Origin of the sequence: Sphingomonas sp., from assembly GCF_036387535.1 — a bacterium.
Classification (GTDB): Bacteria; Pseudomonadota; Alphaproteobacteria; order Sphingomonadales; family Sphingomonadaceae; genus Sphingomonas_R.
This window is the reverse complement of sequence record NZ_DASVTO010000018.1, coordinates 1-57,671: the sequence shown is the minus strand read 5'-3', so window position 1 is coordinate 57,671 and position 57,671 is coordinate 1. Positions and strand designations below refer to the sequence as shown.

Genomic DNA, 57,671 nt, shown 5'->3' with positions numbered 1-57,671 from the left:
CGATCCACACGCCGCGCGCCAGGGACCGCGCGGAAACCGTCAGCCTATATCCACCACCGGCGGCCGGTGAGACCGTGCCGCTCAGCTGCGGATCGACCAGCGCGAGATCCTTGGCCTTGGCGAAATAGACGAACTTGCGTGCGACGACCGCGTCGTTTTCGATCAGTTCCGCGATCGCGACCGAGCGGGCGGGGTCGGCCCCCTGCAACAGATCGGCATCGGCGAGCGCCGCGAGCGGAGTCGCCGCGAGCGGCGCTGCGCTGACCTGCCCGCTGCGGTCCGACCGCAGGCGCCCGTCGCGGTCGACGACGCGCAGGCGCCAGCGTGCCGGCCAGGCGGCACGCCGATCCGAAATCAGCGTCAGTCGGGTCGTTCCCGCCACCCGCTCCGCCCCGATCGTCACCGGCGCGTAGAAGCGCCTGGCGCGGTAATGGCTGGCTTTCCAGCGGTTGTGGAAGTCGATGCTGCCCCAGGCCTGCCCTGCCCAGACGGAATTGATCAGTCCCGGCCATGTGTCGTTGAGCGTCCAGTACAGCGTTCCCATGGTCTGAGGCCGCGCCGCACGCTGGTGCAGGACCGCCATCTCCAATCCCTCGGCCTGATAAAGCTGGCTGAGATAGACATAGTCGACGAACGATCGCGGCTCGCCATAATCCGCGCGCAGATAGCCCAGGATGCGGCCATTGCCCTTGCCGCTGTCATAGGCACTGCCGCTGATCTGGACGGGCATGTCCTCCGGCCGCACCGGTGCGAGGAAGGACCGGACCGTCCGCATGTCGGGCATCGATTGCAGCCCGAATTCGGACATGAAGCGCGGTGTCGTCGTCAGGTAGTTCTCCAGCGGCGAGCGCGCCCAGACGTCCCAATAATGCACGTCGCCATCGGTCATCTGTTCCGACGGGCCGTCATAGTCGGTGGTGGGAGAACCACCGAAATACGGTGTCGCCGGCGAATAGCGGGCGACCACCGCGCGCAGATCCTTGTCGAACAGCCGCCGGATGCTGGCGCCGAACGCCTCCTGCTGGTCGGGCGTCATCGACGCCTTGAACGCCTTGCGGTCGCCCCAATTCTCCCAGCCGGTCTGCACTTCGTTATTGCCGACCCACATGACGAGCGAGGGATGGTCGCGGAGGCGGCGGACCTGATCGACCGCTTCCAGCCGCGTGTTTTCATGATAGGCTGGATCGTCGGTCGGGATGGCGTTGCCGAACATGAAATCCTGCCACAGCATCAGGCCCAGCCGGTCGGCTTTCCGGTACAGCGCGTCATCGGGATAATAGCCGCCGCCCCAGATGCGCAGCATGTTCATGTTGGCGGCCATCGCCGCTTCCAGAACCGCATCGGTACGTGCGGCGGGCACGCGCGAGCCGAAGCTGTCCGCGGGTTCGAGATTGGCGCCCTTGGCGAAGATCGGCACGCCATTGACGACGAACGCCATGCTGCGGCCCCAGCGATCCCGTTCGCGGCGGAGTTCGACCGTGCGCAGGCCGATATCATGCGTGGTGCGGCCGATTTCCCGCCCGTCGGCCACGATCGTCGCGGTTACGGTATACAGGTCCGGACGGCCATAGCCGACCGGCCACCAGCGCTGCGGGCGTTCGATCCGCGCGGGGAGGGTGATCGGATTGGTTCCGGCGAACAGCGTCACGCGCCGCGAAATCGTCTGGATCGCGCTGTCGGGCGCGGTGATGTCCACCTTGACCTCCACCGGCTGCGGTGCGGTCGCGACGACCTCGACCACCGCATCCAGCACCGCGGCTTCGTCATCGAGATGGATCTGGTCGACGTGGAGATCGGCGAGCCGGACGCTGTCATACGCTTCCAGCCGCACCGGTTTCCAGATGCCGATCGCGACCAGTCGCGGCGTGAAGTCCCAGCCATAATGATAGGCCGCCTTGCGCACGTAGTTGGCGGTCTGCCGCCCCTTCGGCTCATCGCCGAACGCGGAATCATAGGCGCCGGGCAACGGCGTTTTCAGCGCCATGACCATCGGTTGCAGCCTGGTAATGGGCGATTCGAAATCGACTTCGACCGTGTTGCGACCGGGCTTGAGCAAGGATTTGGCGGGGATCCGCCAGGTACGGAACATGTTGTCGGCCCGGCCCGCCACGACGCCGTTGATGCTGATGGTGGCGAAGGTATCGAGCCCTTCAAACACCAGATCGATGTTGCCGCGCGCCAGCCACGCCGCGTCAAGATCGAGCTGTTGTCGGTATTGCCAGTTGGACAGCCCGACCCATTGCGCCGCGCGCTCGCCTTCGCCGCGCCAGGGATCCGCGATCAGCCCCTTGGCCAGCAGGTCGGTCTGCACGGTTCCGGGCACCGTGGCGGACAGCCAGCGCGTGGCAGCGCGATGGTCGGTCGCCTTCGGATGTGCGGGATCAAGCCGGACCTGCCACCCGTGATCGAGCAGGCGAACGGCTGGCGCGGTCGGCGCCTGCGCGGCGGCAAGGACGGGCATCAGGCTCAAGCCGAGACCCAGCAACAGTCGGTGGAAAAGCATCATGCCCGAGATGTGGCACGAGTCGACGCGGCTGTCGATTTGAATTGGTATTTCTTTGGTAGCTTGAAAACATCACCGTCGGTGCCGTTGATCACCGATCGCATGCCTGATGCGGACGGCGGGCAGTGGGGTTGTGATCGCCCCCGGTCGATCCGCTCAGGATCTTGTGGTTGCGCGGGTAGCCAGCACCTTGTCGATCTTGCGCCCGTCGATATCCACGATCTCGAACCGCCAGTCGCGATCGCGGAAGGTTTCGCCGACCTTCGGCAGATGGCGCAGCACGGACAGCGCATAACCCGCGACCGTCGCATAGTCGCGATCCTCCGGCAGGGAAAAACCCAGCCGATCGGCCATCGTATCGGCCGCGCAGGAGCCGGACAGCAGGAAACTGCCATCCTCGCGTTCGTGGATCGGCGGGTCGCTGTCGTCGTCGCGGTCCGACGCGAAGGCACCGACGATCGCCGCCAGCAGATCGGCGGGGGTCACCAGCCCTTCGAAATGTCCATATTCATCATGGACCAGCGCGACCGGCACCTCCGCTTCGCGCAGCACGCCCAGCACGTCCATGGCATCCATCCGGTCGGTCACCACCGGCGCATCGCGGATCAGCGCGCGAAGATCGATGGTCTCACCCGCGATGAGCGCCGCGACGAGATCGCGCGCCTCGACGATCCCGATGATTTCATCCACCGAGCCGCTGGCGACGGGAATCCGGCTGTGCGGCATCTGTGCCAACCGCATCGCCAATGTTTCCGGTTCCGCATCCAGATCAATCCATGCGACGTCGATCCGCGGGGTCATCACCTCGCGCACCGGGCGGTCGGCCAGGCGCACGACCCCGCTGATGATCGCGCGCTCGCTCTCCTCGATCACGCCGGCGTTGGAGGCTTCGGCCACGATCATGTGGAGTTCCTCCGCCGTGACATGATTTTCGGATTCGCGATCGAGCCGCAGCAGCTTGAAGATCAGGAGGCTGGTGCCGTCCAGCAGCCACACGAACGGCGCGGTGCCATAGGCCATGCCGCGCATGACCGGCGCCATGACCACCGCGATCGATTCCGGCGCGCGCAAGGCAAATTGTTTCGGCACCAGTTCGCCGATGATCAGCGAGACATAGGTCGTGAGCGCGATGACGAAGCCGAAACCCCAACTGGCCGGGATCCCGATCATCGCGAGCCGTGCGCCGACCGGCCCACCAAGGCTGGACCCGGAATAGGCGCCCGCGACGATCCCGATCAGGGTGATCCCGATCTGCACCGTCGACAGGAAACGCCCGGGGTCGCCGGCCAGCGTCAGCGCGGTGCGGGCGCCGCGCCGGCCGCTGCGCGCCATTGCTTCCAGCCGCGGCTTGCGCGCGGAGACGATCGCGAGTTCGGACATGGCGAACAGGCCGTTGAGCGCGATCAACGCCAGGATGATCGCGAGGTCGATCCACGGGAAGGGGGCAAGGGCGTCGGTCATGGGCGCAGCCCGTCTTTGAACGAAAGCTGTCGATCCGACAACAACCCGATCAGCCCGCGTTCACCTGCATTGGTGGAACATCCACGCAGACACCGGTTCGCCGGCAGATTTCGTTCATCAGGGGAGCCCGTTCCATGCGCCATATCAAGATCATTGCCGCCGCCATGCTGGTGCTGACCACCACGACCGCCTGTGTCACCGACCCGGAAACCGGGCAGCGCACGGTATCCAAGGCCGCGATCGGCGCGGGTCTGGGCGGGCTGGGCGGGTTGTTGGCAGGCGACGTGCTGGGCGGCCGACGGGACCGGACCGAAAAGATCCTGGGCGCGGGGATCGGTGCGATCGCCGGCGGCGCGGTCGGCGGCTATATGGATCGGCAGGAACAGCGACTGCGCCAGCAGACCGCCGGGACCGGGGTCGAGGTGCGTCGCGAAGGCGATGAACTGTTGCTCAACATTCCGTCCGGCATCACGTTCGATACGAATAGCTATGCGATCCAGCCACAGTTCCGCGCCACGCTCGACAAGGTGGCCGCGACGCTGTCGGAATATGACCAGACGTTGGTGGATATCTACGGCCATACGGATTCCACCGGCAACGATGCCATCAACCTGCCGCTGTCGCGTAACCGCGCGCAGTCGGTCGCGGACTATCTGACGACGCGGGGTGTTCAGGCGGCGCGCCTGGCGACGCAGGGGTTCGGCGCCGCCCAGCCGGTCGCGTCGAACGATACGCCGGATGGCCGGGCGCAGAACCGCCGCGTCGAGATCAAGATCGTTCCGGTCCGCGACGATCGCGGATAGGCGGGCCGTCCCGATCCGGTGGTGATCACATCAGCTTGTCGCTGACGTCTGCCTGCCCATGTTGCCAATAGCCGGACGCCTTGGTCCAGGCGAGCGGATGGCCGCGGGTGTCCACGATGAGGGCGCGGGCGGCGCGGGCGACGCTGGCTTCCGCGGCGATCCAGACGAAGCCGTCGCCGGGCGGGAACGGAACGTCGGCGATGGCGGCCAACACCGGGGCGGGGTCGTTCGACCGGTCCTCGCCGCGATGCACCCAGATCATGGTCAGATTCGCGCGGGTTTCGAAGGATTGCTCCTCGTCCGGGCCGGTTACGGCGGCGATGACCGTCACCGGGACGTCGGCGCGCAGTTCGGATAGGCGGCGGCCGATGGCGGGCAGCGCGGTTTCGTCGCCCACCATGAGATACCAGTCAAAATCGTCCGGGACGATCGCGGATCCGCGCGGGCCGCCGATCCCGATCCGATCGCCGGGGGCCGCGTTCATCGCCCAGGCGGTGGCGGGGCCGGCATCGTGCAGCGCAAAATCGATCGCCAGCGTGCCGGCCGCGACGTCGAACAGGCGGGGGGTGTAATCCCGCATCGGCGGCCGCGGCCCCTCGCCGGGGGCACCGGGTTCCCCCGGACCGGCGCCGGGCGTGCCGAGCAGCAGCTTGACGTGATCATCGAACCCCGCGCTGTCGAAACCGGTGAGATCGCCGGTCAGATGGATGCGGAGCATTTTCGGGGTGAGCGGCGTCACCCCGGTGACGGTGAGCGTGCGCCGGCGCAGTTCGTGACGGACGCGGCGGATTTCGTGGAGAGTCATGCAGGGCTCCTGGGTGTGTCGGTGAACCGTGTTGGGATGGCCTACAGCCGTTCGATCTTGCTTGCGGCCTCGTCGATCAGCGCGGCGACATCGAGCAACGTCGCCTTGTCCGCGCCTTCGTCCGTCAGGCGATTGTGGAGTGCGAGCTTGAGATTCTGCATGGCGCGGCGGATGGGGGCGGCGTCGGTTTTCTCCGTGATCGTCGCTAATGTATCGAGCCGGGCGAGCGCGACCCGGACGTCCGCCTCGCGTTCGACCAGCAGGGCACGGCCCTGATCGGTGATCGCGACCAGCTTCCGCGTGCCCGCGGCTTCGCGTTCTTCGGCAAGGCCGGCGTCGAGCAGCAGGGTGAGCGTCGGATAGACGACGCCCGGGCTGGGTGCGTATGCGCCGCCGGTGCGTGCCTCGATGGCGCGGATCAGGTCATAGCCGTGGCGGGGTTGTTCGGTGATCAGCGCCAACAGCACGAGCCGCATTTCGCCGGAGTCGAAGACCCGTGGTCTTCCACCGCCGCGACCACCGCGGCCGCGATGCCCGCCACCGGCGAAAGCGTCGGAGCCGCCAAAGCCATCGTCGCCGAAACGACCACGGCGGGGGTGAGATGTTCGATTCATGGAGATCATGATTGCATTCCGTTGTGTCTTGATGCCGCTAAGATATATCTTAAAACGATCGAGTCAAGACGCTTTTGGCTGTGGCGCTACGATCGAAAGGAAAAAGCCGCATTCGCCGGCGCACGCTGTGTGCAGCTTCAGGATCAGCCCTGTCGGTTTTGCGCGGGGAACAGGCTGTCCACGATCCGTGGCGCACTCCCAATCGTGCCAACGCCGTTCTATTTCGGGACGGATGGAGAAAAATCGCCACCCGGCCGTTGATTGCGGGAGGCCTTAACGGCCCTCAGACAGGAGAAGATATGTCCGTTCGGTACGTTCTGCGTCCGCAGATCATCAACCATCAAGCGACGGGGCGGTTTCGCCTGGTTTCGCTGCGCAGCAAGACGCCGGGCATCGGCCATAACCGGCCATCCCGCTTGACCGCGGGCATGAGCCTGCTGATCATCGGTATCGTAAGCCTGATGCTGTGGATGGTGATCCTGGCGGTCGTCGCCTGACGACCAGCGGGCGCCTGCGTCAGTAGGAACCCTTGGCCAGCAAGACACTGGGTATGGTGTTCAGCAGAATGCGAATGTCGAGCTTCAGGGACTTGGATCGGCTGTAGGCCACGTCAAGGGCGACGCGGCGGCGATAGGTCGTGTCGTTCCGCCCGCTGATCTGCCAGAGCCCGGTGATCCCGGGCTTCACACTGCAATAATGCGTGATGTAGCGACCGTAGCGGGCCTTTTCCTTCTCCACGATGGGGCGCGGACCCACCAGGCTCATCTCCCCTTTCAGAACATTGAAGAACTGCGGCAATTCGTCGATGCTGCTCTTGCGCAGGAATCGGCCGATGCCGATGATGCGGGGATCGTCCTTCAACTTGTGGTCACGGTCCCACTGCGCGCGCGCTTCCGGGTCGGTCAGCAGCAACTCGGTCAGCCGCGCATCCGCGTCGCGCACCATCGTCCGGAATTTGTAGCAGGGAAAATAGCGGCCGCGATGGCCGAGGCGTGATTGCTTGAACAGCACCGGACCCGGATCCGAGACGAACACCGCGATCGACACCAGGATCAGCAGCGGCAGCAGGAACAGGATCGACAGAAGGGCCACGACGATATCGAGCGCACGCGTGGCGATTCGAGACGCGGACCGGGGATGCGGCGGAATATCGACGAACAGGAACGGATCGGTATCCTCGCCTACCGTCGTGACATTCCGCATCGGCGACCCCATTTCAAACCCTGAAAACAGTATCTTGGCACTCATTGCGACCGAATACGGCCGGAATGACGACCTGTTCGGCCGATCCTGCCGCCACGATCACGATCCCCCCAATGAGCGGTTTACCCAAGATCGTGGAAGCGGCGTTAATCCGACCCACACCGGATTCCAAAGCGGAATCAGAAACGCCGCGCCATATCCAGCCAGTTTGGCGGCGTCTCAACCTTAAAATCCGGCCAGCCGATACGCGCGTCGGTTCGATCCGTGACATTCCGGGGCTCCGTTGACATACTGTCAGCATATCCTCTGCCCAAAAAAAGGCCTTATCGAACGAAGATTAACACACCGTTGGCCGAGGACCGATCCCGTCCGGCCACGTTCCGTCGTCTACTGCCGCAGCATCTGTTGTTGCGCACCCATATTAGCGGGGGGTGGAAGAGACAAAGGAGACATCGGTTCCATCATCTTGCGCTAGGAAGTGTAAGGATTTCGCGGTAATGCCGCGGGATGACGGACGCAAGAAACTGGGAGCCGGCGAACCGGACCGCACCGATGCTGGGCGGCGTGATCGCGGTGCTCCGGACCTACTGGTTCGTCGGCATCGCGGCGGCGATCCTCGCCATCCCCAGCCTGGCGAAGCTGGGCCGGCAAGTCTGGACGACGGAACAGGGCGCGCAGGGGCCCATCATCCTGGCGACCGGATTGTGGTTGCTGTGGAACGAGGTTGCGGCGTCGCGTGTGCCCGCACGCCGGCCCGGGCCGATCCGGGCGCTGGTTCCGATCGTTATTGCCGCGCTCGGCTATCTGCTCGGCCGCGTGGCGGGAATCCTGTGGCTGGAATGGCTGGGTGTCAGCGTGGTGCTGATCGCGGCACTGCATGCCTATGTCGGCATGGCCAAATTGCGCGCCTTGTGGTTCCCGATTCTGTATCTGCTGTTCCTGACGCCGCCGCCCTATTCGGTGATCGCGCCGGCAACGCGCCTGCTGAAGCTGGCCATATCCGCCACGGCGGTCGAAGTGATGGGCCTGCTGGGTTTTCAGGTGGCGAGCAGTGGAACCACCATTTTCATCGATCAATATGAATTGCTGGTGGCGGAGGCCTGTTCGGGCATGAACTCGATCATGAGCCTGCTCGCGATCGGGCTGTTCTACATCTTCCTTCGGCACCGGGCCGATTGGCGCTATGCCTTGCTGCTGGCGGTGCTGGTGCTGCCGATCGCCATCCTGACCAATCTGGCACGGGTCATCATCCTGATGCTGATGACGCATTATTTCGGCGATGCGGTGGCGCAGGGCATGCTGCATGAAGCGGCCGGACTGATGATGTTCTTCATCGCCTTGTTCACGCTGATGGGCGTCGATCACCTGCTGTCGCCGGTCCGGCGCCGGCTGGCGCGGAGGACCGTGGCATGAGTGACGCGATGTCGACCCGGACAATGGCGCCGGTGTCCGATCGCCGGCAATTTCTGGTTGGTGGCACCATCCTGGCCGCCGCTGCGGCGGCGACCGCGCTGAGCCCCAAGCGGTTGCTGGCCGCGCCGCCGGAAGGTTTGCTGGAGCGCGCGATCCCCAACCAGATCGGCCCCTATCGCTATGTCACCGCGAGCGGGCTGGTGGTGCCGCCGCAGGACGAACTGAGCGAGCGCATCTATGACGCGGTACTGACGCGGGTCTATTCGGCGGGCCCGACCGGTCCCGGCATCATGCTGCTGATCGCCTATGGCAGCGCGCAGGATGCGGGGTTGCAGGTGCATCGGCCCGAGGTCTGCTATCCTGCGGCGGGCTATGCCATCCGCGAAACCGGCTATGAGCCGCTGACCGGGGTTCCGGGTGCCGAGGCAACCTATCTGAGCGTAGAGCGCGGCGACCGCAGCGAGCAGGTCTATTACTGGACCCGGATCGGGAACACGTTCCCGAAGGATCAGTGGACGGAAAAGCTGGCGATCTTCAACGCCAATGTCCGCGGCGGGATGCCCGACGGCGTGCTGGTCCGGGTGTCCGTCCTGTCACCGTCGCGCACCGAGTCGCTGGCGCCGGTCGCCACTTTCAACACCGCGCTTCTGGCCAGCCTGGGCCGGGATGGGCGCCGGCTGTTGCTGGGGCAAGCCTGAACAGTTCCAATCGGACCCGGCCGGGATATGACGGGCGCCACCAATGAAGAGGAAGATGATTTTGCGGATGATCGGGGGTAGGCGCACGGCGCGCCGTGCGGGACTGATGCTGGCGGTTGCCGTGGTCGGGCTGTCGGGATGCGGGAGCAAGACACCGAGCGGCCAGGTGGTGGCGAATGTCGACGGCGACGACATCACCCGGCGCGATCTGGTGACGGAATTGCAAGCCAGCGGCAACGGCGCGACGCCGTCCGAGGATAATCTGAAGAAGCTGCAGCCGGCGTTGGTGCAACAGGTCGTCAATCGCAAGCTGCTGGTCGCGCAGGCGAAGAAGGAAGGCATCGACAAGACGCCGGAATATCTGGCCGCGGTCCAGCGCGCGGGCGAGGTGTTGATGGTGCAGCAGCTGATCCAGCGCTGGGGATCGAAGCTGGACGTACCGAGTGAGGGCGAGGTGCAGGCGTTCATCGCCGCCAATCCTCAGATGTTCGGGGAACGCAAGGTGTTCGTGGTCGATCAGATCCGCAGCACCGCGTCCGGGATCAGCCCGGCGCAGTTGCAGCCGTTGAAGACCAACGATGCCGTCGCGGCCTTTCTGCAGTCGCAGCGTCACCCGGTGGAGCGCGGGCAGGCGACCCTCGATTCGATGCAGATGAGCCAGGCGCAATATAATCAGCTGGTGAAGCTGCCGGCGGGCGAGCCGATCGTGGCAATCAGCGATGGCATGTTGATGTCCAACGTGATCAGCGACATCCGCAATGCGCCGGTGCCGGAGGACCGGCAGATGACCGCCGCCAAGGCCGCATTGGCGCAGCAGGCGGGGCGCACGATGGTGGAGAACCAGATCCGCAGCCTGCGCCAGAGTGCCAAGATCGACTACCAGCCCGGCTTCGCACCGCCGGCCGCCCCGAAGGGTGCAGCCGCACCGGCCGGCAAATGAAGTGACGTCCCGGTCGGCGCGACGCCGATCGGGACACCCCGTCGATGATCAGATCAGGTGGAAGATCGTCGTCCAGGCGGCGGAGGTGATCGCGAGGATCAGCGTGAGCCGAAGAGCGGGGTGCCATTTGTCCACATGGGGTTCGTGATCAAGGTCGAGATCGGGCGTGGGTAGCGCGATGAACGGGCCGATCACGACAGGATCGACCGCGAACGCCTGTGTCACGCTGGCGATGTCGAGCGGGGTCGTGAACTGGCATGCCGCACCGTCGGCCGTAAGACGCGTGACGGTGCCGGTGCGCCGACCCAGGCCCGGCAAGCCGATGCTGACCGCTGTTCCGATCAAGGGCGGGTTGTCGATCGCGACCCGAAAACCGGTCGCGGACAGGTCGTGGACCACAACATCGACCGGCGCCGCCGAGTCGGGGCGGAACGTGCTCGGTCGATCGACCGGGCGCCGGTCCGCATCACGGCGGTCGGTGGAGGGAACCGGGCTGTAGTGATGAGTGGCCGCCATCGACTGGTCCTTGCGATCGAACCTGATCGGTAGCGCGCGTGCGGTTAAGAAAGGACTAAAAGCCGGAGGTTTGCCCCCGGGCATGATGAACCCTGTCGATGACGGTGCCTCATCACATAACCAGATAGGCAAAAAACTCTGTCCTACACGAATGTAACCCGTTAGCTGGCCGATCTTCTGCGGGGGAGACGGTGATGATCGGACGGGTGGGGTCAGCGATGTTGGCGGCGGCGGGTGTCGCATGGACCGCGGTGGCGGCGGCAGCACCGCCGCTGGTGGATGCGCCGGGTGGGTTCGTGCCGCGCAGCGCGCTGTCGTTCGGGGCGAGCGGTGCGGCCGCGGTCGCGGTGGACGACGAGCATCCGCTGCCCGTCGCCGCGGCGGGCCGCACCGTCATGTACAGCGATCGATCGGGCATGATCGCGGTTGCCGGGGTAGCACAGGTCCTGGCGCCGGCATCGGCGACCCGACGCGGGTTCTTCGTCCAGAATCTGTCGACCGGCGATCTGTGGTTGAACGGCACCGGCACCGCGGTTGCGGGATCGCCGGCGCTCCGGATCGGACCGGGGCAATTGTACGAATGTCCGGCAAGCGGCGTACCGGCGACCGCGCTGTCGATTCTGGGCACGGCCGCGGGCCAGACCTTTTCCGCGCGGGAGTGGTAGATGGCGATCCGGGACATCGGCAATGCCATCGGGGCCGGCGGCGTCCGGCTGACGGCCGATCAGACGCGATTCGGACCGGCGGCGGCTGGCAGCGTGATCGCGACGCTGTCCAATCCGTTCGAGGGCGCGACGCGCTATGAGGCAGTGGGCACCGTGCCCGCATCGTTGGGCCTGGCAGGCAATTGCATCGTGCGCGGCGGCGAAGCACCGGTCGACGGTACGCGCTATGCCGTGAAGATCCGCGCGATCAGCGCCGACGGCACGCGCGAGGCGGCCGAGACGCTGTCCTTCGTCGGCGCGCCGCAGGCGGTGACGTTCGCCGCGACGCGGTTCGGGCTGAACGTCGGGCGGACCGCGGCCGCGGTGGCGGGCAATCGCTTCTTCGCTACGCGGCGCAGTTTCGCCACACCCAATTGGGAGGTGCGCGAGGCGCGCTTCCTGTTCTGGAACGGATCGATCCGGGGCGGCGCCGCGCAGGGCGCGGGCAATCCGGTAACGATCGAACGCGACGGCGTGCGGGTCGGATCGACCACACTGCCGCTGAGCTATGGCGGTGTGCAGGGTTGCGTGATCCCCGACGACGGGCTGGTCCTGTCGGATCCCCTGGCGACCCCGCTCGCCGCGAACAGCGTGTTCGCCTATCTCTCCGCCGGCAATGTCCAGGTCGGGCAATCCTATGTCGGGCAGACCGACTATCTGCTGCAGAATGGCGACGGCATCGCAACCGGATCGACCAGCCGCGCCAGCCTGGTCGACAGCGGCGCGGTGGGGCAGGGGTTTTCGGCGGGGGCGCACTGGTCCCCGATCGCGATGGTGGGCAAGGGCTGGGATGGGTCGCCGGTCGTGCTGGTGCTGGGTGACAGCGTGCCGGCTGGGCAGGTCGAACCCTTTGTCATGGCCGATGCGCGCGGCAATCGCGGCTTTGCGAGCAAGATGCTGGACGATCCGGCGCGACGATTGGCCCATGCCAATTATGCGGTCAGCGGCCTGCGCATCGATCAGGTTACGGGCGCCATCGTGCCGCTGCTGTCGCGGATCGCCGCGCTGTTGCCGAACGTGCCGTGGACGCATGTGCTGCTGTCGTTGGGGCTGAACGATCTGTTGCAGGATGCCGATCTGACGACGGTGCAGATGCGCTATGGCGGGCTGCGCGCTGCGTTGGCCGGGTTGCGCGCCGATGCGCCGGTCCACCCGCTGACGATCACGCCCGATACCGACAAGACGACCAACTTCTGGTCGGACGAGGCGGGGCAGGCGTTTTTCAGCACACGCTTCGGCCCGGCCCCCAGCGACTGGTCACGGTATAATGCGTGGATCCGGTCACAGCCGGCGGGATTCGCGGCGCCGATCGACGTGGCACCCGCAGTTGGCGGCAACAGCCCGGATCGGTGGCGCGTGCTGCCGTTCCAGGCCGTGCTGACGGCGGAGGTGCCGACCGATGGCTGGCGCCCGAACGGCAGCGCCGGGCCGACGCAGGTGACGCTGGACGCCGCTCCGCCGCTGGGGGCGATGCTGGTGTTCGGGCTTGGCCGTGCGGATCAGGATGGCGGCTATATCGCCGCGGCGGTCAGCGGAAGCGGCCCCTATACCGTCACGCTGCTCCGCAACCAGATCCAGCCCCCGCAGGCGCAGGCGCCGACCATCGCCAAGGCGCATGCCGCGGGCACACCGGTGCGCGCCTATGTGACCGCCGACGGACTGCATCCCGGCGGGCACGGGCACGAACTGATGCGCGCCGCGGGAGTGGCGGAGAAGGTGAAGCTGGTCTGAGGATCGGCGGTTCCGTTGCGGAAGCGCGGGGCCGCTGGCCTTGATTATCCATCCTGTGTTAACCGCCGGCCCGTACATGCGGCCGGGGGGTTCACGATGATCAGGCAAATCGCGTTTCGAGTGAGATTTGCATGAGCGAAGTTGTCCCAGCGGAACGCCGCGCCATTCATGCGGCAACGCACATGGCCTATCGTGCGGACATCGACGGCCTGCGGACGCTGGCCGTGCTGCCGGTGGTGCTCAATCATGTCGGTATTCCGGGGTTCTGGGGCGGCTATGTCGGTGTCGACATCTTCTTCGTCATCTCGGGCTATCTGATCACCGGCATCCTGGTCCGCGACCTCGCGGTGGGTCGTCACTCGTTGTCGGAATTCTACCGGCGGCGTGTGCTGCGAATCTTCCCGGCGCTGTTCGTCATGTTGACGGTCGTCACGATCATCGCGGCGGTTGTGATGCTGCCGGCGGAATTGATCCGCTATGCCCGATCATTGGGCGCGACGACGCTCTTCGGGTCCAACATCCTGTTCTATTCGGAAACCGGCTATTTCGCGCCCGCCGCCCGCTTGAAACCGCTGCTGCACACCTGGTCGCTGGCGGTGGAGGAGCAATTCTACATTCTCTGGCCGCTGATGCTGGCCGCCATCGGGACGCAGATCGCGCGGCAGAAGGCGCTGGTGCTGGCGGTGTCGGTAGTCTCGCTGGCCGTGGCCATCTATCTGGTCCGGGTCGATCCGGCATCTGCCTTTTACATGCTGCCCGCGCGGGCCTGGGAATTGAGCATCGGAGCCATGATCGCGCTGGGGCTCCGGCCCAGCCGTTTTCAGTGGCTCAACGAAGCATTGGCGGCGATGGGGTTGCTGATGGTTCTATATGCCATCAGGCGCTACACGGAGGCGACGCCCTTCCCCGGGATCGCGGCGTTGCTGCCATGCCTGGGCGCGGCGCTGATGATCGCGACCGGCGCTGCGCGGACCGTCGTGGCGCGGCTGCTGGCGCTACCGCCTGTCGTCTTTGTCGGGCGAATCTCGTTTTCTCTCTATCTGTGGCACTGGCCCGTCATCGTGTTCGCGGAAATGGCGCTGTTCCTGCCGCGGACACCGTTGGTGATGGCCGGTGAGGTGCTGGCCGGGCTGATCCTGGCCGTCCTGTCATGGCATTTCGTCGAGCGCCCGTTTCGGGTGGGCGTGTCCGGCTGGCGAACACCGGTCATTCTTGGTGTCGCGCTGGGTGTCATGCTGCTCTCGGTCGTCGTTGCGGCCGCGCTGTCCCTGTCGGGCGGCCTGCCGGCCCGGTTCACGCCCGCGCAGCGCGCGATCGCCGGCTATGCGGAGTTGGACGGAGACCGACTTTATCGAGGGGGCCGCTGTTTCCAGGTCGGAGATACCGATCGGTATGATGCGGCGCGCTGCCTTGTGCCCGCCACGGGTTCCAGGCCCGTGATCCTGATCGCGGGAGACAGCCATGCAGCACATCTGTGGCCCGGTTTCGCCACGCATCGCGATCGGTTTGACGTCCTCCAGGCCACACGGACCGGATGGCGGCCGCTGGTGTATCCGTCGGCTCAAGAGGGTGCTTGCCAACGTTTCTTCCGCGATTTGCTGACATCATGGCTTCCCGCCCACCGCGTCGACCGGTTGTTGCTGGCGGGGCGGTGGAGCATGGGTGACCTGCCCGCGATCGAGGCCACGCTGACCAACCCCGCCATCCGGCGCGCGCGGCCGATCCTGATCGGACCGGCGCCGCAATATGCAACTGCCTTGCCCCGGCTGCTGGTGTTCGCCGATCGGCGCGGCGACCCCGACCTGCCCCAACGGGCCCTGACGGCCAATGTCCAGGCCACGGACCGCGCGATGCAGGCCGTCGCGGTGCGCACCGGTACGCCCTATGTCTCGCTCGTCGTGCTGCTCTGTCCGCAGTCGCGCTGTCGAACGTGGGCACGCCCGGGCGTGCCGATGCAGTTCGATTATGGGCATTTCACGGGCGCGGGGTCCGAAGTGGTGGCGGATGCGCTGCTGCCCACGATCCGTGCGCGATGACGACGCGGCATTTTCATACGCTGGACAGCATGCGCGGGGTCGCCGCGGTAGCCGTTGTCTGCATGCACATGTCCGCTTTCCTGGCACCGATCGCCGTGCCGCACGGCTATCTTGCGGTCGACCTGTTCTTCGGGTTGAGCGGGCTGGTCATCGCGCATGCCTATGGTGCGCGGCTGGACGCCGGGATCGGTTTCGGCCGGTTCGCGCTGCTGCGGCTGGTCCGGCTCTACCCGCTCTATCTGGCGGGCACGCTGATCGGGATCGTATTCTATCTGGCCGCGACCCGGATGGGCCAACGGGACGGGCATTCCGCGCTGGAGATCGGGTCGTCGATTGCGGCCGCGCTGGTGATGTTGCCGGCGCCGTTCGTCATCGGGCCGCGCGACTGGCTGCAGCCGTTCAACATCGTGGGCTGGTCGCTGTTCTTCGAACTGGCGGTCAATTTGCTGCTGGTGGTGATATGGCGATGGCTGACGCGCGGCGTGCTGATCGCGATCATCCTGGTGTCGGGGATCGTCCTGGCCGTGCAGACCGGTGCGCACGGCACCGCCGATGTCGGGGCGGAATGGTCCACGGCCGCACTCGGCATCGCACGAACCCTGTTTTCCTTCTTTCTTGGTGTGGCGTTACAGCGGTTGCCGCGACCGCCGGTGATGCGAACCAGCTGGGCTTGGTTGCTGCCGGCCGCGCTGGTGCTGACCTTTCTGCCGAGCCTGATGGCGGGGCCCTATTATGATCTGGTCTGCATCATGATCCTGTTTCCCGCCTTCATCTACGCCGGGACGATCGTGGAGCCGCACCGTGGCGGCGTTGCCGAAATGCTGGGCGCAATTTCCTTTGCGATCTATGCCCTCCACAGCCCGTTGATGCCGGTGGCCAACACGATGGCGAAACAGGTGATCGGACGGCTTGAGCCGATCGCTCCATGGAGTGGGATGGCGCTGGTCATCCTGATGATCGGGATCGCGTGGGCGGCCGACCTGTTCTACGATCGGCCGGTGCGACGCCGGCTGGCGATGTGGTTGCGGACACCCAGGAGTGCGGCGGCATGATCCGGGTTCTGCTGGTCGATCCGTCGCTTTACACCGCGCCCTACGATGCGGCGTTGTCGGCAGGGCTGGCGGCGAATGGCGTCGCACCCCGCTGGGCGGTCCGTGACCTGCGGCCGGGGGAGGAGGGTGATATCCCGGAGGCCGAGGTCGCGATGCATTTCTACCGGCTGACGGACGGGCGCCGGCGGCGCAGTGGCAAGGCATGGAAGCTGGTCAAGGGTGTCGAACATGCGATCGATCTGCGGCGCATGGAGCGGCTGATCGCGCGCGAAGCCTATGACGTGGTGCATTTTCAGTGGGCGGCTTTGCCCAGACTGGACGTTGCGGCGATCCGCCGGATTGCGCGTGGTCGCCCGGTCGTGTTCACGGTTCATGACACGACCCCGCTGAATGGTGCGGATGTCAGCCAGGCGCAGGTGCAAGGATATGACATGTTGTTCACGGCCGCACAGCGCCTGATCGTCCATACCCAGGGCGCGCGCGACGCCCTGATCGCGCGTGGTGTCGACGCGGCGCGGATTGCCGTCGTGGCACATGGCCCGATCGCGCTCCGGCTTGCGCCGCGCCCGGATCCCGACAAGCCGGCGGATCGGTGGCGCGTGGTGCTGTTCGGACGGTTGCAGGCCTATAAGGGCGTCGACGTACTGGTGGAGGCGCTGGGCCTGTTGCCGGCCGAGACGCGGGCGCGGCTGAACGTCGTCGTCGCGGGTGATCCGTTGATGAACATGGCGCCGATCCTGGCGCGCGCGGAGGCCCTCGGGCTGCATGCGCCGACGCTGACATTCCGGCTGGGGCGACTGGACGATCGCGCGATGAGCGATCTGCTGGGCAGTGCCGATGCGTTCGTCTTTCCCTATCGCGCGATCGAGGCGAGCGGCGTCCTGTTCCTGGTCGCCGGCTTCCGCAAATGGATGATCGCGAGCCGGTTGGGCGCCTTTGTCGATGCGATCGGTTCGGCCGAAGGCAGCGGTGCCCTGGTGGAGCCGGGCGATGCGGCGGCGCTGGCCGCCGCGCTCGCCGACGGCATCGGGCGGGCACCCTGTGCAACCGGCATGGACTGGGCCCCGGAGTGGAGCACCATCGGTCGGCAGACCGCGGATCTCTATCAGCAACTCGTCGCATCCCATTGCCGACAGGGAATTGCCCATGATGTTCGATAGGGGTTGGCAGATGCCGAGCGCCCGTCTAGCCACGAGGTTCAAGGGGAATAGCGTGAAGACAAGATCAGGCGCCGTCGCGGTCGTTGCGATATCGGTTGCGGCTCTGGCTGCTGGTTCCGCGCAGGCGGAGGTCGATCTGCGCGTGAACAGCGGATATCGGCATGAAAGCAATCTATTCCGGCAATCCAAGGCGCTCCCGAACGCGGATCAGCAGAGCGGCTCCCGTTCCGACGATGTCTTCTCCCTGGGTGGCACGGTCACCGCGGAGGTGAATCCGGGCAACTTCAACACGGTGCTGCAACTCGATGCCGGGCAGGAATGGTATCGGCGCAATTCGGCCCTGAACAATTTCAATTATACCGCCCAGGCGGCGGTGACCCGGGAAACCGGCGGGATCGTCGGGCTGCGGCTGGATGCGCTGTCGCAGCGTTCGCTCAGTTCCTACGCCGATATCCGGACGCGGCTGCGCAACGTGCAGGATCTGCAGCGGGTGACGGGGGAGTTCACGCTGCCGATCACGCCGGACATCCGTCTGGTGGCCAATCCGGAATTCACGCAGAGCCAGAATTCCGCGGACATCGTGAAGGTCAATGACTTCCGGCAATATGGTACGGGTGTCGGCGTTGGCTGGTTTTCGCCGATCGGCAACAGCATCGCGGTGACGGTGTCGCAGCGCTATACGGATGGACTAAGCGACCGTACGATCCCGGTGTCCGAGACGCAGAGCGTCCTGTCGCGGATCAACCTGGTCGATACCGGGGTGGGCGTGAAGCTTCGCTACGCACCCAGTGTGCTGACCAGTATCGAGGCGAATGTCGGGATCATCCGGCGCAATGACCGCTCCGTCCTGAACAATGATTATACCGGACCCTCGGGCGAGGTGATCCTGCGCTACATGCCGCGGGATTCGTTCAGGGTTTCGCTGACGGCGGGGCGCCGGCTGGAGGCACAGAGCTACATCTTCATCGATTCGGTCCGATCCGATTATGCCGCCGCAACGGTCGTCGCGCAGGTCATGGATCAGCTGACTTTGAACGGCCGGCTCGATATCGGCTGGCGGATCTTTCGGTACGACCCCTTGTCCCAGCTGCCCCAGCTCACCGATCGCAGGGAACGGCTGTTCCGCCTGGCCGGCGGAGCGGAATATCGGCTGCTCGGACGGCTGCTGCTGGGCGCGCGGGCCGCATATGATCAGCGACGGTCCAACATCGCGCTTGGCGGCTACAAGGCGATGACGATTGCGGCCACCGCGTCGGTTGCGTTCGGCAATCGTAAAGCAACGGTGTTCTAATGCAGCGCGACTCGAACCGATCTGGAGATGACATGGTGAAGCGTGCTGGGTCGATAGTCTATTTGGGCGGCGTCATGGCAGCGATCGCCTGCGCCGGCGTGGCACTGGCGCAATCCGCGTTCCCGACGGGAACCGGCGCTGCGATGTCGGCACCGGCCCCCATTATTTCGGGCGCGTCGGCCGATTACAAGATTGGTGCCGGCGATCTGCTGACGATCAGCGTCTATCGTTCCCCCGATCTGCAATCCTCGGTGCGGGTCGGTACCGACGGCGCCATCACCTTTCCCGCATTGGGCAATGTCACGGTTGCCGGACTGACGGCCGATGGCATCGCCGACAAGCTTGCGTCCGGGTTGAAGAAGCGCGGCATCCTGGTGGCGCCCTCCGTCAACGTCCTGGTGGCCGAAGTGCGATCCAAGGTGGTGATGGTGATGGGCGCGGTCGGCCGTCCGGGCGAAGTTCCGCTCGATCGACCCGGACTGTCGTTGGCTGCGGTGCTGGCACGGGCCGGTGCGGCGTTCGGAACCGGCAGCGGGATCGTGACCGTCAAGGGCGGTCAATCCGATGCGGCAGCCAGCGAACAGTTCCGGATCAGCGACCTGGTGTCCGGCGCGCGCGACCGCGACGCGCGTCCGGGCGAGATCCTGGTCGTCGAGTCCGCGCCCACCATCTATGTTTCCGGTGAAGTCGGTCGGCCGGGCGCCTACCCGCTGGAACCCGGCATGACGGTCGGACAGGCGGTGGCGCTGGGCGGCGGGATCACGCCGCGCGGGTCGAAGGGGCGGATCCGGGTGACGCACAAGGCGCCCGACGGCACCGCGACCGAGGCCAAGAAGGTGAATTTCGATACGCCGGTTCAGCCCAACGACCTGATCTATGTCGGACAGCGCCTGTTCTGATCCGTGAACGCCGTATCCGTTCGCTGATGGAAGCCAAGGAAATCCTATGAACCTGCTCCAAATCGGTCTGATCCTGAAAGCGCGCTGGCGGATCGTCCTCGCCGCGATCGCGATCGGCCTGCTGCTGTCCGCATTGTGGGCATTCCTGTCCGCGAGCATCTATCAGGCCTCGGCCCAGGTGCTGGTCAATGTGCGTGCGCCGGACGCGGTGTCGATGGTCCCCGGTGACAGCGGCGTGACGCCGCAGCTGCAGCCGGATTATCTCGCGACGCAGGTCGATGTCATTCGCTCGGACCGGGTCGCGATGGAAGCGGCGCGCAAGCTCGGCATGACGCAGGATCCCGAGGCGTTGCGGCAATATCGGGAGGCGGGATCGCCCGGATCGCCGGCACTGTTCTTCGCGCGGCAGCTGCAGCGTGGGTTGCGGGTGCTTCCATCGACCGAATCGCGCGTGATCACGATCAACTATGCGACCACCAATCCCGAAGCGGCCGCGATATCGGCCAACGCGTTTGCCAACGCCTATCGCGACGTCAGCCTCGCGTTGCAGACGGAACCGGCGCGTGAAGCCGCCGGTTTCTATGTCCGGTCGGCGGCCGATCTTCGGCGGCGGCTGGCGGACGCGCAGGAGGCGCTTGCGAAGCGTCGTGCGGAACTGGGCGTGACGGGACTGGCCGAGCAGTCCGATGCCGACGATGCGCGCCTGAACGCGTTGTCGGAGCAGCTGGCCGCGGCGCAGGCGGCGCAGGCAACACAGGGCGCGCGCACCGGCAGCAGTGCCTTGCCCGACGTGATGATGAGCCCGGTGGTACAGAGCCTGCAATCCGATATCGCGCGGCTGGAGGGGCAGCGGCGCCAGCTTGCGACGTTCGCCGGCCCGAACAATGTCGATTATCAGCAGATCACCAACCAGATCGCATCGCTGCGCAGCGAATTGGCCAAGCAACGCGCCCTGGTGACGCAATCGGCGGCGGCGAGTTCGGCGCAGGCGGGTCAGAGCGTGGCGTCGCTGCGCGGATCGCTGGAGGCGCAGCGTGCCCGCGTGATCGGTGCGCAGCGTGCCCGCGGTGAAGTCGCGGCGTTGCAGCAGGACGTCGACAACCTGAAGCAGACCTACGTCCAGCTGGTCGCGCGCCAGTCGCAGACCAACCTGCTGGGCAATTCGAGCCAGACCAACATCTCGATCCTGTCGCCGGCCACGGCGCCATCCGCTCCATCCGGGCTGCCCTGGCCGCTGAAGATCGTGATCGGGATGTTCCTGGGTACGATCCTGGGCGTTGGCACCGCCTTCCTGCTGGAATTCCTGGATCAGCGGATGCGCACCCCGGAGGACGCGACCGTGTGGCTCGGGATTCCCAATCTCGGTGGAGTACGCTCCATCGAGGCGGCGCCGACCCGGCTGATCGGATCGACGAAACGCTATCTGCCGGGACCCGCGGAAGGACAGATCTGATGAACGACGTTCCCGAACCTGGCGTACGAACGCCGACCCGGCCGGTCGACTATCATGCACCGTCCCCCAACCGGATCGGCGAGATGCTGCGCCAGATCAACCTGCTGACCGACGAGCAGGCGCAGGAAGCCGAGCGTTATGCCGACGAGCATGGTATGCGGTTCGGCGACGCGGCGGTGGCGCTGGGCTTCATCGACCAGTCGACCCTGCAGCGGGCGTTGGCGACGCAGTTCGACCTGCGCGGCGCGCAGGGTGGCGTGACGGGCGAGCCGCTGGCGTTCACGGCGCCGCAATCGCAGGCGGCCGAGGATTACCGGTCGATCCGCAACGCGCTCGCGCTGCGCTGGTTCAAGCATCCGCAGGGGGCGAACACGCTGGCGGTGGTCAGTCCGCAGCGCGGCGACGGCCGGTCGGTCATGGCGGCCAATCTGGCGGTGTGCCTGGCGCAGGTGGGATTCAACACCCTGCTGGTCGACGCCGACATGCGCAACCCGACGCAGCATCATCTGTTCAATCTGGACGACCGGATCGGCCTGTCCGGGTATCTGGCCGGGCGGGTCGATCCGAACGCGTTCGTCGAAGTTCCGGGCATCCCGAGCCTGACCGTGATGCCCGCCGGCGGGATCCCGCCCAACCCGCAGGAGTTGCTGCTGCGCGGCATGTTGAGCCGGCTTGTCGATGAAACCCGTCAGCGGTTCGAGATGGTGATCTTCGACACGCCCGCGGCGGAAGTCGGCAGCGATTATCAGCTGATCGGCGCGGAAGCGGTGGGGGCACTGATCGTAACGCACCGCGAGCAGACACGGACGCGCGGCGCCAAGCGCCTGGTGGAAAGCTGTCGCGGGTTCGGCATCCGCATCGTGGGGTCGGCGATGAGCGCCGCGCGCTGAGCCGCGGCGCGAGACCCGCCATGTCGTCGCCTTCCGGGATCGCGGTGGTCATTCCGACGCTCAACGAAGCAGCCGGCATTGCTGCGGTGATCGGGCAATTGCTGGACGGCGTGCCGGCTGATCGCGACGTGCGGCTGTATGTCGCCGATGGCGGCAGCTGGGATGCGACGGCTGCGATCGTCACGGGGATGGCGCGGAACGATGCCCGTATATGCTGGGTCGACAACCCGCAGCGCCTGCAAAGCGCAGCGGTCAATCTGGTCGCAAATCAGGTGCGGGATTGGGCGGAGATCCTGATCCGCTGCGATGCGCATGCCGGTTATCCGCCCGGGTTCGTCATGAACGTCGCGTCGGCAATCGCGCGGAGCGGGGCGGATTCGGTGGTCGTGCCGATGGATTCGGTCGGTACCAGCTGTATCGGACGCGCCATTGCGTGGGTTTCCGATACGCCGGCCGGATCGGGTGGATCGGCGCACCGGGGCGGCATGCGCAGCGGGTTCGTCGATCATGGGCATCATGCGGGCTGGCGTCTGGCCAGTTTCCTGGCGGTGGGCGGCTATGATCAGACATACAGCCACAATGAGGATGCCGAACTGGATTGCCGGCTCAATCGGAGCGGGTTCAGGGTGTGGCTGGAGGCCGACATCCGGCTGACCTACTGGGTCCGGCCGACATTTCGTGCGCTGGCGCGGCAATATCGCAATTACGGCAAGGGCCGGTCGCGCACCGTGCGCCGCCACCCCGGCACGATCCGCGCGCGTCAGCTGGCCGTGCCGAGCTTCGTCGCGGCGAACCTGCTGGCGCTGCTGCTGGCGCCGTGGAACGGCTGGACCCTGCTTCTGCCACTCGGCTATCTGCTCGCGCTGGCGGCAGTGTCGGTGCAGGTGGCTTGGCGGCGGCGGTCCCGGTGCGGGCTGCTGGCCGGGCCGGCCGCGCTGGTGATGCATGTCGCCTGGGCCGCCGGGTTCGTGCAGGGTCTGGTGACGGTTCGCGAGCCGCGATGGCAGGCAAGCCATGCGACATGATGCAGGGCCAGGCAGCGCGACGGCCGGAGGACACTCCACAAAGTCGGGGAACGGGGACATGAGCGACCGGATGTACATGGGCGATCGGGTGACCGTGGTCACGCCCACCTATCGGCCGGATCACGCGATCACGGTCGCGTTATGCGAAACCATCGATCGTCATTTCCGAATGGCCTACCGCCACATCCTGATCGTGCCGCGCCGGGATGTCCGCCTGTTCGGCCCCTTGGCGTCCCCCGATCGCGTCGTGCTGATCGCCGAAGATCTTCTGCGGCCTCACGGCTTTTTCAAGTTGCCGCTGCCGTCGCGGCTCCGCATTCCGGGCCTGATCGACCGGCGATTGCGGGAACAATGGTTCAAGCCCGGTGTCGGACGAATCACCGGCTGGCTGATCCAGCAGATCCTGAAATTGCAGTCGGCCGAACTGACGCAGGACGAGACGCTGGTGTTCATCGACAGCGATCTGGCCTTCATCCGCGATATCGATCGCGACATTTTCCAGGTGGACGGCAAGGTGCGGCTGCACCGCAATGCCGGCGGGTTGGCAAGTGACCATCATCGGCGCTGGCGTGAAACCTCCATGGCGCTGCTGGGGCTGGACGCCGCCGGCGTTGCGGAAAACGGATATATCGGCAACGTCATTACGTGGAAGCGATCGAACCTGGTCCGCATGCTGGACCGGATCGAAGCAGTGACCGGCGCAGACTGGCGCACGGCGGTGGCGAAGACGGGGAACGTGTCGGAATATATGCTCTATGGCTATCATGCGGAATATGCCCTGCCCGAACGGGGCGATCATCACATCGCACCGTTCGCGGGAGTTCATTCGCTATGGGTGGATGGCGCGGACAGCCGCACGGCGTTTCTGAATGGATTGCAGGCACATCATGCGGCCGTGCACATCCAGTCGACGATCATGTCGGGCATGGCGGAACGGCAGCGGCTGATCGCCGAAGCCGTGGCGCGTTCGACCGGAGCGGCGACGTAGGATGCAAGCGATGACATCGGGGATGAGCGCCATGCCGGCGCAGGCTGGCCGCGTGCGGGGCAAGTCGTCTCACGAGGTTGGGGCATGACGGTCGGGCGCAGCGCCACCGGTACGGTGTGGAACATCCAGATCCTGCGGTTCGTCGCGGCGGCGATGGTGCTGTTCGGGCATCTGAACCATGAAGTGTTGCAGCGACCGGACCTGAATGTCGCGGGTTTCCGGCCATTCGAAGCGGTTTGGTGGCCGGGCGGCGTCGATATCTTCTTCGTCATCAGCGGCTTCATCATGTATCATATCTCGGCCGACCAGTTCGGGCGGCCGGGGGCGTCGCGCCGGTTCATGGAGCGGCGGCTGATCCGGCTGGTGCCGCCCTATTGGGCGTTCACGGCGCTGGTACTGGTGGCGATGGCGCTGTTTCCGGCCCAGCTGGCCAGCAACGTAACCTCGCCCTGGCATATCGCGGCATCGTTCCTGTTCATTCCGGCGGCCAATCCGTCGGGTGTGGTGTTCCCGGTGCTGATCCTGGGCTGGACGCTGAACTTTGAAATGCTGTTCTATGTCTGCTTCGCGATCGGATTGACGATGCCGCGCCGGATCGGGCTGGCGATCATCGCCGCAATCCTGGTGACGCTCGCCCTGTCCGGCCTTTTCGGACCGCTCGACCTGCCGTTCGGGTTCTGGTGCAGCCCGGTCGTGATCGAATTCCTGTTCGGCATCGCGATCGCCGCCGTGCGCCGGCGTGGGGTTCGCATCTCGCGGGGCGTGAGCTGGCTGCTGGTGGCGGCGGGTGTCGCGGCGTTACTGGGGCTGCGCGCGATGGACGTGCCCGGGGTCGATTTTCGGTGGCGGTTCCTGTGGGCGGGCGCGCCGGCGCTGCTGCTGTGCGCGGGGCTGGCGCTGGTGCGGGAAGCGCCGGAGCCGGGCCGCATCAAGCGGCTGCTGGTGTTCGGCGGCGACATGTCGTTCGCGCTGTATCTCTCGCATCCATTCACGCTGACCCTGCTGGCCATGCTGATGACGCGCGGCGGCATCCGCGATCCCTGGCTGTATATCGCGATCTCGTTCGTCGTCTGCCTGATCGCCGCCGGCCTCGTCTATGTCGGTCTGGAGCGGCCGGGCTATCGCTGGCTGACGCGCTTCTATCATCGCCCGCGCAACAGCACGACGCGGCAGGGTGCGACGTGACCGACGGTATCCGCGCGGAGGATCGCAGCCGGACGCGATCGGCGCCGGCGGATGCCGCGCATCGTTACCGGCCGGAAATCGACGGATTGCGAGCGGTGGCGGTGCTACCGGTCGTGCTGTTCCATGCCGGCGTCGGCACGCTGTCGGGCGGGTTCGTCGGGGTCGATATCTTCTTCGTGATTTCCGGTTTCCTGATTACCGGAATCCTGTTCCGCGAAATGACGGAGCGGCGTTTTTCGATCTTGCGGTTCTACGAACGCCGGTTGCGACGCATCGTGCCCAATCTGATTGCCGCGCTGACCGCGACGACGGTGGTGGCGCTCGCGATCCTGATCCCGGTCGACCTGAAACTATATGCCTACAGCGTGATTGCCACGTTGGGGTTTGCAGCCAACATCTTCTTCTGGTTGAAGATCGGCTATTTCACGCCCAGCGCCGAACAGTTTCCGCTGCTTCACATGTGGTCGCTGGGGGTGGAAGAGCAATATTATCTGCTGTTTCCGCTGCTGATGATGGTGGTGGTGCGGCGCGACGGATGGTTGAAACCGCTGTTGTGGGGGCTGGTTGCGCTGTCGCTGGGAACCAGTCTGTACCAGGTGGCGACGGCGCCCGACGCCGCCTTCTATCTGCCGTTCGCGCGATTGTGGGAATTGATGGCGGGATCGCTGCTGGCCATCGGCGCGGTCCCGGCGATCCGATCAGAATCCGTGCGCGATGGCGTGGGATGGGCGGGGCTGGCCGCCATCGGCATCGCGGTTCTTGCCTATGGCGCGGATACGCCCTTTCCGGGCGCCAGCGCGTTGCTGCCGTGCCTGGGCGCGGCGGCGATCGTGCATGCCACCGGTAGCGGGCCGAGCGGCGTCGGCCGGTTGCTGGCGACCCGGCCCCTGGTGTTCGTGGGATCGATCTCCTACTCGCTCTATATCTGGCACTGGCCGCTGATCGTTTTCACCCGCTACGCGCTGCAACGACCGCTGACGCCGATCGAGATCGCGATGCTGCTGGCCGTCACGCTGACCGTCGCGATCGCGGCCTGGAAGTGGATCGAGCAGCCTTGGCGGCAACGGAGCGTGTCGTTGCGCCGGCTGCTGACGTTCACCGGGGTCGGCGCGGCGGGGTTGGCGGCGGTCGCGGCGGCGCTGATCGTCGCGCGCGGCTGGCCGGATCGATATCCCGCGGCGATCCGCGTGGTGGCAATGGCGCCATTCGACATCAATCCGCGGCGCGCGGCGTGCGATAGTCCGTCCATCGCGCGGTTGGCGGCGGGCGACGTCTGCCGCATCGGCACGGCCGGGGTGGCGCCCAGCTTTGCGCTGGTCGGCGACAGTTTCGGCGATGCCTGGGCGCCGGGCGTCGATGCCGCCGCCGCCGAGGCGGGCGTGTCCGGCCTGTCATTGACGCAAAGCGGCTGCGCACCGCTGATGGGCGTGAACGAACCCGGGAGTAGCTGTCGTGCGCGGGTGGAGGCGATGTATGCGCTGATCCGGCGGACGCCATCCATTCGCCATATCCTGATCGTCGGACGCTGGCCCGCGATGGTGGAGGGCCGGCGGTTCGGCCTGCTCGGCGCGAAGCCGATCCGCCTCATCGACGATGTGGATGCGGTCGGCGCATCCGACGGGAACGACGCGGTGGTCGCGCGCGGCTTCGTGCGCTCGATCGCGGCCGTGGCACCGGCGCGGATGATCGCGGTGACCGGACTGCCGGAGCAGGCGGTGAACGTGCCGCAGGCCGCCACGGTACGAATGCTGTTCGGCGGTGATCTTTCGGGGATCGCGCGCCCGGTCTATGCCCTGCGGCAGGCGAGGACCGCGCGGCTGCTGAACGATGTGGCCGCGCACCATCCGCTGCGCATCATCGATGCCGGGGCGGTGCTGTGCAATGCCGGTCACTGCCCGATCCTGGCCGATGGGCGCGCGCTGTACGTCGATGACAATCATGTGTCGCGGTTCGGGGCGATCGCCCACCGCCGGTTGTTCATGGATGCGTTCGGTACGGCACGGCATCCCGCCGGCACGATCGATCGCGAAGCGCGGCCATGACGGATCGGCCATCCGCGCGTCCGATCCGGGAGCAGCCGGGCGCGACGTTCAATCCCTATGTCCACGGTGCTCGCGGCCTGTTTGCGATGATGGTCTTCGTCTTCCATATCGCGCATTCCAGACTGCCGAGCTTCGCCTTCGCTGCCACCGCGCCGGTGGAACTGGCGCTGACATCGCTGCAATATGGCGTCGAACTGTTCTTCGGGATCAGCGGGATCGTCATCATCGGCGCGCTGGCGCGGTCGCCGACGCTGGGCGCATTCGCATGGGACCGCGCGACCCGGATCTTTCCGGTGCTGTGGATTTCGATCGTGGTGATCCTGTTGCTGGGGCTGGTGGCGGGCGTGCCGCCGGCGGCACGGACGATCGGCCACTGGGTCGCCAACCTGTTGCCGGCGCCGCCGTTCATCCTGGTGCCGTTGATCAATCCTCCGGCCTGGTCGCTGGGGTATGAAATCTTCTTCTACATGCTGGCGGCATTCGTCTGGTGGTGGCGACCACGCGGCCTGATGCGCGCCGTGGTGTGGGCGGTCGGGATACTGCTGCTTGCGGCGTTTCCGAGAGCCATGCTGATGCTGTCCGGCGTGTTGATCGCCCGGCAGATGGCGACCGGTCGCCGGGTGCACGGGCTGCACCGCTGGCCGGGCGTCGCGCTGGTGGCGTTCCTGCTGTGCTGGCGCGGGGCGGCGTGGATGGAATGGCGGACCATGGAAGATTCCAACCTGTTGGGGATATTCTATGTGTCGGGGGCGGCCTGGGTCGCGTCGGCGCCGTTGATGATCCTTGGGGGGCTCTTCGGAACGCTGGCGCTGATCGGCATCCATGAGGGGCGCGGCCTGCTGGCGCGGATCCTGGCGACCAGGCCGCTGCTCTGGCTGGGCACCGTCAGCTACAGCTTCTATCTGTGGCACCCGACCGTGCTGGCGGTGGTCAAGCGCGGCCCGGGAATGGCGCGCCTGCTGGACCAGGCGGGACCGGCGGCGCAGCTGGTCCTGTTTCTGCTGGCGCTGCCGGTGGTACTGGTGGTCAGCTGGGCTAGTCAAAGGCTGATCGAGGTGCGATTGACGCGGTGGCTGCGCCGGTTCGGACCGGCAAAGCCGCCGGGTCCGGTGGAGCGGGTGCTGGCGCCGGCGCATGGAGATGTTCGATGAGAAGCCGGATTGCGTTGCTCATTGCGGCCACCGTTGCGTCCGCTTGTTCAGCCGGGTCCCCGCCCGCGCCGACCGGCATGCCGGCGCAACTGACCCTGGCGGTGCCGACCGCGCCGGTGGGTCTGGACTGTATCGCCGTGGCGGATGGTGCGCCGACCCGGCCCGTTCGGGTCGTGCGCAGCTTCGCGGAGCCGTTCGATCGACTCGACATGCGGCGTTGGACTCCGCATTTCGACGGAAAATATGAATGGCCGGTCAAGCGGACGCTGGCCGGCAACCGCGAACAGCAATTCTATGTCGACAAGGGCTATCGCGGCACCGGGCCCCGCGCGCTGGGGCTGGATCCGTTTTCGATCCGCGACGGTATCCTGACCATCACCGGCAGCAAGGCGCCGGACGCGGCACTGCCCTATCTCTACGGCTATCGGTATGTCTCGGGCCTGCTGACCACCCGGGCATCCTTGGTGCAAACCTATGGTTATTTCGAAATGCGCGGGCGCATTCCGGCGGGACAGGGTTTGTGGCCGGCCTTTTGGCTGATCCCGGCTGACAAGAGTTGGCCACCCGAGATCGACGTGATCGAGGCGCGCGGCAACGATCCGTCGAAGATCGCGATGAGCGTGCACTGGAAGCAGAACGGCACGGGCCCCCACATGGGCACGGGATGCAAGCCGCAGGTGGCGGATTCGACCACGGCGTTCCACCTGTACGGGGTGTTGTGGCAACCGGATCGGCTGACCTTCTATATCGATCGCAAGCCGGTGGGCACGGCCGCCCGCCCGCCGGGGATGGACCGCGCCATGTATATGCTGGTCAACCTGGCGATGGGCGGCAATTATGGCGGCAACGTGGACGCCACCACGCCGTTGCCGGCGCGGATGGAGGTTGACCATATCGCGTCCTACACGGTCGACGCAGGCGGCACCCGATGAGCGCGAATCACCGGACCCTGGTGCCCGTGGCCGATGCGCCGATCGTGGGCAGAGTCGCGGAGCAGGAAGATCATGCCGGCGCCATGGCGGCCGTCGGCACGGAACCGATCAAGCGGGATGGGCGGCAATGGCTGTTCATCGTGCTGCTCTGGCTGAACGTGACGTCCTTCATGGGCGTATTTTCTGCGAGTCAGGGCGCCTTGTATACGTTGGGGGTCACTGCCCGGTATCTCTTGTGGCCGTTCATCCTGCTCGCGATCATCATGCACATCTCCACGCGCGGCGTGCAGGCGCTGGGCAGCAATCTCATCCTTATCATGCCGTTTTTTGCGATCGGGGTCGTCGCAGGGCTGCTGGGGTACGACATCATCACGTCGATGCGGTTGCTGACATTCTGGCTGCTGGGGGCCATGTCGGCCGTGACCATCGCGTTGGAGCTTCCCACCGATCGGGTTCAGCGGACCGTATTCTGGATCATGATGGCCGTGATGGGTGGTTCGCTGTTGGCGGTATTCGTGGCGCCCGGCATGGCGGTCGGGCTGGACACGCGCGGGCCGCTGGGCGGGGGATCCTGGATCGGCGTATTCGCCGGCAAGAACGCGCTGGGCTGGTTCGCCGGCTATGCGCTCATCTTCAGCGTGCTGTCGCCGGGCATCGCCGCGCCGTGGCGGCTGCTGCTGGCGGGGGTGACGGCGGTCTGCCTGTTCTTCTCGGGTTCGCAGGGCAGCATCGTGATCGTCGTGGCGACCGCGGCGTTCGTCGGTGTCATCTGGCTGTTGCGCCGAACGTCGCTGTCGCCCGGCGCGCGCGCGGGAACGCTGTTGACGATCGTGCTGTTGGCGGTGCCGTTGCTGATGGGGATGTCGACCCTGGTGCTGCAAGCGCTGGGCCGCGATACGACGCTGACGGGGCGGACCGACATCTGGCGCGTGTTCCTGGACCGGGCGCTGGATTATTGGGTGATCGGCGCCGGGCCGGGATCGTTCACGAACGTGTCGATCGTGACGATCGACCTGTCGTCGGCGCTGACGGCGCTGGGAATGATCCGCACTCCCCATAACATGTTCATCGCGGTGCTGGGGGAGACAGGGATTGCGGGCCTGATCGCCTATGTCGCGATCCTGGGTTATGTCGCCTTCGTCGTGCCGTTCCGCTTCGCCGCGCGCGCGGCGTTGCCGGCGTCCGCAGTGGCGTTCAGCACGATGATCGGCGGCATCGGCGAGACCCGCGAGGTGTTCGGTCCCGCCTTCGCCATGTTCCTGGTCCTGCTGATGCTGACGCTGACGCGGAAAGGCGAACGGGAGGCGCCTTCCGCCGATGCCGGAGCGGCCGCGGCCGCGGCCGCGCCGCCGGAGCGGGTCCTGCATGTCCCGGTCCTCGGGCGCTGAGCATGTCCGCCGCGATCGCCATCCTGATCCCGACATTCCGGCGGCCGGCACTGCTCGCCACCCTGCTCGACAGTCTGCTGGCTGACGGGGCGGGGCAAAGCGCCGTGGTCGTGGTCGGCGACAATGACTGCGATCTGGCGATTGCCGCGCTGGTCGCGGGCTATGCGTCGCGCGGCGACGTCCGCTATCTCGCTGTCCCCGCGCGGGGTGTGTCGCAGGTACGCAATGCGTTGGTCGCGGAAGCGATGCGGATCGTGCCGGACTGGCGCTGGCTGCTGATGCTGGATGATGACGGGGTCGTGAAACCGGGCTGGCTGGAGCGGCTGGTGTCATGTGGCGACCGCTATTCCGCGGATCTGATCGGCGGTCCGGTCGAAGGCGCACTGCCGCCGGGGGCCAATGCCTTCGCGCGGCGCAGCATGTTCGCGGCGCGCCGGCGGTGGTCGACCGGGCCGATCGCGCTGCTCAACACGACGCAGAATCTGGGGATCGCGCGGCGGCTGCTGGAGCTCCTGCCCCTGCCCCTGTTCGACAGCCGCTATGGGGCGTCCGGCGGCGAGGATTACGACCTGTTCCGGCGGACCGCGCGAGCCGGCGGATTGCAGGTTTGGTGCGACGAGGCGGTCGTGGTGGAACCGGCGCCACCCGAACGGCTGACCCCGCGATCGCTGCTCAACCGATACTTCACGATCGGCATCTACATGGGGCCGATCGATGCCGCCTATGACGGGCGGGGCCGGACGTTCCTGCGCGCCTGCAAGGGGCTGACCCTGGGCGTTCAGGAAGCGGTCCTGGGGCTTGTCCGACGCAAGGCGGAGGCGGCCGCCCATGGGACATTGATGATCGCGCATCATGGCGGGCGGCTGTGCGGCCTGGCCGGCGCGCGATCTGCGCGCTACGTGAAAACCGAGGTGGGCTGATATGGACGAGGGGGCCGCGACGCGGTGGACGGTAGGGCTGTGCACCTACAAGCGGCCTGATGGCCTGGCGCGGGTGATCGATCATATTGGACGCGCGGCCGCCCGGCTGGGCGAACCGGTGACGGTGATCGTCGTCGACAATGACGGGTCCGATCCAGCGATCGCAGCGCTGGCGCAGGCGCGCGCCGCGGCGGCGGGGCTCGCGCTGGTGTTCCAGGTGGAGACGACGCCGGGGATTTCCGCGGCCCGCAACGCCGTCTTTGCCGCGGCCGATGCGATGGGCGCGCGGTTCATGGCGATGATCGACGATGACGAATGGCCGACCGACGACTGGCTGGTCGAACTCGACGTCGAACGCGCACGAACCGGCGCGCATGTGGTGGGCGGACCAGTGGCGCCGGTGTTCCCGGACACTGCCAAGCGGCTGGAGCCGATCGCGCGCTGGTGGTCGGTCGAGCGCCAGACGCTGAACGGAAAGCCGTTCGTATTCTGCACCTGCAATTTCCTGATCGACCTGCATGCGGTGCGGGATATGCCGCGGCCGCTGTTCGATCCGAAATTCGGGCTGTCGGGCGGGGGCGATACGGTGTTCTTCCGATCGCTGTTCTTCGCCGGGCACCCGATGGCGTGGACCGACAAGGCGCTGGTGCATGAGGAAGTGCCGCAGTCGCGCGCGTCGGTGGCGTGGATGCGGACGCGCCGCTACCGCGTCGGCAATCATGCGGTGAACTGGGAAGTCCGCGACGGCGGACGGCGCAAGGCACTGCTGAAATCGCTCGGGCTGACCGCGCGGCTGGCCATCTATCCGTTGCTGGGGCGCGAACCCGAGGCGCGAATGGCAGGCTGGCTGTTCGAATATGAAAAGGTGCGCGGTCGCTGGAACGCGCATCGCGGCGCGCTGTATATGGAATATGCGCGCGAGGGCGCGCTGGCGAACGAGAAGGCGTGTCGTTGAACGGCGCCGCCGGAAGCGAGGCCGCCGGTCCGCAACGCGGGCGATTGCTGCGGCGGGCATTCGCCATGATCGAGGGGGGCGGCATCGGGCGCTTCCTGAGCGTGATGGCGCCGACCGCGGTGGCGTTGGGTGTGCAGTTCATTGCATTTGCGGTCACGGCGCGTGGCCTGGGCGTGACGGCGTTCGGCGAATATGCCGCGATCCTGGGGCTGGCCGCGATCGGGGTCGAACTGGTCGGGCTCGGCGGCGCGGACCTGCTGGTGCGTGCGGTGTCCCGCGATGCCAGCCGTTTCGCACCGTTCTTCGGCAATATGCTGTTGCTGATCGCGCTGACGCTGGTGCCGGTGGTGCTACTCGGCCTGTATGTCGCGGTGTTTCCTGCGCATAGCAGCCTGCCGCCGATGCTGATCCTGATGGCGCTGGCGGCGGAGATCACGATCGGGCGCATATCCGCCTCCGTCGAGTTGGCGATGGTGGCCCATAGTCAGCCGTTTCGGGCCAGTTGCGTCCGGATGACGACTGCGATGGCGCGACTGGCGCTGGCGCTGGCATATTTCTGGTTCGCGTCGTCGCTGGCCGGTTGGGTGGAAATGGTGCTCGTGCAGTCGCTGGTCCTGGCGGGCCTCTATCTGCTGGTGGTGACGCGGCTGTATGGCCGCCCCGTCATGCGTTTGCAGACCGCGGAACTGACATCCGGCGTCGCGTTCGGCGTCAATCAGACGGCGCGCGCGATGCAGGGCAATATCGATCGAGTCATCTTGGCGCGCTTTACCGATCCGGCCGTGCTCGGTGCCTATGCCGCGGGCGCACGCATGTTGTTGATCGGGCTGTTCCCGCTGCAGGTGGTGACACGAATCCTGTATCCGCAATTCTTCCGGCACGGCGAGAACGGGATCGCGGCCACGCGCAAATTCGCGCTGAAGAGCCTGCCGGCGATGCTGGGAACCGGCATTCTGGCGAGTGTTGCGGTGGCCGGCGTCGGCTATTTCGTGCCGGCGGTGCTGGGCCGCGATTTCATCGCCGCCCGCGAATCGGCGATGCTGCTCGGCCTGTCTCTGCCCCTGATCGCGCTGCAATATCTGGCAGCCGATACGCTGACCGGTGCCGGGCTCCAGCATATCCGGGCAGTGATCTACGGTGCCGCCGCGGTCGGTTTCGGCCTGCTGCTGGCGTTGGGAGCGCGGGTGGGCGGCGTGAACGGCCTGATCGCGGCCTATCTGGTGGCGCACGCCCTGCTGGCGGGAACATTATGGGTCGTGGCGTTCACGGTGAAGGATACCGTGCGAGTAGAGCCCTGAGCATGATCAGAGCGTGATCCGGGACAGGCCGATGCCGATCGCAAACAGGATCGTCGCGACGATGCAGGCCCATTCGACCAGGTCCGGTCGGCTGCCGCGATCGACCCGGTCGGAGACAAACAGAACGAGTGCGACCGCCGCCGCCGCGAGCGGGTAGAATTGGTATCGGTACATGTTGGCGACGCCCACAATCAGGAACGAGAAGGAATAGAGCGCCGAAGAAGCGGCAAGATAGAAGCTGCCCTGCGCAAGCAGGCTCCTGTCCTGCCGGTACCGCCATATCAGCCCCATGATCTCCAGCGCGATCAGCAGAAAGAGCGCGGGCGAGAATAGCGGAAAGGATTGCAGCTGCGCATGGAGCGCCGTTCCTTTCAGCATCAACGGCGCCTGCGGCATCGCGCGGTAGCGCCGCGTCAGAACCGTATCTTCGTAGCGAAAGGTTTCGGGGCCGACGAAGCCGAACAGGGCTTCGTTGAAATGGGCGACGCGATGTTCGGCATAGGCGACGGGATGCGATGCGACCGACAGGATCCAGGGCTTCACGCCCTTGGTACCCATCAGGATCGGCTGCGCGCAACGACCGAAATTGATCGGATCCCACCATTTCGGGCTGTAGCAATGATCCACCAGTTCCATGTCGACCGGAACGGTGAATTTCGAAGGATCCCGGGAGAAATGCGCGGTGCCGACGATATCGTACAGGATGAGCGACTTGAACGCTGCGCGGCCTTCGGCTCGTAACACATAGCTGTTGACGACGGTCGAGGCGGGGATCGCGATCACGACCATCGCGGCGCTCGCCACCAGCAACAGCATCGGGCGCGCGATCCAGTGCGGGCGCCACGCATAGAGGATCAGGGGGGCGGCCGCGAAAATCGCGTTCGAGCGCACCAGAACTCCGTAGGCGAGAAGCAACCCGACGGCGACGGCGGCGATCGTCCCGATTCGGGCCAGGACACGGCACCGGAAGAGGATCGCAAATGCGGCGAGCAACGTCACCGCCATGCCGACGTCCTTCCAGATGAACGCGGTGAGAATGATGAACGGGGGTGCCAGGCCTACGGCAAGAATGGCCGCCATGGCCTTGAGCCGTCCGGTCGCCAGCAGTGCATCCGCGACCAGGTAGAAGGTCATCCAGTAGAGCAGCACATGCAGGACGAGCAGCGCCGATCCACCGCGACTGACGGGAAGGAGACACGACCATAGCCAGGCCATGATCGGCGGATGCCACGGCGTATAATGTCCACTGACCGCTTCGCCATACTGGCGGAAGCTGTCATGCGTCATGATGCCCGGGAACCAGAGCGCAACGTTGCCCGCTGCGAGGAGCAGACAAAGCAGGATCAGCAGAAGCCGTGCACGACGACCGGGATCGAGCGGTGTATCGGCCATGACCATCATTCTTCCCCAGCTCGCCGGATGCTCGGCGCCTATCGTTCGATGCCGCTTTCCTCAAGCGATTAGCTTTTGAGGCCTCGACCCGCCAGGCGCAGCGACGGCTGTCCGGGCGCACTGGTCCGCCGCCGGCATCCGCTGTAGAGGCCGTGCCGTACGGCAGCCAGGGAACGGTAGAGCATGACGGGCAGGACCACGGAACTCGGTGTCGGCCGCGACTGGCCGCAGATGCTGGGCCAACTGATCCGTTACGGAATCAGCGGGAGTATCGCCAGCATCGCCAATATCGGAGTCTATTGGGTGGCGCAGGCCCGCTTTGGCTGGGATCCCAATCTGGCCTGGGCGCTGGGTTTCGTCATGGCCGTGCTGGTGGGGTATGTGATCCACAGCCGATGGAGTTTTCGCGGGCATGGTCGCCGCGACAATCTCGCCCGGACCGGCGGGCGCTTCATGATCGTGGCGTTGATCAGCTTCGCCATCAACAGCCTGTGGGTCTGGCTGCTGGTGCAATATTTCCGTCTGCCGATCTGGTCTCCCTATCCGTTGGTGCTGGGCGTCACGCCGCTGCTGATGTTCTGGCTCAATCGGCGGTGGGTATTCGACTGAGCCCCTGCGCGCAGAGAGCATGCCGTAGCGTATCGACGATCCGGCCGTGGGCTGGAGCTTCCGCGTGCATCCGAAATCGGGCCGCTGTTTATATCTTGCGCTGAATATCCGGCCCCGCCATGAGCGGATCAACCAGTGTTGGCGGACGGGACGATTCCTGTCCGGTCAGGATGTCAGGCGCTAATCCCGGGGATGAACATGAACGCGAGCGACCGACGGCAGCCCGAGATCGCCGTGATCCTGCCATGCTATAATGAGGAAGCCGCCATCGCCGGCACGGTATCGGCGTTCCGCGCGGCGCTGCCCGGCGCGACTGTCTATGTTTACGACAATAACAGTTCCGATCGGACGGTGCAGGTCGCCCGGGCCGCTGGCGCGATCGTCCGGACCGAACGCATGCAGGGCAAGGGCCATGTCGTTCGGCGGATGTTCGCCGACGTCGAAGCCGACGTCTATGTCATGGCCGACGGCGACGCCACCTATGATGCGACCGCGGCCGCCAGGATGGTCGACGAGATGTGGACACAGCAACTGGACATGGTGGTCGGTGCGCGGCAGTCGGAAGTGCAGGCCGCCTATCGGCGCGGGCATCGTCTGGGCAACGCGCTGCTGACCGGGATGCTGGCCAAGCTGTTCGGCCGGACGTTCAGCGACATCCTCTCGGGATATCGGGTGTTTTCGCGGCGGTTCGTGAAAAGCTTTCCCGTCCTGTCGGCCGGGTTCGAGATCGAGACCGAGATCAGCGTGCATGCGCTGGAATTGCGCATGCCGGTGAGCGAGGTGATGACGGCCTATGGCGCACGGCCGGAGGGATCGATATCCAAATTGTCGACCTATCGCGACGGCTGGCGCATCTTGATGACGATCGCGACGCTGTTCCGGTTTGAGCGGCCGATCCTGTTCTTCGGCTCGATCGGCGGTGTCCTCCTGCTGCTGGCGCTGATCCTGGCGGCGCCGTTGCTCGTCACCTACGCGCAGACCGGGCTGGTGCCGCGGTTCCCGACGGCCCTGCTGTCGATGGGGCTGATCATCCTGGCCGTTCTCAACGGGTTTTGCGGCTTGATCCTCGATACGGTCGTGCGCGGCCGCCGCGAGGTTCGGCGGCTGGCCTATCTCGGGCTGCCTGCGCCGATGGGCCGGGCGGATGCCGATCCGGTTGGTGGAGCGATTGCGTAGATTGCCGACAACCGGTTCCTAGTTGTCGCTCAAAAGGATCGTGCCGATGGGCGATGCAGTGAAGCGGTTCTTGCTGGCGGGGGATCGGTCCGTCCGGCCAACAGTGATCCATCTTGCGCTTTTCCTGGCGATCATGGTTGCGACCGATCTGCTGCTGTTACGCGGCATGGGGTGGAGCGTCATCTTCTGGGGGCACAACCGTCCCCGTGGGCCGGCGATTGGCTTCGCCCTTCTGATGATCGCCGCGTTCGCGGTCTGTCAGCGGGGGATCGCGTTCGGTCTGCAGGATCGCCAGGTCGGCAAGGCCCTGACCGCCACGCTGATCGGCGCGGCCGCAATGTCGATCCTGACGGCGTTCGCCGTGCTGCAGCGCTTTCCAAATTCGGGGGACGAGTACGCCTACTGGTTCGGCGCGGAAACCTATCTGGCCGGTCGATTGTGGAATGCGGCCCCGCCACTCGGACAGTTGCTGGCCAGCAACTATACCTGGGTGGCGGGCGGCAAGTGGGCGGGGCAGTACCCGCCGGGTTGGCCGGCGACGCTGGCCGCAGCCACCGCCGTCGGCATTTCGCCGTGGATCGTCGGAACAGGCCTGGCGGGTGGGACCATGCTGGGCCTTTACGCGCTGATCCGGCGGCAGGCGGGGCGGCTGATCGCCACGCTGGGCGCCATGGTGTTCGCTGCCGCACCGTTCACGATCTTCACGGCTGCGTCCCTTCATTCGCACACCCTGGCCGCGGCGCTGGGCGTCGGCACGATGGTAACGATCGCACGGGCGGCGATATCGCGTTCCATCGGCTGGCCGATCCTGGCAGGGATCCTGATCGGCGCATTGGGCGTCACGCGATCGGTGACCGCCGTCGCCATATTGCTGCCCTTCCTGGTTTCGCTGGCCTGGCGTCGGGACGTTCGGACCGCGGTCCTGGTGGGGATCGGCGGATTGCCATTCATTGCGCTGCTGCTCTGGTACCAGGGCTCGATCACCGGTGACCCTCTAAAGCCGGTTTACTGGCTGTCGGGTCGCAACGTCGACCATCTGTATTTTGACGGCCCCTCGATCCGGATCGGCCTGACGCAAACCCTGACCCGGCTGGCGGGGCTCAGCGTGTGGACCGTGCCTGTCCTGCCACTGGCCTGGCTGTACGCCTTCCTGCACAAGCTTTATGTACGGCGTGTCGGGGTGGCGGACTTCGTGTTCCCGCTGGGCGTGTTCATTTTCGTCTTCTATCCGCTGCATTTCGGTAACGGTTATGGGCCGCGTTACTATTTCGATGTCTGGCCGCTGATGATCTACACCGTGGCGTCCGCGCTGCCGGACGTCCAACCTGCCATCCGGCGGGGGATCGAGGCGGTGCTGGTGCTGTCGATCGTCTACGGCATTGCGCTCTGGCCGGTGCTGGCCGCGGATTTCAGCCGGATTACGCATGAACGCCGGGACCTTTACGATCAGGTCGCGGCGCTGGGTATTCGCCATGCCGCCGTCTGTATCCGGAGCGGAACCAGCCCCTCCCTGCCGATGCCGGTCAGTGATCTGGCGCGGAACGGCGTCGAAGCCACCGGGTCCGTGCTGTATGCGCGGTGCGACACGGTGGCGCCTTCGATCCTGTTCGACGTGTTTCCGGACCGCAGCCTGTGGGTTTATGATCGTGCGCCAGACGCCGTTCGCGGCCGTTTGACCCGGATACGCTGAGGCCGGTGTCCGCGGGAGCGTGACACCGGCCCGGCATGGGGTCACCCTTATGCGAAGACGTGCTGGGTGGTGACGTCGTTGAGGCTCACGCCGAGCAGCGTGATCGTGTTGACCCCGAACGTGGCGACGACGTCTGCCCCTAACGCCTTCAAAGCGGGATCGCCATATTGGCCCTTGAGCGCGGACCAGTCGATCCGATCTTCCCCGATCTTGAAGTCCGTGATCGTATCGTGTCCGAACGTCCCGTCGAAGATGAACACGTCTCGCCCCGCGCCGCCCGTAAGACGATCATTGCCGCCGCCGCCAATGATGCGGTCGTTACCGAGCTTGCCGTCGATCGCATCGACGCCGGCGCCACCCAGCAGGATATTGTCGATGTCGTTGCCGTAGAGATAGATACCCGTGTCATTGGCGGTGCCGCGAATGGCCGTTCCCGTCAGCCCCAACTGTTCCACATTGGCCGCGGCGGTGTAGTCGACGCTGCTGAAGATCTGGTCCCAGCCGCCCTTGACCAGTTCGACGATCCTGTCGCCGATATTGTCGACCACAAAGGTGTCGTCGCCAAGACCGCCCGTCAGGATGTCGGCCCCGGCGCCACCATCGAGCCGATCGTTGCCGGCGCCGCCCGACAGCACGTTCGCGCGATCATTGCCGATCAGGATGTTATCCAGATCATTGCCAGTGCCCTGGACCGCGTTGCCGACGAGAGTGAGATTCTCGACGTTGGCCGCCAGGATGTGATCAACGGATGCCGTGACACTGTCGATCCCTTCGCCGGCTTTCTCTATGACGATGTCGCCGGCATGATCGACGCTGTACCAGTCGTTACCATGGCTGCCGGTCATCCGGTCTGCGCCCTCGCGGCCGTTCAGAGCGTCTTGGCCGGTGGTCCCGGTCAGCACGTCGTTCGCGGTCGTGCCGTTGAGCGTCTGGCCCTTCACGGCCGCAGCCGCGGTCGGAACGGATGCCACGGCGGCTGCCGGTGTGGCTGTGGCGGGCGTGGTGACGACGGGCGCGGCTGCGACAGGTATGACCACCGGAGTTGCAACGATCGGTGCTGCAGCGACTGGCGCGGGTACGGCCGGCGTGGTTGCTGCCTGCGTGGGTGTGGCCGGGGCTGCGGTCATCGGGTTGGTGACGGCCGCCGCGCCTGTCGGGTTGATCAGGCTGAAGGCTTGCGCGGCCACCAGATCCGCGGATTTCACGCCGATGAAGGTAACGGCGTCGCTGCCGAACGTGGCGACTGCATTGCCGGCGACATCGCTGAACTTGGGTATGCCATACGCAGCTTTCAGTGCGGACCAGTCGATCGCGTCCTCACCGACCTTGAAGTCGGTGATGGTGTCCTTGCCGAACCCGGCGGCGAACACGAAAGTGTCCCGACCGAGGCCGCCCGTCAGCTGGTCATTGCCGGCGCCGCCGATGATCCGATCGTCGCCGGCCTTGCCGTCGAGATAATCCTTGCCGGCTCCACCGGTCAGGATGTTGTTCAGTTCGTTACCGTTGACGATGCCGCCTCCGACGCTGGAGGTGCCACGGATCGCCGTGCCGCTTAGTGTGAGCTGCTCGACATTGGCGGCCAGCGTGTAGTCGACGGAAGATATCATCAAGTCCCAGCCCTCGCCGGCTTTCTCGATCACCACATCACCGATGTCGTCGACGATATAGGTGTCACCGTCCGCGCCGCCGCTCATGACGTCGGCACCCTTGCCGCCATCGAGACGATCCGATCCGCCACCGCCAGCCAAGACGTTGGCCATGTCGTTGCCAGTCAGGATATTCGCCGTGTCGTTGCCGGTCGCCCGGATGGCGTTTCCGGTCAGCGTGATGTTCTCGATATTGGCCGACAGCGTGTAGTCACTGGACGCGTAGACGATATCAGCCCCTTCGCTGACCAGTTCGACCACCACGTCAGCCACATTGTCGACGATGTACACGTCGTTGCCCGTGCCGCCGATCAGGCGATCGGCGCCGGCGCCGCCATCGAGCTTGTCATTGCCGGCACCGCCCGACAGGATGTTGTTCAGCTGGTTGCCCGTCAGGATGTTGCTCAATTCGTTGCCGGTGCCCTTGATTGCCGCGCCGACGAGCGTGAGATTTTCCAGATTGTCGCCCAGCGTCCAGTCGACCGCCGCGCGCACCGTATCCGTTCCTTCGTTTGCCTTCTCGACAATCCTGTCGCCGGCATGGTCGACATAATACATGTCGTTGTTGGCGCCACCGACCAGGATGTCGGCGCCCTTCGTCCCGCTCATGAAATCGGCGGCAGGACCGCCCGACGTCACGCCGGTCAGGCTTTCCGGCACATTGTCCAGCGTGTAGGCGCGGACATAATCGACCTGCAGATCGGCGCCCTTGAAGTCCGCCGCGACCTTGGAGTCCAGCGCGAGATTGACGATCAGGTACATCGGTCCGTGCATGTCGGCGGGAGTAGGGATGCTCTTGATCGCGACCCCGTCAATGTACCAGGTGACGGTTTCCTTGGTCCACATCACGCCGTAATTGTGGAAACCTTCGGTCACGTCGGGGGTGAAAACGGTGGTGCCCAGCGGCACGTCCGTCCCGGTGGAACGGTCATGGATCGCGACCGTCGTGACGTCGCCGCCATGCGCTTCCATGACATCCAGCTCGGACCCGTTGCCCTGGCTGGTGTAGAGCCAGAAGGCCGGGAACACGCCCTGACCCGACGGAATGTCCATCCGCGCTTCGAAATAGCCGTAGGTCTGCGTGAAGCTGTTCCGCGTGCTGAGCAGACCCGAAGTGAACTTGTACCCCGAAAGATCATCGACCAGGTCGGTGGCGGCGGCTTCCGCGTGGATGTTCAGGATGCCGTTCTTGATCGAAAAGGGATTGAGGCCCATTTCGGTGCCGGTGACCCGCGAAAGCAGCGTGGGATCGACATAGAGCTGCTTCTCGCCGGTGGAGGAAAGCGTGCGCGCCATGCTTGCGTTGCGGTCATTGCCCCAGCCATAATCGGGCCGCCAGGTTCCGCCGCCCTGACCGTCCCACAGGCTGAGCGAATTGAAGTCTTCGGAGAACGACGTCTTCAGCGCGGATGGCGTATAGCGCAGCTGGAAATTGTCCGCGGTGAAGCCGGACAGCGTCGTGTCCAGGAATTTGATGGCGTTGTTTGCATCCAGATTCAGAACGACATCGCTGCCGACCTGGGTCATCGCGGCCTTGACCTGTGCAAAGCTGGTGAACTGGGCATAGCCGGTCAGGCGGACCGTGTCCGGGTTCACCGCCACGTTGGCCGAGGGACCGGTGTGGAAATCGGTGATGACGTCGCGGCCGGAATTGGCATTGAACACGAACGCGTCGCCGCCACCGCCGCCGGTCAGGACGTCATTCCCGCCGGCGCCGTCCAAGCTTTCCGTCCGCGCGCTGCCCTTCATGTAATTGGCCAGTCCATTGCCGACCACGCCATCCGCATATCCGACTTCCAGATTTTCGATATGGTCCGCCATGATGTAGCTGCCGACCACATAGACGGTGTCGATGCCTTCATTTGCTTTCTCGACGATCTTGGTTGCGCTCGTAACCTGATAATAGCGATCGTCACCATCGCCGCCAATCCAAGTCACGGCGCCACCGCCGGTAAATCCATCACCACCTGATGTTCCGGTTGATACGCCATTTACCAGTGCGTTCTTATCGAAAACACGGGTGATCGACCCCGAAAAGCGCATAGTATTACGATAGAAGTCCATGATCGCCATTTTTAAGTTCCCGCGCTGCTGTATGAATCATGATTAGGGCGAAAGTCATGGCGATTGTGTGCGCGATCGCGGTTCCCGCGCTGTAAACCTTTTTCCCCCTTTCCGGCGCGTCCGCCTGCTCCGACTTCGCGGGTGAAGCCAGTCCTGTTGCCCGCCACGTCGGCACGGGGCGGCGATCCGCGCGATTCGATTGGCGACAATGCGCCGCTCGGCTATGACTCTCGACGTGACGGAAAATGGATGGGATGCGCCGCATGAACACGATCTACGATTGGTGTACGATCGCCATCTTTGCGGCGATCGTCGTGCTGTTCCTGCAGCGTTCGACCGCGGCAGGGGCGCCGAAGGATCGGATGATCGACTATCTGCCGCCGGCACTGGGCTGCGCCGCTGCCAATTACCTGGGCAATGAAGGGCATGATCTCGGGGCGATCGTGCTGCTTGTGGCGACGGTCGCCTATTTCATCTTCGTTCTGAAACCGTTTCCCGCCAGCCGTTGACCGGAATACAGGTCTTCGTGGCACGCCGGGTAATCGCGGATGGGGTATTTGCCCTTACAGGGCGATGAAGATGGCCGGATGAGGGCAGATGGACACCTTATCCGGCGTTGCATTTTTGCTGCATTGCAAAAATATCATGTTCCGTAGCGGCAATATGCTCAATTTTGAGACGTATGGATCGGGCATCATCCTGGAACCGATTAAGATTTTGCCAGAAATCAAGGGTATAACTCTGGTTTTTGGGGGCTCGGGCCAAGACAGTGGGGCAACTGCCCCATCTTGTGCTGCACTGCATTGAAGGGTAGGGATTTCTTAAGGAAACGGCTTGGTCCTATGAGATTCGGGACGTACTCCTTGGCTTTCGGACCGTTCGCAAGACGATCTATAAGGGGTATTTATGATCATGATTAAGAAAATCTTGTATGCGGGCGCCGCCTCGGTTGCCCTGTTCGCGGTTGCTCCGGCGTCGGCAGCGACTATTAGCTCGCAGGCTTCGTTCTTCGATGGTACCACTGGTACGTTCTCGGCGACCGTTGCCGGCGCGGGTGCGTTCTCGCAGGCCTACACGTTCGACGTTGGCGCGATCGCAGGCGACGCTCTGCTCACGATCATCTCGGGCAAGCTGCAGGCGAGCAACACCATCACCGGCCTGACGCTCACGCTGAACAGTGTGGCCTATCCGATCACGACGACCGGTCCCGGGATGCTGGGCGGGTACGTCATCGGCGGTAGCGCCGCGCAGATGGTTTCGCCCGGCCTGCAGTCGCTGGTCATCTCCGGCAACACCACGGCCAACTCCACGAGCTTCAGCGGCACGATCGACTTCAGTGTCGCCGCGGTTCCGGAGCCGGCCAGCTGGGCGCTGATGATCGGTGGCTTCGGCCTGGTCGGTGGCGCGATGCGCCGCCGCGCCAAGGCGACCCGCGTCACCTACGCGTACGCCTGAACCCGTCGGGCGGTCTTCGGACCGCCTGATCAGATTGGGGCCGCTCGACAGATGTCGAGCGGCCCTTTTTTGTGCCTTTTCATGATCGTCGCGCCACAACTTTGCCAATTCGGGAATTGCGGCATGCCACCGAGGCGCGGCCATCTTTCTGACGCGACTCGGCCGCCCTCCACAACGTCGCGTGATCCCGCCAACCGTCCATGTGGTTCTTGGATCGACATGGCGTACCGTCCACGCGGCATGACCGCCGACCAGGCGATTTCCCACGAGCCGCGCTGCCTAGCCCTGCATGTGATGACATGCGGACGCAGCGCATCCGCCAGCGGCTGTATCAACATAGCGCGCGCTCATCCTTGCCGCTGTTCGGCGGACATTCTCGGGACGCCATGACCAGGGTTTACGGGACTTTTACCGTCGCCGGCGCATGAGGATCCCATTGCCGCAACGGCACTTTTCAGGGTGAACCATGGTGACCAACAGGGTCGAGTCGAACCGGGTACGGAACGCGCTGCAGGCGTGCCGGGTGCATTTCCTCTGGGCCGCATTCTTCAGCGCGCTCATCAATCTGCTGTATCTGATGCCGACGCTTTACATGCTGCAGGTCTATAACCGCGTCGTGCCCACCGGCGGCATGGCGACGCTGGTCCTGCTGAGCGTGATCGGGGTGTTGGGCCTTGCGGTCCTGAGCGCGCTGGAATGGTTGCGATCGCGGTTGCTGGTCCGGGCGAGCGCGCGGTTTGAAAGCCGGTTGGCCGGCCCTGCGATCGATGCCGTGTTGTCGCAACGCCAGCTGTCGCGGCTGGACCGATCGGAAGCGATGCGCGAGTTCGACACCGTACGGCAGGCACTGGCCAGCCCCGGCATGCTGGCGGCGATGGATGCACCCTGGACCCCGATCTACGTCATCGCGGCGTTCCTGCTGCATCCGGCGCTGGGCGCGCTGACCGTGGCTGGTGGTGTCGTGCTGCTCGGGCTTGCCTGGGCGAATGAAAAGTCCACGCATGGTCCACTGCGGCGGGCCAATGATGCGGCCAACGCCGCTTACGCCAACGGCGCCCATGTCAGCGCCTATGCGTCCGAAGTGCGCGCGCTGGGAATGCGCCGCGCCCTGGCCGGCCGGCAGCTGAATCACCGTGCGACCGTGTCGACGCTGCAGGCGAGCGCGAGCTTTTCGGCGGGCAATTACGGCAGCGCGATCAAGTTCATCCGTCTGACGTTGCAGTCGGCGGCACTGGGGCTGGGTGCCTATCTGGTCGTGCAGGGATCGATGTCGGGCGGGGCGATCATGGCGGCGTCGCTGCTGCTGTCGCGGGCGCTGGCGCCGATCGAGCAGGTCGTCGGCGCCTGGAAACATCTGATCCACGCCCGCAGCGCCTATGACAAGCTAGTCGCGCTGTTTGCGCAGTATTCGGTACGGGCCGCGACGAGGTTGCCCGCACCGACCGGGCGGGTGCAGGTGGAGCAGCTGACGATCCTGACGCCGCAGAATGACCGGGTCGCGGTCGAAGGCGCATCGTTCGTGATCGAACCGGGTGAGATCATCGGCGTCGTGGGGTTGAGCGGGGCCGGCAAATCGACCCTGTTGCGTGCCCTGGCCGGAGCCGCGATCCCGACGCGCGGCGCGGTCCGGTTCGACTCGGCATCGTCCCAGGATTGGGACACCGAGTTGCTGGCCGAACATGTCGGCTATCTGCCGCAGGAATTCGTGCTGTTCCCCGGCACGATCAAGGACAATATATCCCGTTTCCGGATCGATCTGGGCGAGGATGTGGAGCGGATCGATGCGGCCGTGATCGAAGCGGCGCAGACGGTGGGTGCGCATGAGATGATCCTGCGCCTGCCGCAGGGCTATGACACCCCGATCGGCGTCGGCGGGGTCGGCCTGTCCGCCGGGCAGACGCAGCGGATCGCGCTGGCACGCGCGCTGTTCGGCAGTCCGCGCATCCTGATCCTGGATGAGCCGAACGCCCATCTGGATGCCGAGGCCGACCATGCGCTGCGCCAGCTGATCGGCCGGCTGCGCACTGCCGGCACGACCGTGATCCTGGCGGCGCACAGCGGCGACCTGCTGGCATCGGTCGACAAGCTGCTGCTGTTGCAGAATGGCCGCGTCGCCCGATTCGGCCCGATCAGCGATATGGTCACCGACCGTGTCAAACCCGTCTCCCACCGTCCGCAGGAGGTCGCACAATGACCGCCAACACCTTTTTTCCATCGTCCACGCCCGCATTCGCCTCAGCCCAGTCGTCCGGCCTGGATGACCCACGTCGGGAAATCCGAATCGGCGGGACGATCGCCGCCCTGTTCCTGATCGGCGGTATCGGCTGGTCGGCAGTCGCACGGCTGGACGCCGCCGCGGTGGCACCGGGTGTCGTCAAGGTTTCGGGTGAGCGGCAGGTGGTGCAGAGCCTGTCCGGCGGGATCGTCACCGGGCTGTATGTCAAGGAGGGCGATCCGGTTCGCGCCGGACAGCTGCTGGTGGCGTTCGCCACGACCGAGTTGATGGCGCAGGAACGCTCGCTGGCAACCCGGGTGATCGGCCTGCGCGCCGAAATCGCTCGGCTGAAGGCCGAGCGGATCGGGTCCGCGACGATCCCGACGCCGCGCGAGTTCGAAACCCTGTCGGGCATCGACCGTGAGGACGCCATGCGTGCGCTGGCGATGGAAGCGGCGGAGCTGCACGCGCGGCGGTCGGCCGATCTGGCCGCGAACGACGTGCTGCGCCAGCGGATCGTGCAGGTCGGCAACCAGGTGTCGGGGTTCCAGCAGCGCCAGAACTCCAACGAGCGCCAGCGGGTCATCAACACCGATGAGCTGACTTCGCTGGAGACGCTGTACCGCAAGGGATATACCACCAAGACCCGGGTGCTGGCGCTGCGGCGGCAGGCGGCGAGCCTGGATGGCGACCAGGGCGCGCAGGCCGCGGAGATCGCGCGGCTGCGCAGTGCGGCCGGCGAGACGCGGATGCAGATCCTGGCCGATCGCAGCCAGCGTGCCCAGCAGGTGGCAGAGCGCCAGCGCGCGGCAGAGGGGGAATTGCAGGCCGTCCTGCCGCAGTGGGAAGCGGCGCTGAGCCAGCTGGCACGGGCGCAGGTGCGCGCGCCGGTCGCGGGTACGGTGTACGGGTTGCAGGTGCATACGCTGGGCGGCGTGCTGGCGCCCGGTGCCCGGATCCTGGAAGTCGTCCCGAAGAACCGCGCGCTGGTGATCGAATCGCAACTGGCCACCACCGATGTCGGCGATGTGCGGGTGGGGCAGACCGCGAAAGTACATCTGCTGGGGCTGAAGAGCGCGAACAGTCCGAATGTCACGGGTACGCTGGTCCGCGTGTCTGCCGACAGTTTCACCGACGAGCATAGCGGCCGATCCTATTATACCGCGGATGTCCGGATCCCGGCCGCGGAACTGTCGCGGTTGCGGCGCGATGCCGGGGTCGTCAACGCGCTGAAACCCGGCGCGCCGGTGCAGGTTTCGGTGGTGGTACGGGCGCGGACCGCGCTGCAATACTGGCTGGAACCGATGACCGGCTGGTTTGCGGGCGCCATGCACGAACGCTGACAATTCGGTTCGGCGCAGGGAACCGATTGGCGAATAGGACGCTCGCCTCTTTACGTCTAGGACAAGAGACGAAACAGGGGAGCGGCGTTCCATACCGATGGTGAGCAGGGCAGGGTCAGACCGATCGGGCGTGACAATCGAAGGACGGCGGGCGGGGGAGCGCGCGCCACGCCGGATCGTCGTGGCGCGTCTGCTGATGCTGTGGGTGTTCGTCGTCCTGCTATACTTCCTGTGGGAGGCCGCAAAGTATCGCGGGCTTTATGCGCTGCTGTCCGAATGGCAGTTCGAACAGTTCGGGCATTATCTCCCGATCCTGACCTTTTCCTTTCTGGTGCTGCTGTTCGGGTCGCCGGCGGCGTTGCTGTTGCGGGCAAGGCGACGGGCGGATAGCCCGCGGCTGTCGAACCGGACCGGCTATGAAGCCGCCGTCATGACCGGTTCGAATTTCCGGCGGATCCTGTTCGGCTTTTCGGGCGGGTTGGCCGCGGCGGCACTGGTCACGCTGTTGTGGACGCTGACCTTGCCACGGATGGCAGTGCCGAAGCGCGTGATCACCGTTGGCGCCGCCGACAGCATCGCGCCGGACCGAGGCCCCGCGATCCTGCGCGGACGGATCGTCTACACCCGGACGGCAGCGTTCGCGCAGGATCTGTGGCTGACGCGCCGGGGCGTGCGATTTGCCCCGGTCCTGGCGGTGGCGGGGCGCGAATCGCCGCGAACGATCCGCTATTTCGTCGAATTGCTGCCGACGGATGCGCCCGATCCACGGGTGGATGGCGCCATCCTCGCCCGATCCGGCGTACTGATGCGCAACGCCCTGCCTGGATCGATCGTGCGCCTGTACCGCTATGCCGGGTATGACGTGAACACGCCTTATTATGTGCTGTATGCGTCGACCCGCACGATGCGCTGGCCCTATTATGTGACCGCCGCGCAATTGGCGACTGCGGCGGTGATCCTGCTGCTGGCGGCATTGTTCCAGCATGGCCATCTGCGCCGGGTGACGCGCGAGGAGGACGTCGTCGGATAAAGCGCGAGCCGCGCTTAAGAAAGTGGTGACCGCGTCGTTAGGGGCGTTGGAATACCAACCCTTGATGCGATGATGCGATCAAGGCTGCATGGTTTCCACCCGGTCTTTCCCCTCTTGGCTCATGCTCAGCCTGATCCCGGCAACGATGCTGATCGGCGCGGCGCGGGCGAACCGGGACAGCCTGTTCGAAGGGCCGGTGCCCGACCCGATCGCCAACGCCGTCATGCCCGCGGCATCGCCCGCGATCGCGGGCGGCGCGGCATCGGCAAGCGGGCAGGATGTCGCGCGCGGCACCGACGGGTTGTTTTATGTCACGGCAAGGGTGAACGGACGACCGCTACGGTTCCTGGTGGATACCGGTGCCAGCTTCGTGGTGCTGACCGCCGCCGATGCACAGGCCGTCGGCGTACAGCCGGAGGAACGGCATTATAACGGGCGGGTCGAGACGGTCGGCGGCAGCACCGCAATGGCGTGGACGACGCTGGATCATGTCCATGTCGCCGGTCACGACATCCATAAACTGCGCGCGGTGGTGGTGCGCGGCGGCCTGGGCGTGTCGTTGATGGGGCAGAACATGCTGGCCGAACTGGATTCGGTGACGTTCCAGGCCGACCGGCTCAGCCTTCGCTGACCTCCGGATCCGCAGGGCGGCGACCGAGCGCATGACGGGCGCGTCGCAGAAACGCGCCGGTCATGGCAAATCCCACCAGCAGCATCGCCCAACTGGCCGGTTCCGGAACCGCGGGAGCGGGCGCGGGCCCGGAATTGCCGGGAACGACAGAAATCGGACCTGGGCCGCCGGGCGTCGACAACGCGTCACCGGGACCGAAGCCGGGCCCTGGGAAGGCATCAACCGGCGCAGGCGGCGGTCCATCGAACGGCCGGGCAAAGTTCGCCACCGGCGGTGGCGCCGCCGGTGGCGCGGCAAACGCAGCCGCGGGCGGAACGCGGGCGGCGAATGCCGCCGGCGGGGGAAGCGCCGCGCCCGGCCGACCGGGAACACCGCGCGGGCCGCCGAGGCCACCGAGAGGTCCGTTGCCCCCGGCCGGTCCATAGCCGGTGAACATGGCATAGGCCGTGGGCGAAAAGGCGCCGAGCAACGGCGTATCGGCAAAGGGGCTGAACAAGGCGCGTTCGTTGGTGACGGGCAGCGTCGAGATGAAAATACCAGCGGCCAGGGCGACAATGGTGATCTGCCGCCGTCGTTCCTCGTTCTTTAGCGTGAAGCCGCGCGCCGCCATATGCAATTCCAAACGGTGTCGGCGCGCGTGGTGCGGCCATCATGATGCAACCGATATCAGAACGATATTTTCCATGCGACACCGAAATGTGTCCTGAAAACATCAGCAAAGATTTGCCGATCGGATTGGAACCACTTAGCAACACTGCGATGATGGAAATGCATATTTTCTGGCGCCGTCCGACGCCGTTGTTCCGGGTGAATCGCGGCGTGCGTGCGGTCCTGTCTGCCATGCTGTTGCCGGTGTTGCTGACGGCATGCGGCGAAAGCGCGCGGCCCATGAACGACGCGGAGCAGATCGTGCAGGCGGTCCTGGCGCAGCAGGCGGTGCCGAACCGCCCCGTCTGCCTGGACGATTCGACGCAGGACAATGCGCTGGACGTCTATCGCGAGATGATCGTGGCGCCGCGCCCCGCCCGCCGCGAATTGAAATGGTATCCGCCATTGCCGCTGGACCCGGAGGCGCGCGTCACCACGCGCGCGCTGCGGCGTACCGAATTGGGTAACGACACGATCCGGATCGAAGAGCCGGAGCCGCGCCGCGATTTCCTGCCCGGCCTGACGCAATTGGAGTTGGACGGGACCGCGCGCCGCATGTTGCGATCGCCGACGGCGATCCAGCAACGGGTCGCCATCCGGCAAAGCTGGACCCCAAAGGGCGTGACCGCGCGCTGGTGGCCGCTCAACCGGATCCGCAAATCCTGCTGGCCTCTGTTCGAGGTCAGCGATCCGGTGCGCGATCGCGGCATGGCGTTCGTCACGGTGCGCGCGGAACATTGGGGTGTGCTGTATGCGCTGAAGAAGACCGGAGCGCGTTGGCAACCGATCGCCGAATGGAGCCGCTGGCTCTATTAAGCGCATCTTATGGGCTGCACCGATAGCAGCGCGTGATCCGTTCGCAGCAAGAGGGCCCATGCATGCAGATTCTGGTTACCGGTGCCGCCGGATTCGTGGGCCATGCGACCACACATCGTCTGCTGGACCGCGGTGACAGCGTGGTCGGCCTGGACAATTTCAACGACTATTATGATCCCGCGCTGAAGCACGCCCGCGCCGCGACGCTGACCGCGCGCGCCGGGTTCGACATGGTGACGATGGACCTGGCCGATGCCGATGCGCTGGCCGCGCTGGTGCGGGATCGCGGGTTCGATGCGGTCGTTCATCTGGGCGCGCAGGCCGGCGTGCGCTATTCGATCACCAATCCGTTCGCCTATGAACGGTCCAATCTGCTCGGCCATCTCGCGGTGCTGGAGGCATGCCGTCATGCCCCGGGGTTGCGGCATCTGGTCTATGCCTCGTCCAGTTCGGTCTATGGCGACCGGCCGATGGGCGGTGCGGGGTTCCGCGAGACGGAGGCGTCCGAAACGCCGGTGTCGCTCTATGCCGCCACTAAGCGCGCAAACGAACTGATGAGCGGATGCTATGCGCATCTGTACCGGATCCCGCAGACGGGGTTGCGGTTCTTCACCGTCTATGGCCCGTGGGGACGGCCGGACATGGCGTTGTTCGGATTTACGCGCAAGATCCTGGCGGGGGAGCCGATCGAGGTGTTCGGCAACGGCCGGATGGCGCGTGACTTCACCTATATCGACGATATCGTGGACGGGGTGGTCGGCGTGCTGGATCGTCCGCCGGCGGACGGCGGGCACGACGTGCTCAACATCGGCAACACCAACCCGGTCGGGTTGATGGACATGATCATGATGCTGGAACGGGCCTTGGGGCGCGAGGCGGAGAAGATCATGCTGCCGATGCAGCCGGGCGACGTCACCGCGACCTTTGCCGATACCGCCCGGCTGACCGCAAAGACCGGCTATGCGCCGAAGGTGATGCTGGCGGAGGGGATCGAACGGTTCGTGCGCTGGTATCGGGCGTTCTACGCCGTCTGACGCTTATGGCAGCCTGACATCAGCGGTTGGCGCCGCCGCCATCGAGGACCTGCCGAACCTTGACCGCAAGCTGGTGCAGGGAGAAGGGTTTGGACAGGAAGGCGACGCCGGGATCCAGGACGCCGTTATGGACGACGGCGTTGCGGGTGTAGCCGGTCGTGAACAGGATCTTCACTTCGGGAAAGCGGGCGCTGGCGAGGTCCGCCAGTTGGCGGCCGGTCATCCCGGGCATGATGATGTCGGTGAACAGCAGGTCAATGCGGGGCCGATGTTCCAGCATTTCGAGCGCGTGGGCGCCGTCAGTGGCCTGGAGTACGGTATAACCAAGCGCTTCCAGCGCATCGACCGACATGGTGCGCACGCGCGCATCATCCTCGACCACCAGGACGGTTTCTGCGGTCCGCGCCTGCGGCAAGGCGTCGTCGCTGGCCGCGCGGGCGTCGTTCGTGCCGGTTTCCCCGAAATGCCGCGGAAGGTAGAGCCGAACGGCCGTTCCCTGACCGGGTTCGGAGTAGATCTTGATATGCCCGCCAGACTGTTTCACGAATCCGAAGACCTGGGACAGCCCGAGACCAGTGCCCTTGCCGATGTCCTTGGTGGTGTAGAAGGGGTCGAAGGCGCGTTCGATCACGGCGGGGGTCATGCCGGTGCCGGTGTCGGTGACGCAGAGCAGCACATATTGGCCGGGGGTGACCTCCGCATGCGCGTCGGCATAGGCCTCGTCGAGATGCGTGTTGTTGGTTTCGATCGTGAGCTTTCCGCCGTCCGGCATGGCGTCGCGGGCATTCACGCACAGATTGAGCACCGCATTTTCGAGCTGGCCCGCGTCGATATAGGCGGGCCACAGGCCACCGGCGAGCACGGCTTCGATCGCGATCTGCTCCCCGATCGTCCGGCGCAGCATTTCCGACATGCCGCCGACCAGCCGGTTGACATCCACCGCCGCGGGTTCGAGCGCCTGTTGCCGGGAAAAGGCCAGCAGCCGCGCCGTCAGTTGCGCCCCGCGCAGCGCGCCTTCGCGGGCATCGTCGATGAAGGCGCGGGCGTGGATCGGATCGCGATCCCATCGTCGGATCGCGAGATCGAGCGAGCCGATGATGATACCCAGCATATTGTTGAAATCATGCGCGATGCCGCCCGTCAACTGGCCGATGCTATCGATCTTCTGCATCTGCCGCACCTGGCTTTCGGCCGCGGTGCGGTCCGCCATTTCGGCGACCAGCCGCGCATTCGCCGTCTCCAGCGCAAGACGTGCCGCCACCGCGTCCCGCAGGCGCGCCCGTTCGGCACGGATCGCGAACAGCGCGAGCAGGAACATCGTGAGGATCGTGGCGATCAGCCCGATCTTCACCAGCGCCGCCTGCCGGTTCGACAAGGCTTCTCGTCCGATCAGCAACTGCTGTTCTTCGACGCCCATTTCGCGGATCAATCGGCGGATCGCATCCATCAACCGCCGGCCGTCGCGTTCGTCGGCCAGCGAGATCGCACCGCCCGTGGCGGCAAGGCGATCCTGATTCAGCGTCGCACGCAGCAGCGCGCGGCGGCGATCCGCGAGCAGCAGCAGGCGTTTCAATCGGCTGACCTGGCGATCATTGTCGGCGACCAGATAGGCCAGCGCCGAAAAGTCCGCGCCGATTTCCGTCAGCGCAGCGTCATAAGGCTTCAGGAACTCCGCCCGGCGCGTCAGCAGATAGCCGCGTTGGCCGGTTTCGGCATCCTGCAACCGCGACAGGATGGTGGTGAGCCGATTCTGCACTTCCAGCGTGTGACGGACCATGGCAAAGCTGCGTTCCTGCCGGTCGACCATCCACAAGGTGCCGAGCACCGTCAGTGCCAGCAGCGAGAAGCCGATGATCAGCGGACCCATGGATCCATGGTGAAGGCGCAGTGGCATAGGATTTTATGCGCAGGTCGCGAACGCGGGACAAGTACCCGTTCGTCTGATAATTTACGATATTAAATCCAATATGGTGCGCGGGCGGTCATGCGTAGATCCGGTCCAGCACCGCGGCGACATCGACCAGCCGTTCCGCGGCGGTATCGAAGCCGGCACCGTCCGCTAGCCGTCGGGCCCAGTCGGCGGCCGCGCGCCCGCCCCAGACGTCCGGCGGATTGGCAAGAACGGCGCGCGTGGTGCCGCGATACTGTTCGGCCACGAAATCATAGAAGGAGCCGGCGACATTGCGCAGACTGGCGCCGCCGTCACGACCATAGAAATCGGCGGCAATGACCGCGTCGCAGCCGGCGTGCAGCCGCCAGGAACAGGCCAGCCGCACGACCGCGCCGGTTTCCAGCCCCAGCGTCACGATGGCGAAATCCTCCACCTGCGTCGCGCGGTCGACCAAAGGCCGGCCGGCGGCGAACAAATGGCTGGACACCGTGGTCACCGCCGGAAAATCGAGCGCCCACAAGGCGAGATCGACGAGATGGACGCCCAGATCCATGACGCACCCGCCACCCGACAGGGCGGGATCGTAGAACCAGGGTTTGTCGGGGCCATAGGCATTGTGGAAGGTCAGGTCGATCGCATGGACCGGCCCGAGCGCTTGCGCGGTCAGCAGATCCCGGATGCGGACCATGCCGTCGGTCAGGCGATAGGAGAAATCGACGCCGAGCAGTCTGTCCGCAGCCCGCGCAGCGGCGACGACCGCGCGCGCCTCGCCGCCATTCCGGCCGAGCGGTTTCTGACAGAAGACGGCAACGCCGCGTTCCAGCGCCTCGATCGATTGCGCGGCATGGAAGGCGCTGGGCGTCGCGATGACGATGCCGTCGAGTTCGTGCGCGAGCAGCGCGTCGAGATCCTCCACGGTGGCGGCACCGGGGGCCAGCAGCAACGCCTCCGCCCGGTTTTCCGGAGACGGATCGGCGATGGCGACGATATCAATCCGTCCGGTCGCGGCGATCGCCGCCAGGCGGCTGCGCCCGATCCAGCCGACGCCGAGAAAGCCGAGGCGGGGGCGGGGAATAGGCGCGTTCATAGCGTGACGACGCCCTTCAGGAAGCCGTCCGGGCGATCGCGGACCGCATCGAGCGCATCGCCGAGCTGGTCGAGCGGAAAACGGTGCGTGTAGAGCAGCGACGGATCCAGCCGGCCGGAGGCGACCGCGGCCACCGCGTCGCGGATCCCCTGCACATAGATTTTCGGATCGCGTTCGTGCGCGTTCACTACGTCGATGCCGCGCCAGTTCCAGAGCCACAGATTGACCTGGCGCGGGCCATCCTGATGATAGCCGGCGATGATCAGTCGGCCGCGTTCCGCCGTCAGTTCACCGGCGAGGTCGAGCGGCCATTGCTTGCCGACCGCTTCGATCACACGGTCGCAGAAGCCGCCGTCGGTGAGCGCCTTCACCCGATCGATGATCGCCTGGTGATCGTCCATCGCGATCGTTTCCGCCGCGCCGTACCGGCGGGCGATGTCCAGCGAGAAGGGCCGGCGCGAGATGGCGATGACGCGGGCGCCGGCGTCCGTGGCCAGCCGGCAGAGGATGGCGCCGAGAAAGCCGATGCCGATGATGGCGACGGTCTGCCCCGCGCGAATATCACACCGCCGCCAGATGTTCATGGCGCAACCGATCGATTCGCCGGGAAAGGGCTGCCCATCCAGTTCGGGCGGCAGCGGCACCACGGCATCGGCGTCGGCCACGTCATAGTCGGCATAGCTGCGGTAAGCGAGGGTGGCGACGCGCTGGCCGATTGCGAGTCCGGTCACGCCATCGCCCAGAGCGTCGATCCGGCCCCAGCCCTCATGCCCCATATCGCCCGGTGCGCCGGGATATGTCTGCCAGTCGGGCGCGCTCCATGGACCCAGGTTGGACGCGCAGACGCCGCACCCCTCCAGCCGGACCCGTACCTGTCCCGCCGCCGGTTCGGGGACCGCGACGCGTTCGATGGCGATTCGTTGCGGCCCGGTCAGGACCGCCGCCCGCATCGTGCCGGTCATGCGCGCGCGGGTCCGGCGATGAACGCGGTCAGGGCGTCATGCGCCATGTCGTCGGTCACCTGGCGCGGCGGGTGCTTGCAGAAATAGGCGGACGCGGCATCGATCGGCCCCGCCAGCCCGCGATCCAGCGCCAGCTTCGCACAACGGATCATGTCGATCGCGACCCCCGCCGAATTGGGGCTGTCCTCCACCGACAGCCGCAGTTCCAGGTTCATCGGCACGCCGCCGAACAACTGCCCCTCCATCCGCAGGAAACAGACCTTGTTGTCATTCTGCCACGCGACATAGTCGGACGGGCCGACATGGATATTGTCGTCGTCCAGCCGATGTTCGGCGACGGATTGCACCGCTTCGGTCTTCGACACCTTCTTCGACGCCAGCCGCCCGCGGTTCGACATGTTGAGGAAGTCGGTATTGCCGCCCGTATTGAGCTGATAGGTGCGATCAAGCTTGACGCCGCGCTTGTGGAACAGATCGGTCAGCACACGGTGGACGATGGTGGCGCCCAGCTGCGCCTTGATATCATCGCCGATCACCGGGATGCCGGCATCGGCGAAGCGCGCCGCCCAGGCCGGATCGCTGGCGATGAAGACCGGGATATTGTTGACGAACGCGACCCCGGCCTCGATCGCGCATTCGGCATAGAATTCGGTCGCCGCCTGCGATCCGACCGGCAGATAGTTGACCAGCACGTCGACATCGCCGTCGCGCAGCGCCGCCACGATCGCGGTCCGGTCGGGTTCGGGCGCATCGGCCAGCAGGAAGGTGCGATCGTCGGGCTGATCCGCCATGTGCGGGGAATAGCCGTCGAGTACCCGGCCCATCGCCACCGTGACGCCGGTCGGTTCGACCGCATCGGTGAAGACCGCGGTGCAATTGGGTTTGGCGAAGATCGCGTCCGACACGTCCCGCCCGACCTTGCGGCGATCGACATCCCAGGCCGCGACCACGCGGATGTCGCCAGGCCGATAGCCGCCCAGTTCGGCATGGGTAAGGCCGGTGCGATCATTGCCGCCGTCGCGGTAGTGAAACAGCCCCTGCACCAGCGAACTGGCGCAGTTGCCGACCCCGATGATGGCGATGTTGATCGGGCGGGCGGGGGGTGCGAGCATGGCTTCGGCCTTCATGCGGAAATCAGGGACGGGGTGGCCAGCGCGGGGGCGTAGCGGTCGATCATCCACGCGCAGAAATCGGCAAAGGCCTGCGGATCGACCGGCGCGCTGGTGTGATGCGGCGCGATGCCGAGATGCTCCGGCGTAAAGCAGAAGGTGACGGTGACGTCGAAATCGGCGAGCGCCGCCATCTGCCGATCGAACCAGTCGATCGCGTTGGGGCGGAAGCTGTCGGCCCAGGACAGGCCGGTGCGCAGCCGGCGGGTGCCGAGCCGCTTCATCCAGGCGACGGCATCGTCCAGCCGCGGATCTTCGAAATGGAACCACTGCATCAGGCCGATGTCCGCGGCGTGACGGGCATAATGATCGAGCGCGGGCTTCGGGCTGCCATCCTCGCGGATCAGGCCCATGTAGAAATGGCGGTAATAGCTCGATCCCTCCGCCTCGCGGTGGCGGGTGGTGGCGCCCCAGGACTGCGGCAGATCATAGAGGCTGTACCAGAAGATGCGCGGCACACGGCCGATCAGCAGTTCGGCGGTGCGATCGATGCCGAACACCTGCACCTCCTCCGCGCCGAACGATCCGACACCGACTTCGGTCACCCAGACCGGCTTGCCCGGTACCGCGGCCTCGATCTCGGCGATGCGCGTCGGCCATTCGCCGATCTGCCACAGGTTCCAATCGAGCGGGAAGCCGTGCACGGCGACCGCATCGACCGCATCCAGCGCGCCATGATCCTGCATCTTGCGCACCCAGCCGGCATCGATCGGCGACATCCCGCCCAGCACACGCGTGATCGCGGGATTGATGCTGG

At 65.8% G+C, this 57,671-nt stretch carries 50 protein-coding genes (1 of these 50 running past the window's edge); 36 read left to right on the top strand and 14 right to left on the bottom strand.

Going from position 1 to position 57,671, the window contains the following annotated elements; all coding sequences use genetic code 11:
- Nucleotides 1–2,503, bottom strand: partial view of a beta-mannosidase gene (locus VF649_RS02000; protein WP_331010285.1) — the 5' portion only. The gene continues 158 nt to the left of window position 1, outside the view; 2,503 of the gene's 2,661 nt are visible here — the first part of the coding sequence; the start codon lies at nt 2,501–2,503; the stop codon falls past the left edge of the window.
- A gap of 156 nt (nt 2,504–2,659) precedes the next feature.
- On the bottom strand, nt 2,660–3,964 hold the full coding sequence (locus tag VF649_RS01995; RefSeq protein WP_331010284.1) for a hemolysin family protein: 1,305 nt from the start codon (nt 3,962–3,964) through the stop codon (nt 2,660–2,662).
- Between the two features lie 134 nt (nt 3,965–4,098).
- On the opposite strand from VF649_RS01995, the gene VF649_RS01990 reads away from it, so the two are divergent.
- The gene (locus tag VF649_RS01990; RefSeq protein WP_331010283.1) at nt 4,099–4,767 is read left to right on the top strand and encodes an OmpA family protein; all 669 of its coding nucleotides are present in this window, start codon (nt 4,099–4,101) and stop codon (nt 4,765–4,767) included.
- A gap of 25 nt (nt 4,768–4,792) precedes the next feature.
- Here the strand turns inward: VF649_RS01990 and VF649_RS01985 are convergent, their stop codons facing one another.
- Nucleotides 4,793–5,572 (bottom strand): siderophore-interacting protein, encoded by a 780-nt coding sequence (locus VF649_RS01985; RefSeq protein ID WP_331010282.1) that lies wholly within the window; start codon nt 5,570–5,572, stop codon nt 4,793–4,795.
- Nucleotides 5,573–5,613: 41 nt separating this feature from the next.
- A complete protein-coding gene (locus VF649_RS01980; RefSeq protein WP_331010281.1) occupies nt 5,614–6,048 on the bottom strand; it encodes a PadR family transcriptional regulator in 435 nt (144 codons plus the stop codon).
- A gap of 437 nt (nt 6,049–6,485) precedes the next feature.
- Here VF649_RS01980 and VF649_RS01975 point away from each other — a divergent pair, with 437 nt between their 5' ends.
- Nucleotides 6,486–6,683 carry a hypothetical protein gene (locus tag VF649_RS01975; RefSeq protein ID WP_331010280.1) on the top strand — a complete coding sequence of 66 codons (198 nt, stop codon included), beginning with the start codon at nt 6,486–6,488 and terminating at the stop codon, nt 6,681–6,683.
- 19 nt (nt 6,684–6,702) lie between these two features.
- Here VF649_RS01975 and VF649_RS01970 read toward each other — a convergent pair whose 3' ends face one another.
- The gene (locus VF649_RS01970; RefSeq protein WP_331010279.1) at nt 6,703–7,389 is read right to left on the bottom strand and encodes a sugar transferase; all 687 of its coding nucleotides are present in this window, start codon (nt 7,387–7,389) and stop codon (nt 6,703–6,705) included.
- A gap of 507 nt (nt 7,390–7,896) precedes the next feature.
- Between VF649_RS01970 and xrtV the strand changes: the two genes are divergently transcribed.
- The 3 genes from xrtV (at nt 7,897) to VF649_RS01955 (ending at nt 10,440) form a co-directional block, all read left to right on the top strand.
- Nucleotides 7,897–8,802, top strand: coding sequence for an exosortase V (gene xrtV, locus VF649_RS01965; protein ID WP_331010278.1), 906 nt, complete (start codon nt 7,897–7,899; stop codon nt 8,800–8,802).
- A gap of 8 nt (nt 8,803–8,810) precedes the next feature.
- On the top strand, nt 8,811–9,500 hold the full coding sequence (epsI, locus tag VF649_RS01960) for an exosortase-associated protein EpsI, V-type (protein WP_331010277.1): 690 nt from the start codon (nt 8,811–8,813) through the stop codon (nt 9,498–9,500).
- 67 nt (nt 9,501–9,567) lie between these two features.
- Complete coding sequence (locus tag VF649_RS01955; protein ID WP_331010276.1) at nt 9,568–10,440, top strand: SurA N-terminal domain-containing protein; 873 nt, start codon at nt 9,568–9,570, stop codon at nt 10,438–10,440.
- Between the two features lie 48 nt (nt 10,441–10,488).
- Here VF649_RS01955 and VF649_RS01950 read toward each other — a convergent pair whose 3' ends face one another.
- Nucleotides 10,489–10,956 carry a PilZ domain-containing protein gene (locus tag VF649_RS01950; RefSeq protein WP_331010275.1) on the bottom strand — a complete coding sequence of 156 codons (468 nt, stop codon included), beginning with the start codon at nt 10,954–10,956 and terminating at the stop codon, nt 10,489–10,491.
- Nucleotides 10,957–11,150: 194 nt separating this feature from the next.
- On the opposite strand from VF649_RS01950, the gene VF649_RS01945 reads away from it, so the two are divergent.
- From VF649_RS01945 to VF649_RS01855, 19 genes are all read left to right on the top strand, one after another.
- Nucleotides 11,151–11,621 carry a hypothetical protein gene (locus tag VF649_RS01945; RefSeq protein WP_331010274.1) on the top strand — a complete coding sequence of 157 codons (471 nt, stop codon included), beginning with the start codon at nt 11,151–11,153 and terminating at the stop codon, nt 11,619–11,621.
- A complete protein-coding gene (locus tag VF649_RS01940; protein WP_331010273.1) occupies nt 11,622–13,391 on the top strand; it encodes a GDSL-type esterase/lipase family protein in 1,770 nt (589 codons plus the stop codon).
- A gap of 131 nt (nt 13,392–13,522) precedes the next feature.
- Nucleotides 13,523–15,427 (top strand): acyltransferase family protein, encoded by a 1,905-nt coding sequence (locus VF649_RS01935; protein WP_331010272.1) that lies wholly within the window; start codon nt 13,523–13,525, stop codon nt 15,425–15,427.
- Nucleotides 15,424–16,479 carry an acyltransferase gene (locus VF649_RS01930; protein ID WP_331010271.1) on the top strand — a complete coding sequence of 352 codons (1,056 nt, stop codon included), beginning with the start codon at nt 15,424–15,426 and terminating at the stop codon, nt 16,477–16,479. The genes VF649_RS01935 and VF649_RS01930 overlap by 4 nt, the downstream gene beginning before the upstream one ends.
- Nucleotides 16,476–17,639 (top strand): glycosyltransferase, encoded by a 1,164-nt coding sequence (locus VF649_RS01925; RefSeq protein ID WP_331010270.1) that lies wholly within the window; start codon nt 16,476–16,478, stop codon nt 17,637–17,639. Before VF649_RS01930 ends, VF649_RS01925 begins: the two co-directional genes overlap by 4 nt.
- Nucleotides 17,640–17,691: 52 nt before the next feature.
- Nucleotides 17,692–18,930 carry an outer membrane beta-barrel protein gene (locus VF649_RS01920; RefSeq protein WP_331010269.1) on the top strand — a complete coding sequence of 413 codons (1,239 nt, stop codon included), beginning with the start codon at nt 17,692–17,694 and terminating at the stop codon, nt 18,928–18,930.
- A 32-nt stretch (nt 18,931–18,962) separates the two neighbouring features.
- Entirely contained in the window at nt 18,963–19,829 is an 867-nt protein-coding gene (locus VF649_RS01915) for a polysaccharide biosynthesis/export family protein (protein WP_331010268.1), read from the top strand.
- A gap of 46 nt (nt 19,830–19,875) precedes the next feature.
- A complete protein-coding gene (locus VF649_RS01910; protein ID WP_331010267.1) occupies nt 19,876–21,282 on the top strand; it encodes a GNVR domain-containing protein in 1,407 nt (468 codons plus the stop codon).
- On the top strand, nt 21,282–22,172 hold the full coding sequence (locus VF649_RS01905; protein WP_331010266.1) for a polysaccharide biosynthesis tyrosine autokinase: 891 nt from the start codon (nt 21,282–21,284) through the stop codon (nt 22,170–22,172). The genes VF649_RS01910 and VF649_RS01905 overlap by 1 nt, the downstream gene beginning before the upstream one ends.
- Nucleotides 22,173–22,192: 20 nt before the next feature.
- Complete coding sequence (locus VF649_RS01900; protein ID WP_331010265.1) at nt 22,193–23,197, top strand: glycosyltransferase family 2 protein; 1,005 nt, start codon at nt 22,193–22,195, stop codon at nt 23,195–23,197.
- A gap of 58 nt (nt 23,198–23,255) precedes the next feature.
- Nucleotides 23,256–24,185 carry a DUF6492 family protein gene (locus VF649_RS01895; protein WP_331010264.1) on the top strand — a complete coding sequence of 310 codons (930 nt, stop codon included), beginning with the start codon at nt 23,256–23,258 and terminating at the stop codon, nt 24,183–24,185.
- Between the two features lie 84 nt (nt 24,186–24,269).
- Nucleotides 24,270–25,370 carry an acyltransferase gene (locus tag VF649_RS01890; RefSeq protein WP_331010263.1) on the top strand — a complete coding sequence of 367 codons (1,101 nt, stop codon included), beginning with the start codon at nt 24,270–24,272 and terminating at the stop codon, nt 25,368–25,370.
- Nucleotides 25,367–27,412 carry an acyltransferase family protein gene (locus VF649_RS01885; RefSeq protein WP_331010262.1) on the top strand — a complete coding sequence of 682 codons (2,046 nt, stop codon included), beginning with the start codon at nt 25,367–25,369 and terminating at the stop codon, nt 27,410–27,412. Before VF649_RS01890 ends, VF649_RS01885 begins: the two co-directional genes overlap by 4 nt.
- The gene (locus VF649_RS01880) at nt 27,409–28,563 is read left to right on the top strand and encodes an acyltransferase (RefSeq protein ID WP_331010261.1); all 1,155 of its coding nucleotides are present in this window, start codon (nt 27,409–27,411) and stop codon (nt 28,561–28,563) included. Before VF649_RS01885 ends, VF649_RS01880 begins: the two co-directional genes overlap by 4 nt.
- Before the next feature lie 77 nt (nt 28,564–28,640).
- Nucleotides 28,641–29,495: a glycoside hydrolase family 16 protein gene (locus VF649_RS01875; RefSeq protein WP_331010260.1), complete on the top strand. Its 855-nt coding sequence runs from the start codon at nt 28,641–28,643 to the stop codon at nt 29,493–29,495.
- Complete coding sequence (locus tag VF649_RS01870) at nt 29,492–30,883, top strand: O-antigen ligase family protein (RefSeq protein WP_331010259.1); 1,392 nt, start codon at nt 29,492–29,494, stop codon at nt 30,881–30,883. Before VF649_RS01875 ends, VF649_RS01870 begins: the two co-directional genes overlap by 4 nt.
- Nucleotides 30,884–30,885: 2 nt before the next feature.
- On the top strand, nt 30,886–31,803 hold the full coding sequence (locus VF649_RS01865; protein WP_331010258.1) for a glycosyltransferase family 2 protein: 918 nt from the start codon (nt 30,886–30,888) through the stop codon (nt 31,801–31,803).
- Nucleotide 31,804: 1 nt separating this feature from the next.
- On the top strand, nt 31,805–32,758 hold the full coding sequence (locus tag VF649_RS01860) for a glycosyltransferase family 2 protein (protein WP_331010257.1): 954 nt from the start codon (nt 31,805–31,807) through the stop codon (nt 32,756–32,758).
- On the top strand, nt 32,755–34,056 hold the full coding sequence (locus VF649_RS01855) for a lipopolysaccharide biosynthesis protein (protein WP_331010256.1): 1,302 nt from the start codon (nt 32,755–32,757) through the stop codon (nt 34,054–34,056). Before VF649_RS01860 ends, VF649_RS01855 begins: the two co-directional genes overlap by 4 nt.
- 6 nt (nt 34,057–34,062) lie before the next feature.
- Here the strand turns inward: VF649_RS01855 and VF649_RS01850 are convergent, their stop codons facing one another.
- Nucleotides 34,063–35,448, bottom strand: a complete 1,386-nt coding sequence (locus tag VF649_RS01850; RefSeq protein WP_331010255.1) for a hypothetical protein — start codon at nt 35,446–35,448, stop codon at nt 34,063–34,065.
- A 183-nt stretch (nt 35,449–35,631) separates the two neighbouring features.
- Here VF649_RS01850 and VF649_RS01845 point away from each other — a divergent pair, with 183 nt between their 5' ends.
- The 3 genes from VF649_RS01845 to VF649_RS01835 all read left to right on the top strand — a co-directional run bounded on the left by VF649_RS01845 (nt 35,632) and on the right by VF649_RS01835 (nt 38,923).
- Nucleotides 35,632–36,057, top strand: coding sequence for a GtrA family protein (locus VF649_RS01845; protein ID WP_331010254.1), 426 nt, complete (start codon nt 35,632–35,634; stop codon nt 36,055–36,057).
- A gap of 198 nt (nt 36,058–36,255) precedes the next feature.
- On the top strand, nt 36,256–37,233 hold the full coding sequence (locus tag VF649_RS01840; RefSeq protein ID WP_414713625.1) for a glycosyltransferase family 2 protein: 978 nt from the start codon (nt 36,256–36,258) through the stop codon (nt 37,231–37,233).
- 46 nt (nt 37,234–37,279) lie between these two features.
- Complete coding sequence (locus VF649_RS01835) at nt 37,280–38,923, top strand: hypothetical protein (RefSeq protein ID WP_331010252.1); 1,644 nt, start codon at nt 37,280–37,282, stop codon at nt 38,921–38,923.
- Between the two features lie 47 nt (nt 38,924–38,970).
- Here VF649_RS01835 and VF649_RS01830 read toward each other — a convergent pair whose 3' ends face one another.
- The gene (locus VF649_RS01830) at nt 38,971–42,507 is read right to left on the bottom strand and encodes a family 16 glycosylhydrolase (RefSeq protein WP_331010251.1); all 3,537 of its coding nucleotides are present in this window, start codon (nt 42,505–42,507) and stop codon (nt 38,971–38,973) included.
- A gap of 389 nt (nt 42,508–42,896) precedes the next feature.
- Between VF649_RS01830 and VF649_RS01825 the strand changes: the two genes are divergently transcribed.
- From VF649_RS01825 to VF649_RS01795, 7 genes are all read left to right on the top strand, one after another.
- Complete coding sequence (locus VF649_RS01825) at nt 42,897–43,142, top strand: XrtV sorting system accessory protein (RefSeq protein WP_331010250.1); 246 nt, start codon at nt 42,897–42,899, stop codon at nt 43,140–43,142.
- An 88-nt stretch (nt 43,143–43,230) separates the two neighbouring features.
- On the top strand, nt 43,231–43,440 hold the full coding sequence (locus tag VF649_RS01820; RefSeq protein ID WP_331010249.1) for a hypothetical protein: 210 nt from the start codon (nt 43,231–43,233) through the stop codon (nt 43,438–43,440).
- A 99-nt stretch (nt 43,441–43,539) separates the two neighbouring features.
- Nucleotides 43,540–44,088: an FxDxF family PEP-CTERM protein gene (locus VF649_RS01815; RefSeq protein WP_331010248.1), complete on the top strand. Its 549-nt coding sequence runs from the start codon at nt 43,540–43,542 to the stop codon at nt 44,086–44,088.
- Between the two features lie 469 nt (nt 44,089–44,557).
- Entirely contained in the window at nt 44,558–46,282 is a 1,725-nt protein-coding gene (locus VF649_RS01810; protein ID WP_331010247.1) for a type I secretion system permease/ATPase, read from the top strand.
- Nucleotides 46,279–47,646 (top strand): HlyD family type I secretion periplasmic adaptor subunit, encoded by a 1,368-nt coding sequence (locus VF649_RS01805; RefSeq protein ID WP_331010246.1) that lies wholly within the window; start codon nt 46,279–46,281, stop codon nt 47,644–47,646. The genes VF649_RS01810 and VF649_RS01805 overlap by 4 nt, the downstream gene beginning before the upstream one ends.
- A 130-nt stretch (nt 47,647–47,776) precedes the next feature.
- Complete coding sequence (locus tag VF649_RS01800) at nt 47,777–48,676, top strand: hypothetical protein (protein ID WP_331010245.1); 900 nt, start codon at nt 47,777–47,779, stop codon at nt 48,674–48,676.
- 121 nt (nt 48,677–48,797) lie between these two features.
- Nucleotides 48,798–49,307, top strand: coding sequence for a retropepsin-like aspartic protease (locus VF649_RS01795; protein WP_331010244.1), 510 nt, complete (start codon nt 48,798–48,800; stop codon nt 49,305–49,307).
- On the opposite strand, the gene VF649_RS01790 is transcribed toward VF649_RS01795, so the two are convergent.
- Complete coding sequence (locus tag VF649_RS01790) at nt 49,294–49,917, bottom strand: PEPxxWA-CTERM sorting domain-containing protein (RefSeq protein WP_331010243.1); 624 nt, start codon at nt 49,915–49,917, stop codon at nt 49,294–49,296. The two genes, VF649_RS01795 and VF649_RS01790, sit on opposite strands and share 14 nt — an antisense overlap.
- Before the next feature lie 152 nt (nt 49,918–50,069).
- Between VF649_RS01790 and VF649_RS01785 the strand changes: the two genes are divergently transcribed.
- Together VF649_RS01785 and VF649_RS01780 are read left to right on the top strand one after the other, a co-directional pair.
- On the top strand, nt 50,070–50,771 hold the full coding sequence (locus VF649_RS01785; protein WP_331010242.1) for a hypothetical protein: 702 nt from the start codon (nt 50,070–50,072) through the stop codon (nt 50,769–50,771).
- Nucleotides 50,772–50,833: 62 nt separating this feature from the next.
- Nucleotides 50,834–51,805: an NAD-dependent epimerase/dehydratase family protein gene (locus VF649_RS01780; RefSeq protein ID WP_331010241.1), complete on the top strand. Its 972-nt coding sequence runs from the start codon at nt 50,834–50,836 to the stop codon at nt 51,803–51,805.
- 19 nt (nt 51,806–51,824) lie between these two features.
- On the opposite strand, the gene VF649_RS01775 is transcribed toward VF649_RS01780, so the two are convergent.
- From VF649_RS01775 to VF649_RS01755, 5 genes are all read right to left on the bottom strand, one after another.
- On the bottom strand, nt 51,825–53,672 hold the full coding sequence (locus tag VF649_RS01775; RefSeq protein WP_331010240.1) for a CHASE3 domain-containing protein: 1,848 nt from the start codon (nt 53,670–53,672) through the stop codon (nt 51,825–51,827).
- Between the two features lie 115 nt (nt 53,673–53,787).
- On the bottom strand, nt 53,788–54,783 hold the full coding sequence (locus VF649_RS01770; RefSeq protein ID WP_331010239.1) for a Gfo/Idh/MocA family oxidoreductase: 996 nt from the start codon (nt 54,781–54,783) through the stop codon (nt 53,788–53,790).
- On the bottom strand, nt 54,780–55,745 hold the full coding sequence (locus tag VF649_RS01765) for an MDR/zinc-dependent alcohol dehydrogenase-like family protein (protein WP_331010238.1): 966 nt from the start codon (nt 55,743–55,745) through the stop codon (nt 54,780–54,782). Before VF649_RS01765 ends, VF649_RS01770 begins: the two co-directional genes overlap by 4 nt.
- Nucleotides 55,742–56,872, bottom strand: coding sequence for an inositol-3-phosphate synthase (locus VF649_RS01760; RefSeq protein ID WP_331010237.1), 1,131 nt, complete (start codon nt 56,870–56,872; stop codon nt 55,742–55,744). Before VF649_RS01760 ends, VF649_RS01765 begins: the two co-directional genes overlap by 4 nt.
- On the bottom strand, nt 56,869–57,671 hold an 803-nt coding region (locus VF649_RS01755), incomplete at its 5' end, for a beta-xylosidase (RefSeq protein ID WP_331010236.1). The genes VF649_RS01760 and VF649_RS01755, both read right to left, overlap by 4 nt.

Coding starts and splice junctions, on each gene's coding strand:
- VF649_RS01795 (WP_331010244.1), top strand. CDS start 48,798: ATGCTCAGCCTGATCCCGGCAACGATGCTGATCGGCGCGGCGCGGGCG.
- epsI (WP_331010277.1), top strand. CDS start 8,811: ATGTCGACCCGGACAATGGCGCCGGTGTCCGATCGCCGGCAATTTCTG.
- VF649_RS01845 (WP_331010254.1), top strand. CDS start 35,632: ATGACGGGCAGGACCACGGAACTCGGTGTCGGCCGCGACTGGCCGCAG.
- VF649_RS01990 (WP_331010283.1), top strand. CDS start 4,099: ATGCGCCATATCAAGATCATTGCCGCCGCCATGCTGGTGCTGACCACC.
- VF649_RS01915 (WP_331010268.1), top strand. CDS start 18,963: ATGGTGAAGCGTGCTGGGTCGATAGTCTATTTGGGCGGCGTCATGGCA.
- VF649_RS01765 (WP_331010238.1), bottom strand. CDS start 55,745: ATGACCGGCACGATGCGGGCGGCGGTCCTGACCGGGCCGCAACGAATC.
- VF649_RS01860 (WP_331010257.1), top strand. CDS start 31,805: ATGGACGAGGGGGCCGCGACGCGGTGGACGGTAGGGCTGTGCACCTAC.
- VF649_RS01850 (WP_331010255.1), bottom strand. CDS start 35,448: ATGGCCGATACACCGCTCGATCCCGGTCGTCGTGCACGGCTTCTGCTG.
- VF649_RS01805 (WP_331010246.1), top strand. CDS start 46,279: ATGACCGCCAACACCTTTTTTCCATCGTCCACGCCCGCATTCGCCTCA.
- VF649_RS01955 (WP_331010276.1), top strand. CDS start 9,568: ATGATCGGGGGTAGGCGCACGGCGCGCCGTGCGGGACTGATGCTGGCG.
- VF649_RS01875 (WP_331010260.1), top strand. CDS start 28,641: ATGCCGGCGCAACTGACCCTGGCGGTGCCGACCGCGCCGGTGGGTCTG.
- VF649_RS01895 (WP_331010264.1), top strand. CDS start 23,256: ATGAGCGACCGGATGTACATGGGCGATCGGGTGACCGTGGTCACGCCC.
- VF649_RS01790 (WP_331010243.1), bottom strand. CDS start 49,917: ATGGCGGCGCGCGGCTTCACGCTAAAGAACGAGGAACGACGGCGGCAG.
- VF649_RS01840 (WP_414713625.1), top strand. CDS start 36,256: ATGAACGCGAGCGACCGACGGCAGCCCGAGATCGCCGTGATCCTGCCA.
- VF649_RS01970 (WP_331010279.1), bottom strand. CDS start 7,389: ATGCGGAATGTCACGACGGTAGGCGAGGATACCGATCCGTTCCTGTTC.
- VF649_RS01760 (WP_331010237.1), bottom strand. CDS start 56,872: ATGAAGGCCGAAGCCATGCTCGCACCCCCCGCCCGCCCGATCAACATC.
- VF649_RS01820 (WP_331010249.1), top strand. CDS start 43,231: ATGGACACCTTATCCGGCGTTGCATTTTTGCTGCATTGCAAAAATATC.
- VF649_RS01995 (WP_331010284.1), bottom strand. CDS start 3,964: ATGACCGACGCCCTTGCCCCCTTCCCGTGGATCGACCTCGCGATCATC.
- VF649_RS01930 (WP_331010271.1), top strand. CDS start 15,424: ATGACGACGCGGCATTTTCATACGCTGGACAGCATGCGCGGGGTCGCC.
- VF649_RS01770 (WP_331010239.1), bottom strand. CDS start 54,783: ATGAACGCGCCTATTCCCCGCCCCCGCCTCGGCTTTCTCGGCGTCGGC.
- VF649_RS01880 (WP_331010261.1), top strand. CDS start 27,409: ATGACGGATCGGCCATCCGCGCGTCCGATCCGGGAGCAGCCGGGCGCG.
- VF649_RS01950 (WP_331010275.1), bottom strand. CDS start 10,956: ATGGCGGCCACTCATCACTACAGCCCGGTTCCCTCCACCGACCGCCGT.
- VF649_RS01910 (WP_331010267.1), top strand. CDS start 19,876: ATGAACCTGCTCCAAATCGGTCTGATCCTGAAAGCGCGCTGGCGGATC.
- VF649_RS01780 (WP_331010241.1), top strand. CDS start 50,834: ATGCAGATTCTGGTTACCGGTGCCGCCGGATTCGTGGGCCATGCGACC.
- VF649_RS01815 (WP_331010248.1), top strand. CDS start 43,540: ATGATCATGATTAAGAAAATCTTGTATGCGGGCGCCGCCTCGGTTGCC.
- VF649_RS01870 (WP_331010259.1), top strand. CDS start 29,492: ATGAGCGCGAATCACCGGACCCTGGTGCCCGTGGCCGATGCGCCGATC.
- VF649_RS01825 (WP_331010250.1), top strand. CDS start 42,897: ATGAACACGATCTACGATTGGTGTACGATCGCCATCTTTGCGGCGATC.
- xrtV (WP_331010278.1), top strand. CDS start 7,897: ATGACGGACGCAAGAAACTGGGAGCCGGCGAACCGGACCGCACCGATG.
- VF649_RS01975 (WP_331010280.1), top strand. CDS start 6,486: ATGTCCGTTCGGTACGTTCTGCGTCCGCAGATCATCAACCATCAAGCG.
- VF649_RS01900 (WP_331010265.1), top strand. CDS start 22,193: ATGTCGTCGCCTTCCGGGATCGCGGTGGTCATTCCGACGCTCAACGAA.
- VF649_RS01785 (WP_331010242.1), top strand. CDS start 50,070: ATGGAAATGCATATTTTCTGGCGCCGTCCGACGCCGTTGTTCCGGGTG.
- VF649_RS01775 (WP_331010240.1), bottom strand. CDS start 53,672: ATGGGTCCGCTGATCATCGGCTTCTCGCTGCTGGCACTGACGGTGCTC.
- VF649_RS01865 (WP_331010258.1), top strand. CDS start 30,886: ATGTCCGCCGCGATCGCCATCCTGATCCCGACATTCCGGCGGCCGGCA.
- VF649_RS01835 (WP_331010252.1), top strand. CDS start 37,280: ATGGGCGATGCAGTGAAGCGGTTCTTGCTGGCGGGGGATCGGTCCGTC.
- VF649_RS01890 (WP_331010263.1), top strand. CDS start 24,270: ATGACGGTCGGGCGCAGCGCCACCGGTACGGTGTGGAACATCCAGATC.
- VF649_RS01985 (WP_331010282.1), bottom strand. CDS start 5,572: ATGACTCTCCACGAAATCCGCCGCGTCCGTCACGAACTGCGCCGGCGC.
- VF649_RS01945 (WP_331010274.1), top strand. CDS start 11,151: ATGATCGGACGGGTGGGGTCAGCGATGTTGGCGGCGGCGGGTGTCGCA.
- VF649_RS01980 (WP_331010281.1), bottom strand. CDS start 6,048: ATGCGGCTCGTGCTGTTGGCGCTGATCACCGAACAACCCCGCCACGGC.
- VF649_RS01925 (WP_331010270.1), top strand. CDS start 16,476: ATGATCCGGGTTCTGCTGGTCGATCCGTCGCTTTACACCGCGCCCTAC.
- VF649_RS01940 (WP_331010273.1), top strand. CDS start 11,622: ATGGCGATCCGGGACATCGGCAATGCCATCGGGGCCGGCGGCGTCCGG.
- VF649_RS01935 (WP_331010272.1), top strand. CDS start 13,523: ATGAGCGAAGTTGTCCCAGCGGAACGCCGCGCCATTCATGCGGCAACG.
- VF649_RS01905 (WP_331010266.1), top strand. CDS start 21,282: ATGAACGACGTTCCCGAACCTGGCGTACGAACGCCGACCCGGCCGGTC.